General features: G+C 33.1%; 53 protein-coding genes and 1 pseudogene (2 of these 54 cut by a window edge). 31 read left to right on the forward strand and 23 right to left on the reverse strand.

All coding sequences use genetic code 11. The features are described from left to right. Positions 1-2,786 carry the 3' portion of a PKD domain-containing protein gene (locus DKT72_RS14585; protein ID WP_111309478.1) on the forward strand. 1,603 nt of this gene lie to the left of the window's left edge, so 2,786 of the gene's 4,389 nt are visible here — the last part of the coding sequence; the start codon falls outside the window, past its left edge; the stop codon is at positions 2,784-2,786. A 17-nt stretch (positions 2,787-2,803) separates the two neighbouring features. Continuing rightward, positions 2,804-3,799 carry a PorP/SprF family type IX secretion system membrane protein gene (locus tag DKT72_RS14590; protein ID WP_111309479.1) on the forward strand — a complete coding sequence of 332 codons (996 nt, stop codon included), beginning with the start codon at positions 2,804-2,806 and terminating at the stop codon, positions 3,797-3,799. A gap of 2 nt (positions 3,800-3,801) precedes the next feature. Here the strand turns inward: DKT72_RS14590 and DKT72_RS14595 are convergent, their stop codons facing one another. Beyond that, complete coding sequence (locus tag DKT72_RS14595; RefSeq protein WP_111309480.1) at positions 3,802-5,757, reverse strand: M1 family metallopeptidase; 1,956 nt, start codon at positions 5,755-5,757, stop codon at positions 3,802-3,804. Positions 5,758-5,833: 76 nt separating this feature from the next. Here DKT72_RS14595 and recG point away from each other — a divergent pair, with 76 nt between their 5' ends. Both recG and DKT72_RS14605 read left to right on the forward strand, forming a co-directional pair. After that, the gene (gene recG, locus DKT72_RS14600) at positions 5,834-7,936 is read left to right on the forward strand and encodes an ATP-dependent DNA helicase RecG (RefSeq protein WP_111309481.1); all 2,103 of its coding nucleotides are present in this window, start codon (positions 5,834-5,836) and stop codon (positions 7,934-7,936) included. 42 nt (positions 7,937-7,978) lie between these two features. Further along, complete coding sequence (locus DKT72_RS14605) at positions 7,979-8,560, forward strand: MiaE family protein (protein WP_111309482.1); 582 nt, start codon at positions 7,979-7,981, stop codon at positions 8,558-8,560. A 166-nt stretch (positions 8,561-8,726) separates the two neighbouring features. On the opposite strand, the gene DKT72_RS14610 is transcribed toward DKT72_RS14605, so the two are convergent. Further along, positions 8,727-9,539: a universal stress protein gene (locus tag DKT72_RS14610; protein ID WP_111309483.1), complete on the reverse strand. Its 813-nt coding sequence runs from the start codon at positions 9,537-9,539 to the stop codon at positions 8,727-8,729. Positions 9,540-9,718: 179 nt separating this feature from the next. On the opposite strand from DKT72_RS14610, the gene pheT reads away from it, so the two are divergent. Beyond that, on the forward strand, positions 9,719-12,145 hold the full coding sequence (gene pheT / locus DKT72_RS14615; RefSeq protein WP_111309484.1) for a phenylalanine--tRNA ligase subunit beta: 2,427 nt from the start codon (positions 9,719-9,721) through the stop codon (positions 12,143-12,145). A gap of 93 nt (positions 12,146-12,238) precedes the next feature. Next, complete coding sequence (locus DKT72_RS14620) at positions 12,239-12,475, forward strand: putative signal transducing protein (protein ID WP_111309485.1); 237 nt, start codon at positions 12,239-12,241, stop codon at positions 12,473-12,475. Positions 12,476-12,555: 80 nt separating this feature from the next. On the opposite strand, the gene DKT72_RS14625 is transcribed toward DKT72_RS14620, so the two are convergent. After that, a complete protein-coding gene (locus DKT72_RS14625; RefSeq protein WP_111309486.1) occupies positions 12,556-14,181 on the reverse strand; it encodes an ABC-F family ATP-binding cassette domain-containing protein in 1,626 nt (541 codons plus the stop codon). Between the two features lie 210 nt (positions 14,182-14,391). On the opposite strand from DKT72_RS14625, the gene DKT72_RS14630 reads away from it, so the two are divergent. The 3 genes and pseudogenes from DKT72_RS14630 (at position 14,392) to DKT72_RS14640 (ending at position 17,329) form a co-directional block, all read left to right on the forward strand. Beyond that, positions 14,392-15,927 carry a glucuronyl esterase domain-containing protein gene (locus DKT72_RS14630; protein ID WP_111309487.1) on the forward strand — a complete coding sequence of 512 codons (1,536 nt, stop codon included), beginning with the start codon at positions 14,392-14,394 and terminating at the stop codon, positions 15,925-15,927. 139 nt (positions 15,928-16,066) lie between these two features. Beyond that, a pseudogene (locus tag DKT72_RS14635) lies at positions 16,067-16,829 on the forward strand (SDR family oxidoreductase). A gap of 200 nt (positions 16,830-17,029) precedes the next feature. Next, positions 17,030-17,329 carry a GIY-YIG nuclease family protein gene (locus DKT72_RS14640; RefSeq protein WP_111309488.1) on the forward strand — a complete coding sequence of 100 codons (300 nt, stop codon included), beginning with the start codon at positions 17,030-17,032 and terminating at the stop codon, positions 17,327-17,329. 223 nt (positions 17,330-17,552) lie between these two features. Here DKT72_RS14640 and DKT72_RS14645 read toward each other — a convergent pair whose 3' ends face one another. After that, a complete protein-coding gene (locus tag DKT72_RS14645) occupies positions 17,553-18,710 on the reverse strand; it encodes a THUMP domain-containing class I SAM-dependent RNA methyltransferase (protein WP_111309489.1) in 1,158 nt (385 codons plus the stop codon). Between the two features lie 128 nt (positions 18,711-18,838). Between DKT72_RS14645 and DKT72_RS14650 the strand changes: the two genes are divergently transcribed. The 4 genes from DKT72_RS14650 to DKT72_RS14665 all read left to right on the forward strand — a co-directional run bounded on the left by DKT72_RS14650 (position 18,839) and on the right by DKT72_RS14665 (position 21,602). Continuing rightward, positions 18,839-19,570, forward strand: a complete 732-nt coding sequence (locus DKT72_RS14650) for a class I SAM-dependent methyltransferase (protein WP_111309550.1) — start codon at positions 18,839-18,841, stop codon at positions 19,568-19,570. Positions 19,571-19,582: 12 nt separating this feature from the next. Then, on the forward strand, positions 19,583-20,257 hold the full coding sequence (locus DKT72_RS14655; RefSeq protein ID WP_111309490.1) for a ZIP family metal transporter: 675 nt from the start codon (positions 19,583-19,585) through the stop codon (positions 20,255-20,257). Positions 20,258-20,349: 92 nt separating this feature from the next. Further along, positions 20,350-20,778 (forward strand): DUF4268 domain-containing protein, encoded by a 429-nt coding sequence (locus tag DKT72_RS14660; RefSeq protein ID WP_111309491.1) that lies wholly within the window; start codon positions 20,350-20,352, stop codon positions 20,776-20,778. An 11-nt stretch (positions 20,779-20,789) separates the two neighbouring features. Further along, positions 20,790-21,602 carry an amidohydrolase family protein gene (locus DKT72_RS14665; RefSeq protein WP_111309492.1) on the forward strand — a complete coding sequence of 271 codons (813 nt, stop codon included), beginning with the start codon at positions 20,790-20,792 and terminating at the stop codon, positions 21,600-21,602. 7 nt (positions 21,603-21,609) lie between these two features. On the opposite strand, the gene DKT72_RS14670 is transcribed toward DKT72_RS14665, so the two are convergent. Genes DKT72_RS14670 through DKT72_RS14680 form a run of 3 tightly spaced genes read right to left on the reverse strand, consistent with a single transcriptional unit; the run spans position 21,610 to position 23,440 of the window. Continuing rightward, the gene (locus tag DKT72_RS14670) at positions 21,610-22,107 is read right to left on the reverse strand and encodes a GNAT family N-acetyltransferase (protein ID WP_111309493.1); all 498 of its coding nucleotides are present in this window, start codon (positions 22,105-22,107) and stop codon (positions 21,610-21,612) included. 37 nt (positions 22,108-22,144) lie between these two features. Next, a complete protein-coding gene (gene trhA, locus DKT72_RS14675) occupies positions 22,145-22,771 on the reverse strand; it encodes a PAQR family membrane homeostasis protein TrhA (RefSeq protein ID WP_111309494.1) in 627 nt (208 codons plus the stop codon). A 6-nt stretch (positions 22,772-22,777) separates the two neighbouring features. Next, positions 22,778-23,440 (reverse strand): DUF4294 domain-containing protein, encoded by a 663-nt coding sequence (locus tag DKT72_RS14680; RefSeq protein ID WP_111309495.1) that lies wholly within the window; start codon positions 23,438-23,440, stop codon positions 22,778-22,780. Between the two features lie 103 nt (positions 23,441-23,543). Between DKT72_RS14680 and DKT72_RS14685 the strand changes: the two genes are divergently transcribed. The 3 genes from DKT72_RS14685 to DKT72_RS14695 are packed head-to-tail and all read left to right on the forward strand — an operon-like array spanning position 23,544 to position 26,371. Beyond that, positions 23,544-24,632: a M42 family metallopeptidase gene (locus tag DKT72_RS14685; protein WP_111309496.1), complete on the forward strand. Its 1,089-nt coding sequence runs from the start codon at positions 23,544-23,546 to the stop codon at positions 24,630-24,632. A 29-nt stretch (positions 24,633-24,661) separates the two neighbouring features. Next, positions 24,662-25,822 (forward strand): aminotransferase class V-fold PLP-dependent enzyme, encoded by a 1,161-nt coding sequence (locus DKT72_RS14690; RefSeq protein ID WP_111309497.1) that lies wholly within the window; start codon positions 24,662-24,664, stop codon positions 25,820-25,822. Beyond that, positions 25,823-26,371 (forward strand): NUDIX hydrolase, encoded by a 549-nt coding sequence (locus DKT72_RS14695; protein ID WP_111309498.1) that lies wholly within the window; start codon positions 25,823-25,825, stop codon positions 26,369-26,371. 52 nt (positions 26,372-26,423) lie between these two features. Here the strand turns inward: DKT72_RS14695 and hisS are convergent, their stop codons facing one another. From hisS to rpsF, 5 genes are all read right to left on the reverse strand, one after another. Continuing rightward, complete coding sequence (hisS, locus tag DKT72_RS14700) at positions 26,424-27,803, reverse strand: histidine--tRNA ligase (RefSeq protein WP_111309499.1); 1,380 nt, start codon at positions 27,801-27,803, stop codon at positions 26,424-26,426. Positions 27,804-27,976: 173 nt separating this feature from the next. Then, complete coding sequence (locus tag DKT72_RS14705) at positions 27,977-28,444, reverse strand: DUF6495 family protein (protein WP_111309500.1); 468 nt, start codon at positions 28,442-28,444, stop codon at positions 27,977-27,979. 70 nt (positions 28,445-28,514) lie between these two features. Next, on the reverse strand, positions 28,515-28,961 hold the full coding sequence (gene rplI, locus DKT72_RS14710) for a 50S ribosomal protein L9 (protein ID WP_111309501.1): 447 nt from the start codon (positions 28,959-28,961) through the stop codon (positions 28,515-28,517). Between the two features lie 14 nt (positions 28,962-28,975). Continuing rightward, entirely contained in the window at positions 28,976-29,275 is a 300-nt protein-coding gene (rpsR, locus tag DKT72_RS14715; RefSeq protein ID WP_111309502.1) for a 30S ribosomal protein S18, read from the reverse strand. Between the two features lie 2 nt (positions 29,276-29,277). Further along, positions 29,278-29,616, reverse strand: a complete 339-nt coding sequence (rpsF, locus tag DKT72_RS14720; RefSeq protein ID WP_111309503.1) for a 30S ribosomal protein S6 — start codon at positions 29,614-29,616, stop codon at positions 29,278-29,280. A 195-nt stretch (positions 29,617-29,811) separates the two neighbouring features. On the opposite strand from rpsF, the gene DKT72_RS14725 reads away from it, so the two are divergent. Continuing rightward, positions 29,812-30,507, forward strand: a complete 696-nt coding sequence (locus tag DKT72_RS14725) for a LytR/AlgR family response regulator transcription factor (RefSeq protein ID WP_111309504.1) — start codon at positions 29,812-29,814, stop codon at positions 30,505-30,507. 28 nt (positions 30,508-30,535) lie between these two features. Here the strand turns inward: DKT72_RS14725 and priA are convergent, their stop codons facing one another. The 3 genes from priA to nadC all read right to left on the reverse strand — a co-directional run bounded on the left by priA (position 30,536) and on the right by nadC (position 34,872). Next, on the reverse strand, positions 30,536-32,989 hold the full coding sequence (gene priA, locus DKT72_RS14730) for a replication restart helicase PriA (RefSeq protein WP_111309505.1): 2,454 nt from the start codon (positions 32,987-32,989) through the stop codon (positions 30,536-30,538). Positions 32,990-32,991: 2 nt separating this feature from the next. After that, the gene (locus DKT72_RS14735) at positions 32,992-33,930 is read right to left on the reverse strand and encodes a YihY/virulence factor BrkB family protein (RefSeq protein ID WP_111309506.1); all 939 of its coding nucleotides are present in this window, start codon (positions 33,928-33,930) and stop codon (positions 32,992-32,994) included. An 81-nt stretch (positions 33,931-34,011) separates the two neighbouring features. After that, positions 34,012-34,872 carry a carboxylating nicotinate-nucleotide diphosphorylase gene (gene nadC / locus DKT72_RS14740; RefSeq protein WP_111309507.1) on the reverse strand — a complete coding sequence of 287 codons (861 nt, stop codon included), beginning with the start codon at positions 34,870-34,872 and terminating at the stop codon, positions 34,012-34,014. Between the two features lie 123 nt (positions 34,873-34,995). Between nadC and rlmH the strand changes: the two genes are divergently transcribed. Then, complete coding sequence (gene rlmH, locus DKT72_RS14745) at positions 34,996-35,469, forward strand: 23S rRNA (pseudouridine(1915)-N(3))-methyltransferase RlmH (protein WP_111309508.1); 474 nt, start codon at positions 34,996-34,998, stop codon at positions 35,467-35,469. 4 nt (positions 35,470-35,473) lie between these two features. On the opposite strand, the gene DKT72_RS14750 is transcribed toward rlmH, so the two are convergent. The 4 genes from DKT72_RS14750 to DKT72_RS14765 form a co-directional block, all read right to left on the reverse strand. Continuing rightward, on the reverse strand, positions 35,474-35,773 hold the full coding sequence (locus DKT72_RS14750; RefSeq protein ID WP_111309509.1) for an HPF/RaiA family ribosome-associated protein: 300 nt from the start codon (positions 35,771-35,773) through the stop codon (positions 35,474-35,476). A gap of 161 nt (positions 35,774-35,934) precedes the next feature. Further along, positions 35,935-36,333: a response regulator gene (locus DKT72_RS14755; RefSeq protein WP_111309510.1), complete on the reverse strand. Its 399-nt coding sequence runs from the start codon at positions 36,331-36,333 to the stop codon at positions 35,935-35,937. Between the two features lie 3 nt (positions 36,334-36,336). Beyond that, positions 36,337-39,693: a PAS domain S-box protein gene (locus DKT72_RS14760; protein ID WP_111309511.1), complete on the reverse strand. Its 3,357-nt coding sequence runs from the start codon at positions 39,691-39,693 to the stop codon at positions 36,337-36,339. A 185-nt stretch (positions 39,694-39,878) separates the two neighbouring features. Then, complete coding sequence (locus tag DKT72_RS14765; protein WP_111309512.1) at positions 39,879-40,247, reverse strand: DMT family protein; 369 nt, start codon at positions 40,245-40,247, stop codon at positions 39,879-39,881. An 82-nt stretch (positions 40,248-40,329) separates the two neighbouring features. Here DKT72_RS14765 and DKT72_RS14770 point away from each other — a divergent pair, with 82 nt between their 5' ends. The 11 genes from DKT72_RS14770 (at position 40,330) to DKT72_RS14820 (ending at position 54,387) form a co-directional block, all read left to right on the forward strand. Further along, the gene (locus tag DKT72_RS14770) at positions 40,330-40,902 is read left to right on the forward strand and encodes a non-canonical purine NTP diphosphatase (RefSeq protein ID WP_111309551.1); all 573 of its coding nucleotides are present in this window, start codon (positions 40,330-40,332) and stop codon (positions 40,900-40,902) included. A 71-nt stretch (positions 40,903-40,973) separates the two neighbouring features. Continuing rightward, complete coding sequence (locus DKT72_RS14775; protein ID WP_111309513.1) at positions 40,974-43,193, forward strand: RelA/SpoT family protein; 2,220 nt, start codon at positions 40,974-40,976, stop codon at positions 43,191-43,193. 24 nt (positions 43,194-43,217) lie between these two features. Then, positions 43,218-43,670, forward strand: a complete 453-nt coding sequence (locus DKT72_RS14780; RefSeq protein ID WP_111309514.1) for a Fur family transcriptional regulator — start codon at positions 43,218-43,220, stop codon at positions 43,668-43,670. A gap of 12 nt (positions 43,671-43,682) precedes the next feature. After that, positions 43,683-44,954, forward strand: coding sequence for an adenylosuccinate synthase (locus tag DKT72_RS14785; RefSeq protein WP_111309515.1), 1,272 nt, complete (start codon positions 43,683-43,685; stop codon positions 44,952-44,954). 111 nt (positions 44,955-45,065) lie between these two features. Then, positions 45,066-46,868 (forward strand): OstA-like protein, encoded by a 1,803-nt coding sequence (locus tag DKT72_RS14790; protein ID WP_111309516.1) that lies wholly within the window; start codon positions 45,066-45,068, stop codon positions 46,866-46,868. Further along, positions 46,868-48,043: an aspartate aminotransferase family protein gene (locus tag DKT72_RS14795; protein WP_111309517.1), complete on the forward strand. Its 1,176-nt coding sequence runs from the start codon at positions 46,868-46,870 to the stop codon at positions 48,041-48,043. The genes DKT72_RS14790 and DKT72_RS14795 overlap by 1 nt, the downstream gene beginning before the upstream one ends. A gap of 156 nt (positions 48,044-48,199) precedes the next feature. Beyond that, entirely contained in the window at positions 48,200-49,588 is a 1,389-nt protein-coding gene (locus DKT72_RS14800) for a tetratricopeptide repeat protein (protein WP_111309518.1), read from the forward strand. A 52-nt stretch (positions 49,589-49,640) separates the two neighbouring features. Beyond that, positions 49,641-50,558 (forward strand): polyprenyl-phosphate transporter, encoded by a 918-nt coding sequence (locus DKT72_RS14805; protein WP_111309519.1) that lies wholly within the window; start codon positions 49,641-49,643, stop codon positions 50,556-50,558. A gap of 2 nt (positions 50,559-50,560) precedes the next feature. Further along, complete coding sequence (locus DKT72_RS14810; protein ID WP_111309520.1) at positions 50,561-51,580, forward strand: DUF368 domain-containing protein; 1,020 nt, start codon at positions 50,561-50,563, stop codon at positions 51,578-51,580. Then, the gene (locus DKT72_RS14815; protein WP_111309552.1) at positions 51,573-52,313 is read left to right on the forward strand and encodes a shikimate dehydrogenase family protein; all 741 of its coding nucleotides are present in this window, start codon (positions 51,573-51,575) and stop codon (positions 52,311-52,313) included. The genes DKT72_RS14810 and DKT72_RS14815 overlap by 8 nt, the downstream gene beginning before the upstream one ends. 103 nt (positions 52,314-52,416) lie before the next feature. Then, a complete protein-coding gene (locus DKT72_RS14820; RefSeq protein ID WP_111309521.1) occupies positions 52,417-54,387 on the forward strand; it encodes a DUF349 domain-containing protein in 1,971 nt (656 codons plus the stop codon). A 42-nt stretch (positions 54,388-54,429) separates the two neighbouring features. Here DKT72_RS14820 and DKT72_RS14825 read toward each other — a convergent pair whose 3' ends face one another. The 4 genes from DKT72_RS14825 to DKT72_RS14840 form a co-directional block, all read right to left on the reverse strand. After that, positions 54,430-54,861, reverse strand: coding sequence for a DUF5606 family protein (locus DKT72_RS14825; protein ID WP_111309522.1), 432 nt, complete (start codon positions 54,859-54,861; stop codon positions 54,430-54,432). A 54-nt stretch (positions 54,862-54,915) separates the two neighbouring features. Further along, positions 54,916-55,503: a peptide deformylase gene (gene def / locus DKT72_RS14830; RefSeq protein ID WP_111309523.1), complete on the reverse strand. Its 588-nt coding sequence runs from the start codon at positions 55,501-55,503 to the stop codon at positions 54,916-54,918. An 89-nt stretch (positions 55,504-55,592) separates the two neighbouring features. Further along, on the reverse strand, positions 55,593-56,003 hold the full coding sequence (gene ruvX / locus DKT72_RS14835) for a Holliday junction resolvase RuvX (RefSeq protein ID WP_111309524.1): 411 nt from the start codon (positions 56,001-56,003) through the stop codon (positions 55,593-55,595). A 98-nt stretch (positions 56,004-56,101) separates the two neighbouring features. After that, on the reverse strand, positions 56,102-56,398 hold the full coding sequence (locus DKT72_RS14840) for a hypothetical protein (protein ID WP_111309525.1): 297 nt from the start codon (positions 56,396-56,398) through the stop codon (positions 56,102-56,104). A gap of 325 nt (positions 56,399-56,723) precedes the next feature. Between DKT72_RS14840 and DKT72_RS14845 the strand changes: the two genes are divergently transcribed. Together DKT72_RS14845 and DKT72_RS14850 are read left to right on the forward strand one after the other, a co-directional pair. After that, positions 56,724-57,539, forward strand: a complete 816-nt coding sequence (locus tag DKT72_RS14845; protein ID WP_111309526.1) for a 2,3,4,5-tetrahydropyridine-2,6-dicarboxylate N-succinyltransferase — start codon at positions 56,724-56,726, stop codon at positions 57,537-57,539. Further along, positions 57,540-57,671 carry the 5' portion of a glycosyltransferase family 9 protein gene (locus DKT72_RS14850; RefSeq protein WP_111309527.1) on the forward strand. The gene runs 936 nt beyond the window's last position, so the window shows 132 of its 1,068 coding nt (coding positions 1-132); the start codon lies at positions 57,540-57,542; the stop codon falls past the right edge of the window. It begins immediately after the preceding gene.

Consider the following 57,671-nt stretch of genomic DNA (forward strand, 5'->3'; position numbering starts at 1 on the left):
ATGTAAAAAAGCCACCAGTAATCACTCTCGATCCCATATCAGATTTCTGTAAAGCGGCTACTATTACACCTGTAGGCAAGGTCAAAGAAACATGTTCTCCAAATTCCGAAATCACTTATAGTTGGGAATTTCCAGGGGGCACGCCTTCTACTTCTACAGCTTTAAATCCAGGAAAAATAAATTATACAGTGAGTGGTAATTATACCGTTAAATTTAGTGTCACTAATAGCTGTGGAACCACAACAACATCAAGAACGTTTTCTGTAGATATGGATTTATCCCCTATTATAGCTCCTAAATCTGTTGACATTTGTAGTGGCGAAACATTTGTGGTAAGACCAACATCCAATGGAACGGACAACGTTCCAAACGGAACCACCTATACGTGGGGCAATCCTGAAATAAATCCGACAGGGGCAGTCAGTGGTGCATCTGCACAAACCTCACCTAGAAACAATGTTAGTCAAACATTAACAAATAATACCAGCACACCTGCCACGGTTACCTACACAGTCTCCCCCATTTCAGGAAGCTGCCCAGGCCCAGATTTTACAGTTACTGTAACGGTTAATCCTCTGATTAAAGTGACTCCTACCATTGTTAATAACACCTGTTTTGAGTCTGACGATGCTTCTATTAACATCTCCATAAGTGGAGGTATCCCATTTACTACGGGAAATCCTTATACTATCTCTTGGACAGGTCCCAACGGATATACGAGCACTGATAAAGATATTTCTAATTTAGAACCTGGATCATATAATCTATCCATTACCGATAATGGCAAATGCCCATACAATAATACATTCACTGTTACGGAGCCTGGCAAATTCCGTTTTAATGGAAATAAAAATGATATTTCTTGTTTCGGATTCAATGATGGAAGAATCAATCTCTCTACTTTCGGAGGTACACCTCCTTATAATTATGTATGGACCATGGATGAAGATCCTTCATTTACAGCTTCTACAGAAGATCTTAGCAATCTCAAACCTGGTCATTATGAAGTTACTATTACTGAAACGAATAACTGTGATATATTGACAGAGAGATATGAGATTATCGAACCCCCCTTATTGGAAGTTAACTTAGACCATCCCATAGATATGATTCTATGTTATGGTTCTTTTACTGGCAAAATTGATGTGACTGCCCTTGGAGGCAGAGGTAATTACAGATGGTCATGGACAGGTCCGAACGGATTTAGAAGCAGTCTTCAGAATTTAAACAATATAGAAGCTGGAACTTACAATTTAACGGTTACAGATAATTCTGGCTGTACTGCAAACCTGCAGGTTATCGTACCTCAAAATCCAGAAATAAAATTGGATTATACCGTAGGTAAAATAATTTGCTATAATGATGACAGTGGTTCTATTACCATCGATCGCATTTATGGAGGTGTACCACCATACGAACCTGTAGTTTGGAGCAACCTGGGAACAGGAATGTCCCAAGATAATTTATCTCATGGCACTTACGTTATAACCATAACCGATGCCCTAGGCTGCGTTGCCAATTTTCCTATAACCTTAAATAACGCACCTATTTTTGATATTAATCCTGCAGTAAGACAGATTTCATGCTATGGAGAAAATGATGGCAGTATTAAACTCAATCTTGTTGGAGGTGAATCTCCAGTCTCTTTAGTTTGGAGTGATGGTTCTACAGCTGGAAATGAGCGGAATAATTTGGATCCAGGCACTTATGAAGTAACCATTAAAGATGCCAAAGGATGTGTTATAAACGAAACATTTACCATTATAGAACCTCTAGAATTGGAACTCTCAGGAAGCATCACAGATGCATTGGATTGCGATGATGTAAATTCTGGAGACATAGACCTAGAAATTGCCGGAGGAACACCCCCTCTATCAATTTCTTGGAGTAATGGTGCACAAACCGAAGATTTACACAATATTACTCAAGGCCTATACACTGTTTCCATTACAGATGCCAATGGCTGTAATATTTCAGAAACATTTGAAGTAAAACGATTTGCACCCTTGGAAGCTCCTTTTGAAGTTATCACCAATTATGATTGTGAAACAAAATATGTAGACCAAACATTTATTGCTCATGTTAAAGGTGGCATCCCTCCTTATAGCTTAAGTTGGTCGAGTGGTACCATTACCGGTGATAATAATGAAATTATGAGAACAGGCACCAATGGCTTAGTAATTCTAACTGTAACCGATAGTTTTGGGTGTGTTAAAGAATTTTCTCTACAAGTAGCGACACCTGTATTAGATGATGCCGGCTTCACAACAAATTCTTTTGGATATAGCGTTTACGAGCTATATTCTATTTACGATCCTATACAATTCACCAACGAGTCTGAAGGCGACTTTATAAACATTACTTGGGATTTTGGAGATGGGAATTTCTCAAATGAAGAAAATCCAGAACATATTTATACAAAAACAGGAACCTATACCATCAATCAAACCGTTACATATCCGTTTGGTTGCGAATATTATGCGTCTGCCACCATAGTAGTAGAGAAAGGATATAGTTTAATGATGCCAAATGCATTCACTCCCAATAAGGATAATTTGAATGATTATTTTTTCCCTGTTTTTATTGGCTTAAACAGCATGACTCTTTACATTTATGACACTTGGGGCAATGTTATATATTCTGAAACAGGAGACAACATCAGAGGCTGGGATGGTAAAATAAATAATGCTAATGCCGAAAACGGCAATTATCAATACAGATTTATTGCCAAAACCTTTTATGGTCATGAAATAATAGAAAAAGGCGTTTTAGCCCTAATAAAATAAGCAAAGCAAATTTTATAATGAAAATCAAAATATCAACCCTAATAATCATGAGTTGTCTTTGCTTGAAAGTAAATGCTCAAGATCCCGTTTTTTCCCAATTCTTTTTAGTTCCAGAAACTTTAAATCCTGGATTTTCGGGTTTTGAAGACGCCTCCTATCTTGGTTTAATCCATAGAACGCAATGGCCCAATCTAAATTTGAGAGTAGATACCGAATACGCGTTTTTTAATACTTGGATTGAAAATGTTGGTGGACTTGGCTTTAGTATTTTAAACCAACATGAAAACAATACCAATTATAACCATTTGCAGGGAAATGCTAATTTTTCATACCATGTAACATTAGCGAACGATTGGTATTTTAGACCCGCCATAGAAGTTGGTTTTGGTACAAAATCCTTTAATTTTAGAAATCTAGTCCTTGCTGATCAAATAAATATAAATTCTGAGACCATAAATCCTATTTCATCGGACCCTTTTGCACAAAACGCCAATAGAAACATCACTTTTTTTGATTTTACAGCTGGGTTTGTTTTCGACAAAAAGAATACCCGAAATGATACCGATTTATGGTTAGGGGCTAGTATTAAACATTTAAACAGACCAAATATTTCATTTTTAGAAAATGGAAATGTGCCTTTAGATATTTTTTACTCCATACATGCTAATTATAAATTCCCTTATTTTGATAGAAACGACATGCTCATTTCTGCCAATTATATGCAACAAGGGGAATACAATAGATTGGATATTGGTACCACTATAAAATTAGAGAAATTGATGTTAGGTGCAATGTTAGTTACAAATCCTGCTAAAAACAGTTCTTATAGTCATTTATTAACATCTATAAACACCTTTGTAGGCTTGGAATTTGAACAATTGCGTTTTGGTTTTTCATATGATATAAACACTTCTAAAATTGGCAGAACCAATGGTGTTTATGAACTTTCCATTACCTATTTGGCAGATTGTTTAATATGTCGAAACCCTGCTAATACCGAAAGAAGGAAATAGCATCATTTGTTTTCAAGAAGCGTCTTTGCCATTTTCGAAAATTGCCAAATAGGAGACTTGCTAGCTTGTTCTAAATTTTCATTGCATTCATCATGGCATGCATTTATTAATTTTAGGTATTGAAAAGCATTTTGACGGACCTCAAAGTGATATTTAGGATCTGTATAGTTTGTTAGTTCCTCAAAATACTTTGGTTTGTTTTCTGGCTGAAAATCTTCAGTAACCAAAGCTAATGTTAACCATAGTATTCTAATGTTTTTGTCGTTAAATCCTTGAATGTTTTTTGTTTTGGTCAAATACTCATTTCTATCTTCAGGAAAATTATTCCATAAATTATACAAAGCCGTTTCCATGGTTATATATGATGTATCATCCAAGAGCGTTTCATAATTTGCTTTTAATTCTAAAGGGATCTTTGAAAGGGATTTTGCTACGGCCTGGCGGACTTTCAAACTAGTATTAAAATCTTCCTTTCTGATAAAGATTGGATTCTGGGAAATCAATTTTATTTTTGATTCATCAGAAATTTTAGAATTCATGTATTCTAAATATTTAAATTCATTCCCCTCACAATCAACCTTTAAATACTTATCAATAAATGCTGATTGTTTTAAACTTTCTAGAACAGCACCACTATCAAACACGTCACTTTCCAGCCAAACCTTTACAAACTCATCCAAATTTTGCCCACTCGCCTTTTCCACCTCATTAATAAAATCATCAGTCTGCACATTTTTAAATGAATGCTTATTTAAATAATTTTTAATCGCTGTTTTAAAAGCTGTATCACCTATCTTTTCCCTCAACATATACAATACCAATGCGCCTTTTTTGTAAAACGTCGTACTACTTGATTTAGGATCCAAAAGCGCAGTACTTCCTCCTGCTTTATCTTGCTGCATAAGCTCATCGACGTATTGATACAATTGCCAATAGTAATAATCAGCTCCGAAAATCGCTTTCTCCGCTAATAACGCATAATATGTCGCAAACCCTTCTTGTAACCAATGATGCGTTCCAGAGGTTTCTGTAACGAAATCCCCAAACCATTGATGTGCCAGTTCATGAGCATTCACATTCACATAGTTTTTATCAATAAAGGATATAGAATCTATAACATAACTATCAGAAAAAATAGTTGTACTGGTATTTTCCATGCCTGCATATAGAAAATCCTTAACGGGTACCTGTTTATAATTTTGCCAAGGATAAGAAACGCCTATTTCATCTTCTAAAAAGTCGAATATTTGTTTGGTATAACGATAGGTGGATTCGAATTTTAAAGAATCCTCCGGATAATAATACATTTCCAGAGGAACACCGCTTTTTGAAGCTTCTGTTTTTTTATCATATTTGCCAATGGCCAAGGCCACTAAATAACTAGACATGGGCTGTTTCATATCATAATGCCAAGTGGTTGTTGAATCGTTGATTTGTTGATTTATGAGTTTACCGTTAGCAATGACCTCATAGTCTTTATCGAACGTTATGGTTAAATCAAATTCAACCTTTTCATTCATGTCATCAAAACTAGGCAACCAATTACTCGTATATTTACCCTGCCCTTGGGTCCAAATTTGTTTATTACTTCCTCCATTGTCCCAATCAATAAAATACATCGCTTTTTTTGGACGTGTTTCCCAAGTAATATCAATCTTATGCCGGGTATTGGATTTGAATTGATGCTTGATAATTAAATGTTTTCCATCATACAAAGTTCCTGCTTCCTTGCCATCTAAAACATATTTTATTTCAGTAAAAGCAGCCGCATCTATATAAATGGAATCAATATCTTTTAAAATTTCAAATTCATAAGAAATAGTTCCATAAACTTCTTTTTTATTCAAATCACCAAAAACAATATCTGCCTTTGCTGTTTTAAAATCAACATAATCCGTCTGTTGCGCTTGCATTAAGCAATAAAATAAAATGACAATAAGATTTACAGTTAACTTCATAAGGTCTTTATAACAAAGGTTAAGCCAAAATAATAATAATCCTTGTCATTATTACCAAAAGCAGTATTTTAGTTCTATGAACACCAATCTCCAAACTCCTATCGATTATTTAAAAGGCGTTGGTCCCAATCGGGCTGATTTATTACGTACAGAATTGGGCATTCACACCTATCAGGATTTAATAAACTTATTTCCAAACAGATATCTTGATAGAACACAGTATTACAAAATAAACCAATTACAACGTAATAATGCGGATGTGCAAGTGATTGGCAAAATAACCGAATTTAAAGAAGTAGCCCAACAACAAGGAAAACGCTTAGTAGCGACTTTTCAAGATGAAACGGGCGTTATGGAATTGGTTTGGTTTAGAGGACAGAAATGGATTCGAGAAAGCATCAAGCTAAATACACCTTATGTTATTTTCGGAAAAACCAATTGGTTCAATGGGAGATTTAGCATGCCACATCCTGAAATGGAATTGCTTCAAGAACATGAAAAAAATTTACGTTCTGCCATGCAACCAGTATACCCTTCTACTGAAAAATTATCAAATAAGGGCATCACCAATCGCGTGATTAGTAAAATTATGCAACAACTTTTTTTGGAAACGAATGGCAGATTTAAAGAAACACTTTCCGAAAATATACTTTCAGAATTAAAACTAATCAGTAAAAGTGAAGCATTATTTAATGTGCATTTTCCCAAAAACCAAGAACTATTGGCACGCGCGCAATACCGATTAAAATTTGAGGAATTTTTCTATATCCAATTGCAATTGATTCTAAAAAACCTCATTCATAAATCGAAAATAAAAGGCTTTCCTTTTGAGAAAGTCGGTACCTATTTCAATACGTTTTTTAACGACCATTTGCCTTTCGAATTAACCAATGCACAGAAACGGGTTTTGAAAGAAATCCGTGCCGATTTAGGTAGTAATGCACAAATGAATCGGCTTTTGCAAGGTGATGTTGGTTCTGGCAAGACCATTGTTGCACTAATGTCAATGTTAATCGCACTTGACAACGGTTTCCAAGCATGTTTAATGGCTCCTACTGAAATTTTGTCAGTTCAACACTATAACGGATTAGTTGAGCTATGTAATAAATTGAATATCAGAATAAAACTATTAACTGGTTCAACTAAAACTTCAGAAAGAAAAAAAATTCATGAATCCTTAGAAAATGGCGAATTAGACATCTTAATTGGGACACATGCTCTTCTTGAAAACAAGGTGAAATTTAAAAATTTAGGGCTTGCTATCATAGACGAACAACATCGTTTCGGCGTAGAACAACGAAGCAGATTATGGAAGAAAAACACGTCGCCACCACATGTTTTAATCATGACTGCCACCCCCATTCCAAGAACATTAGCAATGTCTGTTTACGGGGATTTAGACATCTCGATTATTGATGAATTACCCCCTGGAAGAAAGTCCATAAAAACAGTACATCGGTATGACAAAAACCGATTGAATGTATTCAAATTTATTCGAGATGAAATAACCAAGGGTAGACAAATTTATATCGTGTACCCTTTGATTCAAGAAAGTGAAACTATGGATTATAAAGATTTGATGGATGGCTATGAAAGTATCTCCAGGGATTTCCCTTTACCCGATTACCAAATCTCCATTGTTCATGGTAAAATGAAACCTGCCGACAAAGATTATGAAATGCAGCGTTTCATAAAAGGTGAAACAAACATCATGGTGGCCACTACCGTTATTGAAGTAGGCGTCAATGTCCCCAATGCATCTGTCATGATTATTGAAAGTGCCGAACGCTTTGGATTATCGCAGTTACACCAATTGCGTGGACGCGTAGGACGAGGTGCCGAACAAAGCTATTGCATTTTAATGACGGGACATAAATTAAGTAATGATAGTAAAACAAGGCTGGAAACTATGGTAAGAACATCTGACGGCTTTGAAATTGCTGAAGTGGATTTACGTTTACGGGGTCCAGGAGATATTATGGGAACGCAACAAAGCGGCATTTTAAACCTAAAAATTGCCGATATCATTAAAGATAAAGACATTTTACAAAATGCCCGTTTTTATGCAAAAAAAATACTGAATAATGACCCAACATTATCGCTTTCAGAAAACAAAACCATACTTAACACCTATCAAGAATTGGGCAAATTCAAGAATATCTGGAATTACATATCCTAATAAAATACCAAATAATAATTTACATTTACCAAAAAACAAATCATGCTCCATTTAAAACTAGAAACCGACCCAAGATGGGTGAATATTGTAGAAAGCAATCTAGAAGAGATATTAACAGATCATGCTTGGTGCGAACAAAAAGCCGCGACCAATGCCATCACCATTATTACTTTAAATTCTGAGCATACCGATTTGGTTACAGACCTACTAAACCTCGCCAAAGAAGAATTAGAACATTTTCAAATGGTGCATGAGATTATTAAAAAGCGTGGCTATAAACTTGGTAGGGAACGAAAAGACAGTTACGTAAACGAACTTTATAAATTCATGAATAAAGGTGGAAACAGATTGCAATGTATGGTAGACAGATTGCTTTTTTCTGCCATGATTGAAGCTAGGAGTTGTGAGCGTTTTAAGTTACTTTCTAAAGAAATAAAAGACCCAGAACTCGCTAAATTCTATAATGATTTAATGATTAGCGAAGCTGGTCATTACACCACATTTATAGGGTTTGCTAGAAAATACGGAAAAGATATTGATGTTGAAAAACGTTGGAAAGAACTCGTAGAATTTGAAAGCCATATTATAAAAAACTATGGTAAACACGAAACGATACATGGATAAAAAGTAGACCTTCAAAAAAGTGCATTACGTTCTATTTGAAGGTCTAACTTTTTAGAACCTATACGTACTATCCGTAAATTAAAATATTCCGACTGCCCAACAAGCACCATTCTCCCTCTTATATATTGCATATAGATATTTCACTTAAAACAGTACTAACCCAAAGTTAAGCATGAATAGACAATAACGGAATATCCATTCCTGAAATCATAACCCTCGTTTTACTTTTGTGCACCAAAGATGACCAAAACCCATATTCATAAGGCACCATAATTAACAAATCAGCTTCTATTCTTTTTAGTTCTTCTTCAATTTCATGTATCACCGCATCAGACTTCACTTCCTTGTACATATAACTAATTCCTTCAAACCCTTTATTAATCCCCTTTAAAACATGCTTATTTTGTTCTATCTTGTCCAAACTATTGCTGACGTGAAAAACTTCCAATTCTGCGTTTAAGTTAAAAACAGCTTCTTTTACTTTATCTAAAACCTCCATATCGACCCCTTTTTCTATATCACAGGCAAACAGTACTTTTTTTATTCCAGTAAACTTAGCTTTCAACGGAATAGCCAAAATAGGTACTTTAATCTTATGAATGGCTCCTGTAGTTGTACTTCCTAACAAATCCTGCTCTAACGACTTGTCATCCATTCCCATCACCACCACATCTGCTTGATGACGCTCCACAGATAGCTGCAACTGTTCGTAAAAATCGCCCATAGCCCAATCAAATTCAATAAAAACACCATATTCATCAGAAAGGCTTTTGATCCTCTTTTCCAACTCTCCATGGCTCTTTTCTATAGATTCTTTAACTACTAAATAAGGAAGTCTAGCATTTTCAGAATGAATGGAGATTTTATGAAGATGGAAAACAACCAATTTAACATCAACTCTTTCAGATAATTTTATAACATATTCGGTAGCATTTTTAGCTTCATTTGAAAAATCCGAGGCAATAATAATAGTTCTCATTTTTGTGTATTTTTATTTTTTTTCAATCATATACTCACAAACAATCCATAATAATAAACTGTAAATGATTAACCATAAAATTAACGTATTGAAACAAATATTTATTTAATAAAAAATAATTTAACATTTCAATTCCTGTTTTCTATTATTATCTTTGCCCCCTTAACAAAAACGAATTCATGAAGATTTCATACAATTGGTTAAAACAATTTATAAAGATAGATTGGACACCCGAACAAACAGGTGAATTATTAACAGATTTAGGCCTGGAGGTTGAAGGCATTGAATCCTATCAATCTGTAAAAGGAGGGTTAGAAGGTGTTGTAGTTGGAGAGGTTTTAACCTGTATAAAACACCCAAATGCTGACAATTTAAAAATCACAACAGTTAATATTGGAGAGGAAGCTCCTTTGCAAATTGTATGTGGTGCGCCTAATGTGGCTGTTGGGCAAAAAGTACCCGTAGCAACCATTGGCACAACCCTTTACACAGAAGAAGGCGGAGCTTGGACCATTAAAAAAGGTAAGATCCGTGGTGAAGAAAGTTTTGGTATGATTTGCGCCGAAGATGAACTTGGTTTAGGGAAGTCGCATGATGGAATTTTAGTTTTAGATGATACATATGACGTTGGCAAACCAGTAGCAGACATTTTTGATATTGAAAATGACCATGTTTTTGAAATAGGACTAACTCCTAACAGAGCTGATGCCATGAGTCATTTAGGAACAGCTCGTGATTTAAGAGCTGGTTTAATTCAAAAAGACATTACTTTAGAGTTTATCACGCCGTCCGTAAGCGCCTTCCACGTTGATAGTAGAACATTAAAAATTGATGTCGAAGTTAAAAATAAAGAATTGGCTCCTCGGTACTGTGGAATCAGTATTTCTGGAATAAAAGTACAAGAATCTCCTGCTTGGTTGCAAAATCGATTGAAAGCTATTGGATTAAAACCAATAAACAATATTGTTGACGCCACGAATTACGTGTTACACGATTTAGGCCAACCACTTCATGCCTTTGATGCCAGTAAAATATCTGGCAATAAAATTGAAGTTAAAACAGTCCCTTCTGGAACAAAATTCGTTACTTTAGATGGTATTGAGCGTGAATTACACGAAGACGATTTAATGATTTGTGATATCGAAAAACCCATGTGTATCGCAGGTGTTTTTGGTGGGATTCATTCGGGCGTTTCAGAAAACACAACCAGTATATTTTTAGAAAGTGCTTATTTTAATCCTGTTAGCATTCGTAAATCCGCAAAGCGTCACGGATTAAATACCGATGCCTCTTTTAGATTTGAACGTGGTATTGATCCAAACATCACTGAATACGCACTTAAATGCGCTGCTTTATTAATCCAGGAAATTGCTGGTGGCGAAATAACATCTGATATTGTCGATATTTATCCTAAGAAAATAGAAGATTTCCAAGTACGCTTAAGCTTTGAAAATGCAGAAAAATTGATAGGTGAAGAAATCCCTAAAGAAATCATCAAACGCATATTAACATCTTTAGAAATAAAAATCAATAATGTTACAGAAACTGGTTTAGGGCTAACAGTACCATCCTACAGAAACGATGTGGTTCGGGAAGCCGATATTATTGAGGAAATTTTGCGCGTTTATGGCTATAATAATATTAAAACAAGTGAAAAATTGAATGCGTCTGTTTCCAGCTCATCTCGTTTTGAAGATCATAAAATACAGAATATTGTTGGTAACCAATTAGCATCACAAGGCTTTTTTGAGATTATGGCTAACTCGCTTACATCACCTCATTACATCACTTTAACAGATCAATTAAATAAAGACCATAATATAAATATAATCAATCCGTTAAGTAGCGATTTATCTGTATTACGACAATCTTTATTGTTTTCTGGATTAGAAGCCGTTTCGTATAATATCAACCGAAAAAGAAGTGACTTAAAATTATTTGAATTCGGAAAAACATATCATGCTTTTGGAGATAAACGAGAAGAATTTAAACACTTAACCCTATTTGTAACTGGCAATAAAAATCAAGAACATTGGCAAGCTTCAAAAGAAAAAAGTGATTTCTTTTTTCTTAAAGGCACTATAAATTCATTATTAGAACGTCTAGGCATTTCAAGATATTCTGAAACCCCCATTAACAATGATGTCTTTAGTGAAGGTTTAACCATCAGTCTTGGAAAAAACAAATTGCTTGATTTCGGCTTGGTAAAAAAATCCATTTTAAAACATTTTGATATTTCTCAAGAAGTTTTGTTTGCTGATATCCATTGGGATGCCATTCTAGAGGTTGTTAAACATAACTCCATTAAGTTTAAAGCCATTCCAAAGTATCCTGAAGTACGACGCGATTTTGCATTGCTTGTAGATGACAAGATCACTTTTGAGTCTATTTATAAATTAGCTAAACAAAGTGAAAAACAACTGCTTAAAAACGTTAATTTATTCGATGTTTATCAAGGAAAAAACCTGCCTGCTGGGAAAAAAAGCTATGCAGTTAGTTTTACATTACAAGATGAAGGTAATACACTTACAGATAAACAAATAGACAAAATAATGAAAACACTCCAAAATAATTTCGAAACACAATTGGGTGCTGAATTGAGATAGTTTCCTGCTCAACTAACTGTTAATAAAAAAATAAAACCAGCAAATGCTGGTTTTATTTTTTGTATCTTTAAGAAGATAACTAAATTAAAAATCATGACAGACTCTAATTATATAAAAGTATTTACAGGCAGTTTTATAATAGTTCAATTAATATCCGACAAGTTAAATTCAATAGGCATCAGTCCTGTTATTAAAGATGAAACAGAATCTGGGCGTTTAGCTGGTTTCGGGTCATCAATTCAAGGATTACAAGAAATCTATGTCCATAAAGACGAACTGGCTAAAGCTATTGAAGTTGTTGGGAGCGTTACGGCTGAATTTGAATCTTAATATATTGTCTATTTCCGCGAAAGCAGAAATCCATTTAAACAGTATAATTTTTATAGATTTGCTTTCGCAAGAATGACAGTCTAAACTGTTTCCGTATACATTTTATCACGTAACTCCTTAATTTTTGAGTCTTGCATATACTCATCAAATGTAGTATATCTATCAATAATGCCATTTGGTGTTAATTCTACAACCCTATTGGCAACAGTTTGCGCAAACTCATGGTCATGAGTGGTAAACAAAATGGTCCCTTTAAAGTTTGTAAGCGAATTATTGAATGCAGTAATACTCTCTAAATCCAAGTGATTCGTAGGTTCGTCTAACATTAAAACGTTTGCTCTAACCATCATCATTCTACTTAACATGCAACGCACTTTTTCGCCTCCAGAAAGCACATTCGATTTTTTTAAAGCCTCCTCGCCACTAAAAATCATTTTCCCCAAAAACCCACGAATATGGACTTCCTCTCGCTCTTCTTCGGTAGTGGCCCATTGGCGTAACCAATCTACTAACGATAAATTATTATCAAAGTATTCACTATTATCAAGTGGAAGATAGGATTGTGTGGTAGTAATTCCCCAATCAAATTTACCAGCATCTGGTTTTTCTTTATTGTTTAATATTTGATAAAATGCCGTAGTTGCTCTGGAATCTTTTGAAAAAACAACCACTTTATCACCTTTAGTGAGATTCAAATCAATATCTTTAAAAAGTACCTCACCATCAATAGACGAAGCCAAGCCTTGTATGTTTAGAATTTGATCTCCTGCCTCTCTATCTCGTTCGAAAATAATAGCAGGATAACGACGACTTGTTGGCCTAATATCCGAAATATTAAGTTTATCAATCATTTTCTTTCTACTGGTTGCTTGTTTACTCTTAGCAACGTTGGCAGAGAAACGACGTATAAATTCCTCTAATTCTTTCTTCTTCTCTTCTGCCTTTTTGTTTTGCTGTGCACGTTGGCGGGCAGCTAGCTGAGATGATTCATACCAAAATGTATAATTACCAGAATAATGATTGATTTTTCCAAAGTCAATATCAGAAATATGCGTACACACCGCATCTAAAAAATGACGGTCGTGAGACACCACTATCACACAGTTTTCATAATTAGCTAAGAAATTTTCCAACCATTGAATCGTTTCATAATCCAAGTCGTTGGTAGGCTCATCCATAATCAACACATCTGGATTCCCAAACAAAGCCTGTGCTAATAATACACGTACTTTTTGCTTCCCATCAAGATCTTTCATTAACGTATAATGAAATTCTTCTTTAATACCTAAGCTAGATAACATAGCAGCCGCATCACTATCGGCATTCCAACCATTCATTTCCTCAAACTGTACCTGAAGTTCCCCTATCCTATCGGCATTTTCATCAGAGTAATCGGCATACAACGCATCCATTTCACTTTTAATTTTAAAAAGTGGTTTGTTACCAATTAAAACTGTTTCCAAAACAGTATGTTCGTCATACAAATTATGGTTTTGTTCCAATACAGACATACGTTTACCTGGTTCTAAATGTACCTGACCAGATGTTGGATCCATTTTCCCAGAAATAATTTTTAAAAACGTAGATTTTCCCGAACCATTTGCGCCAATAATACCATAGCAATTTCCTTGATTAAATGTAGTGCTTACTTCATCGAAAAGAATGCGTTTGCCAAATTGAACGGAAAGGTTTGAAACTGATAACATAGTCTGTGCTTATTTTTTTTGCAAAAATAGAAAAATCAAACCGTAAGACGAAACTTAGTGGGTTGTTTTTAGTTTAGTTCTAAATACAATATGGTTTTACCATAATTATCTAATGAATATGTTATTTGCTTTTTAACAATTTTTTAAAAATTGCTATTTAAAAAAAGTTTAGTTTTGAATACCATCTAAATAATTAACTAAACTAAAACCATGAAACCACTTGTATTTCTAATACTTACGCTTTGCGTAGTTAATATCACCACAGCACAAACCAACCCCGTTGACACAAGCAAATACCCCCCACTAACTACCTTTACAGCTCAAGAAGATCATGCCAATATGATGAAACAATTAGGGATTACTGAGGTAAGACCTGGCAAAAGCGGGGATCCAACAAATCCAAATTCGGCAAATTACGACGAAGCCATTGCTAATCCTTGTCCTGAGTTACCAGAAATTTTAGTCACTGAAAAAGGGAAAAAAGTAACTACTGTCGATATGTGGTGGAAAACCCGAAGACCAGAACTGGTTGAGCTTTTCGAACGTGAAGTTTATGGGCGTATACCTGATAATGTTCCTAGTGTTACCTGGAAAGTAGAAATAGTGGATAATGAACGTGTTGGTCGTGTTCCAGTAGTAGCAAAAAAATTAGTAGGTCATGTAGACAATAGTGCCTATCCTTTAATTAATGTAGATATTGAAATGGTGGTCGTGATACCTACAAACGTAAAAGGACCAGTGCCTGTACTTATGATGTTTGGTAATCCACAATTACCTGCTCCTGCTCAACCTTCTACTGAAGATCTTGAAAAAATAAATAAATCTTTTAAAAGCATGATGATTGATTATGACCCAGAAATGGAAGCTATTTTCAATCGATATCCAGCATATAATCCCATTACCAGATTAGCGGGACCAGGCTTTTTTGCGCCTCCTGTAGATGGCAACTCACCTCCAACCGAACAATTATTGGCAGCTGGCTGGGGTTATGCTACCATTTCAACAGCGAGTATTCAAGCTGATAATGGTGCAGGACTTACCAGAGGCATCATTGGATTAGTAAATAAAGGACAGCCACGTACTCCAGAACAGTGGGGCTCACTTCGTGCTTGGGCTTGGGGTGCTGCTAGAGGATTGGATTATTTAGAAACCGACCCTTTAGTGGATGCTAAAAAAGTAGGCATTGAAGGAGTGTCTCGCTACGGAAAAGCTGCATTGGTCACTTTGGTCTTTGAAAACCGTTTCGCCATTGGTTTAATTGGTTCTTCAGGTAAAGGTGGAGCTGCTTTGCATCGTCGTATATTTGGTGAAACAGTAGAAAACTTAGGCAGTTCTGGTGAATACCATTGGATGGCCGGAAACTATATTAAATACTCTGCTGAAAAAGGTAAGTTTGGAAAAATGACAGGTTGTGATTTACCCGTAGATTCACATGAATTCATTGCTATGGCGGCACCCAAACCCACTTTTATTAGTTATGGTATTCCAGAAAAAGGAGATGCCCTTTGGCTAGACCAAAAAGGCAGTTATATGTCCACAATTGCTGCTGGATCCGTTTTTAAATTGTTAGGTGCAAAGGATTTAGGGGTCTCTAATAATTATATAACTGAAGTGATGCCTCCTATGTTAACAGATATGTTGGATGGTGAATTAGCTTGGAGACAACATGATGGCGGACATACAGATGCTCCCAATGTACAGTTCTTTATTCCATGGGCTAATAAAAAATTAGGTTACGAAAAGTAAATACTAGTTTTATAAAACTATAATATAAAAACTCCAATGCTAAGCATTGGAGTTTTTGTTTTTACTATAAAAAACGTAAATTTAACTACACATGAGTTTGACTATTCGTTGAACTTTCTATAAACAAAAATATTTAAACATGACAAAAAATAAAATCGCATTAGTAACAGGCGGAAGCCGAGGTTTAGGTAGAGATATGGCTATTAATTTGGCAAAAAAAAGGGATTGATGTTATTATTACCTATCATTCAAATATAGCTGCAGCAAATGAAGTTGTTTCAGAAATCAATAAACTAGGAAGTAGTGGTAAAGCATTTCAATTAGATACTAGTAATAGTAAAGACTTTGAAAATTTTTATATCGAACTTTCCTCCTATTTAAAATCTCAAAACAAAAAAGGATGTTTCGATTTTTTAATTAATAATGCGGGCACTGGCATTTACAAACCTTTTGCTGAAACAACAGAAGAAGATTTAGACGTCATGTATAACATTCATTTTAAAGGGGTTTATTTCTTAACACAAAAAGTATTGCCATATTTAAATGATGGTGGTAGAATTATTAATATTTCTTCTGGATTGGCTCGATTCAGTTTCCCAAATTCATCAGCCTATGCTAGTATGAAAGGCGCTGTAGAAGTTTTTACAAGATATCTTGCTAAAGAATTAGCTTCTAGAAAAATTGGGGCCAATGTGGTGGCTCCAGGCGCTATAGCAACCGAATTTGGTGGTGGCGAAAATAAAACCAACGACAAGAAAAGAGAAGCTGTTGCCAATTTCACTGCCTTAGGTCGTGTTGGGGAAGCTGAAGATATTGGTAGTGTGGTGGCTTTTTTATGTACTGATGATGCCAAATGGATAAATGGTCAACGTTTGGAAGTTGCTGGTGGTATATTCTTATAAAATAGAATGTAAATCTTATTTAAATAAAGCATTGTTATTAAAAACTCTTTGTGCTTCTCTACTTCATATACTTCCCCTTTTACTACTAGCATACATTTCACGTCATTGCGAGGCACGAAGCAATCTCATGATGTAGAACTAAAATAAACAGATTGCTTCGTCGTACCTCCTCGCAATGACTTAATTAATATATTTGAAGTATGAAAAAATCATTTGTTTATTTTATGACTAATAAAAACAACACCGTTATTTATGTTGGTGTTACAAGTGATTTATTAAAAAGAGTTTACCAACACAAAACAAAAGCTTACAAAGGTTTTACTGATAGATACAATTGTAATAAACTCATTTACTTTGAAGAGTTTGACGATATAAATAAAGCCATTGCTCGCGAAAAACAAATAAAAGGAGGCAACAGAAAACGAAAAGAAGATTTAATAAATTTTGTAAATCCAGAATGGAAAGATTTATCAGATGGTTGGCTCTTTTATTTTGATTAAAACAATGTTATTGCGAGGCACGAAGCAACCTCATTACATTGAACTAAAAATTAACAAATTGCGTCCATATACTTCCCTTTCTTACTCCTAACATACATCTCACGTCATTGCGAGGCACGAAGCAATCTCACAATGTAAAACTAAAAATCAACAGATTGCTTCGTCGTCCCTCCTCGCAATGACGAGGTAAATTGGACAGATGGAATCGTGCCTCGCAATGGGATTAATTCATATATTTCCCCTTTTTACTCCCAGCATACATTTCAAACTTCACCAAACGGGCTTCCAATTTGGCATTAAATAAATGTATTTTTCGTGAGGGGCGTAATCCCACATGCTTAAGCGCATCTAAATTGCTGGTAATAAACCAAGCATCGGTATTGGGATAATTTTGTTTAAGCGTATCACCTATATTTTTATAAAACTCTTGCATGTCTATATTTAAACGCTCACCATAAGGAGGGTTAAATACCATGTGTAATTTATTGTCACCGCCTTTTTTGGTTTTAAAAAAGTCCTCATGTTTTACCTCAATAAAATCTTCTAACTGGGCATTTTTAATATTGTCTTTGGCTTTAGCAACGGCACTTGGAGCTTTATCATACCCAATAATTTTATGATGAAAATCACGTGTTTTATTAAGTAGTGATGCTTCAATTTTTTCAAACAAATCAACATCCCAATCTTGCCAACGCTCAAAAGCAAACTCTTTACGCATGAGGTTTGGCGGTATATTACAGGCTATCATCGCCGCTTCAATCAACACCGTACCAGAACCACACATGGGATCCATAAAATCGGTTTGTCCGTCCCAACCAGACAACATCACCAACCCTGCTGCCAGCACTTCATTAATAGGTGCTATATTGGTCGCTATTTTATAACCGCGTTTGTGTAAAGAATCTCCGGAAGAATCTAAAGAAATCGTACATTGGTTTCTATCTATATGCACATTTACTTTTAAATCCGGGAATTTTAAATCGACATTCGGACGTTCTCCAGTGGTATCTCTAAACTTATCAACAATAGCATCTTTGGTTTTTTGGGCAATATACAGTGAGTTTGTAAACAATTCCGTATGAATGGTAGCATCAACAGCAATGGTTCCTGTAGGCTTTACATACTGTTCCCAAGACATAGCATAAAGCTTATTATACAAGTCTTGCTCACTGCTTACCATAAAGGTTTCTATAGGTTTTAAGATTTTAATAGCGGTACGCAAAGCTAAATTGGCTTTATACATAAACCCTTTATCCCCACTAAAGCTAACGTTACGCACGCCCGTTTTTACATCTTGTGCTCCTAATTGAGTCAATTCTTTTGCCAATAAGTCTTCAAAGCCAAATAGGGTTTTGGCTACCATGTTAAAATTTTCTTCCATTATTTACTTTAAATACATTACAAAAATAACGTAATTTTACCGCAAAGGTAATGTTTATTGATATTTAAGGTAAGGATTAAATGGAAAACCTGACTACGTTAAAACGTGGAAATCTCCTAAAAGAATATATGATTAAAGACACAACGAACCAGTTTTCATCATGGTATAACACACCATATTATCACATTTTATACAAAGATATAGATAATGTCGAAACGCATGCGTTTATGGATACCCTAACCAATTACTTAAACTTACCAGAACAGGGTACCATTTTAGATTGGGGTTGTGGCAGAGGGATACACGCTATGTATCTTAATAAGATAGGATTTGATGTGACTGGTGTGGATCAATCTGAAAATAATATTGCTTACGCCAAAAAGTTTGAAACCCAACATTTGCGTTTCGATGTACATAATATGTGTCAACCTTATAAACAGCAGTTTGATGCTGTTTTTAATTTATTCAGCAGTTTTGGACGTATTGATCGTGATGAAGACTACCTAAATACCATAAAAGGGATTAAAGCTAATTTAAACGAGACTGGTTTTGGTGTTATCGATGTTGCGAATACCGAATTAATAATTGACAATCTCCTGCCTGAAGAGATTACAACTGTTGGAAAGATCGACTTCAATTTGAAACACTATGTGAAGCATGATTATATTTTGAAAGATATTACATTTGTTGCCGATGGGGAATCACATCATTTTCAGGAGTGTGTTAAAATGTTCACTCTAAAAGATTTTGAAACTCTTTTTGAACAAGCGGACTGCTATTTATTAGATGTTTTTGGCGACTATAAATTGAATAAATTTAGATCCCAAACATCAGAACGTTTGGTAATGATTTTTAAATAGTCTTTATAATACATGAATAATTATATTTTCCCAATAGTAGCCGTTATTTTAGGTTTTATAATCGCTGTTTTCTCTAAAGGAAAAAAGGTTTTTAATACCAAACTTCTACTCTCTTTTAGTGGCTCTTTTTTGTTGGCACTGACTTTATTTGAATTACTACCAGAAGTTTACCAACATCTGGATAGCAAGCTTACGGGGCTTTTTATAATGGGCGGTATTTTGTTGCAAATTATTTTAGAGTTTTTCTCGAAAGGTGCTGAGCATGGTCATATACATATCCATAAACACGACACCACATTTCCATGGTTATTGTTTATTAGTTTGTGTATTCACAGTTTTTTAGAAGGTTTTTCCATACATGAACATAATGATATGGTATACGGCGTGCTTATTCATAAAATACCTATAGCAACTTTAATTTCCATGTTTTTATTGCAATCAAATTACAACAAAAAACAAATGGCTAGTTTTTTGATTGTATTTGCTTTAATGACGCCTACCGGAACCTTAATTTCAAATACCTTTGAAGCGGTTCAAGATTATGCACATATTATAAATGCTTTTGTAATTGGTATCTTTTTTCATATTTCTACCACCATTTTATTTGAAAGTAGCGAAGGGCATAAATTCAATTTATCAAAATTAGTTGCTATTATTTTAGGAGTTGGTATGGCTTATTTTATTTGATTTGTAATTCCTGCGAAGACAGGAGTCTTATAAATTTAGACGTATAATGTAATAAGAGAATTCCTGTTTTTTGCAGGAATTACAAAAAATTAATGTTCAGTAAAGAAGAATCACGCATATTACGACAAGAGTTTTGGACCAGTTTTGGGAAATCATTTCCCAGAAAATGGATTCTGTATGACACAAAACTGAAAGGTTTTAGTTTTAAATTTCATTTTGACACCAAGTCGGCTTTAGTGGCTTTAGATTTGGAAGATGATCTAGAAAATCGTATTAAATATTGGGAAAAATTGTTATCACTAAAATCTATTCTGCTAGATGATTATTTGCCCAACGCCATATTTGATGAGGCATATTTATTAGAAAATGGCAAGGAAATCTCGAGAATTTATGTTATTTTAGAACAGAAAGTATCCATTCACAACAAAAACACCTGGCGCGATGTGATGGAATTTTTAAATGTACACATGAATCTTTTTGAAACCTTTTTTGAAGAATATAAAGAGGTGATTGAAGACTAATAGCTAAAAATATGATTATTGATATTCACACACATATAAACAACTATCATGAAGACCGTGTTATCTCTTTGGAAGCATGCCTCGATGGACTTGTTGAAAGTATGAAAAATAATAAGGTTGATTATTCTTTGGTACTAACATCTTATAAAGTAAACCAAAATAGACCAAGTACTAAACAAGTTGTTGAAGCCATTAAAGGTTACAATAACCTTGGAGTAGTTGCTGGAATAAGTTATCTTAATTACACCCATAGAGACCTTAATGAAATTAGTCATTATTTAGACCAAAAACTTATTAAAGGTTTAAAATTATATCCTGGCTACGAGCCTTTTTACCCCAACGACAGCCGCTTAAAAGTAGTTTATGATATGGCTATTGAATATGATGTGCCTGTAATGTTTCATTCTGGGGACACCTATGCCCCGACTGGAAAGATTAAATACTCACACCCCATACATCTTGATGATTTGGCAGTAGATTATCCTGATTTAAAAATTGTGATTTGCCATGTTGGAAATCCTTGGATTCGAGATTGTATGGAAGTGGTTTATAAGAACAAAAATGTACATGCGGATATTTCTGGATTGGTACTAGGCAATTTTTCAGAAAAGTTTGAGCGTTTCATGAAAAAGGAAATTGAAGAGATGATTACCTACGCTGGCGACCCTAATTATTTATTATATGGAACCGATTGGCCCATTTCCAATATGGATTCCTATCTAAAATTTATGAATCAACTTGATTTACCTGATGAGAAAAAAGAATTGATTTTATGGAAAAATGCAGCCAATTTATTTAAAATTGATGTTGAAAAGTTGAAATAACATTGATTCAATCATTCCATTTTTTCTCCATTTCATAATCATCCATCACAAAACCATCACCTATGTTGGTAACCATAGCATTGATTTTTACAAACCCCATTTTTTCATAAGCAAGAATAGAATTTATGTTATATTTATTCACATACAGCCGGATACTTTTTAAGTTATAAGACTCCGCTTTAGATTCAACAAATTGTAATATACCTTTTGCTATTTTCTTTCCTCTATAGGCTTTTAAAAGATATAATTTTCTAATAAATAAAAAATCAACTTCCTGTTTTATACCTACATAACCAACGATTTCATCATTAAACATGACATTATAAAACAAAACACCATCTGCCACTTGTTCTTCTATAGCATTTGCTGAATTAAATTTTTTGAGCATGTATTCAATTTGCTCTATACTGATGATAGAAGGATAATGCTCATACCAAATAATACGGGCTAATTTTGAAATAGATTCAAAATCGGCTTTAGAAGTTGCTGGAATCATTTTAATCATAATTCATTTTTGATTGATAACATACATACATGGTTTTCTAAATCACATAGAAGAAAATCATAAAAAAATGGCACATCGCTCCTGCCAAAACAAACACATGCCAAATAACATGATTGAAGGGTATCGCTTTTACAGCGTAAAAAATAATACCGAGAGAATAGGCTAATCCTCCAGCAAATAACCATAAAACACCACGCTCTCCAATGGCTTGGGACAAATTAGAAAAATCGAATACAATCAGCCAACCCATAACTAAATACAGTGAGGTCGAAAATATCTCAAACCTACCAGTAAAAAACAGTTTTAAAATAACGCCAAACAAAGCAATACCCCAAACGATGTAAAATAAAGTCCAGCCACTACTCTGCTCTAGGGTAATCAATAAAACAGGCGTATAAGTACCCGCTATTAAAAAATAAATACTAATATGATCTACAATTCTAAAAAGGTGTTTCTTCTTTTCGTTCTTAACGGCATGGTATAATGTAGAAGCTGAAAATAGCATTATGATGGACAAACCATATACAATAATACTAAATAAACTATACTCCGTTTTGTTGGTATTATAAACCATTAATATTAATAAAGCGCAAATACCAAATAAAGCACCAACTGCATGAGAGATAGCATTAAGTTTTTCTTCGAAAGGGGATTGTATTCGCATGAATTCCTATTTGGTAGTATTCCACTTTTCGGTTAAATCAGCGAAATTAAATTTTAATGCCGCATCTTGACGTTTTAATAAGCCACTTCTAAAACTTCGTTGTAAAATGTCTTCAATTAAATAATCTTCTTGAACATGCATAGGGTCGTACTCCCTTTTTAATGAAATATCAAACATACTGGCCGTTGTGTTGTACCAAAAGGCCCGCCAACCACTACGCAAATCTTTTACCAAACCAAAGGCTGTTTCCCCTGTTTGTCTATGTATGAGTTTAACCAGTATTTGGCCTTCTGTGCGCGTAAATTTCTTTAATTTATCCGTAAATTCACCTTCTATATATTTTTGAATCATTCGTGTGTACCTCCTTTTTTCACTATTACTTTTTAGCAATTCCAAACGTTTGTTTAAGGTATCCAACCGTTCCGAAGCCAATGTAGCATAAGGATATACTTTTAATGTTTTTCGTCTTAAAATTAAATAGCGTAACCTGTCCTCTTTACTTGCAAATTTAAGCTTATCTAAAATAATAACTTCGTCTAGCTCAACGGTAGAAAGAGAATCTCCTTCAAAAATAATATAACCATCTTCCAATTTATCTTTTTCAGCAGGATGGGTTTGTGCAAAAAGAAAAACTGGGAAAATTAAGACTATGTACCTTAAAAAAATCATCTATAAATGTATTGGAGCCATTATACATCAAAATTAATAATTTACATTCTGTAAAACATTCTTTTTGTATTTATATTATTATTTTAGTGCAAAACTTTAATAAATGGCAAACAAGAGCATACTTAACAAAAAGTCGATGGACTTTTTAGAAACATATTTGAATAATGCCGCTCCAACAGGATACGAATGGACCGGGCAAAAATTATGGATGGATTATCTAAAACCCTATGTAGATGAATTTATCACAGACACGTATGGCACTGCTGTAGGGGTTATAAATCCGAAAGCTGAATACAAAGTAGTGATTGAAGGACATGCGGATGAAATTTCATGGTATGTAAACTACATTAGTGATACTGGACAAATTTACGTAATACGAAATGGAGGTAGCGACCATCAAATTGCACCTAGTAAAGTGGTTAATATCCATACTAAAAAAGGCATTGTAAAAGGTGTTTTTGGTTGGCCTGCTATTCACACTAGAAAAAGTGGTAATGAAGAAGCTCCGAAACCAGATAACATCTCCATTGACTGCGGATGCAAAACCAAAGAAGAAGTCGAGAAATTAGGAGTGTATGTTGGTTGTGTGATTACCTATCCTGATGAATTTCATATTTTAAATGGCGATAAATTTGTATGTCGTGCCCTCGATAACCGTATGGGTGGTTTTATGATTGCTGAAGTAGCCCGTTTACTTAAAGAGAACAAAAAAACCTTACCTTTTGGATTATATGTTGTAAATGCCGTACAAGAAGAAATAGGCTTGCGTGGTGCCGAAATGATTACACAACGCATAAAACCAAACGTTGCGATAGTCACCGATGTAACCCATGATACTTCTACCCCAATGATTGAAAAGAAAGTACAGGGGGATTTAGAAATTGGCAAAGGGCCCGTTATTGCTTATGCACCCGCTGTACAACAAAAACTCAGGGATTTAATTACAGATACTGCCGAAGCTAAAAACATACCGTTTCAGCGCAATGCCTTATCAAGAGCCACTGGAACCGATACAGATGCTTTTGCTTATAGCAATGGCGGTGTTGCTTCTGCTTTAATTTCATTGCCGTTACGCTACATGCACACCACCGTAGAAATGGTTCACAGAGATGATGTTGAAAACGTTATTAAATTGATTTACGAAAGTCTTTTAAACATCAAGGAAAACGATACCTTTAGCTATTTTGAATAGTTTTTAGAAATAAAATTTAAGTGCTTTCTATGGAAAACAAAAAACATGTATTTGATATTCCGGATGATATTGTTTACTTGAATGCTGCCAATTTATCACCACTTCCTAATATGACTAGCGAAGCAGGCAAACAGGCCATAGATAGAAAAAGCAGACCATATATCACAAAAATTGATGATTTTTTCAATCCGCTTTTAGAACTTAAATCCAGCTTCGCCAAACTTATAGATGCCGATGAGCCACTGCGTATTGCAAGTATCCCATCGGCTTCCTATGGCATCGCAACAGTTGCTAATAATATAACCTTAAATGCTGGTGATGAAATTTTGCTAATTGGCAACGAATTTCCTAGTAATTATTATTCTTGGAAGCGTTTAGCGGATACATATCATGTCACTATAAAAACCGTAAACAAACCAGTATCTAAAGAACACTGCGGTAAACAGTGGAATATAGATATTCTGGATAGTATTACAGACAATACTGCGGTTGTTGCTATGGGACACATCCATTGGGCTGATGGCACTTTGTTTCATTTAAAAGCCATAAGAGAAAAAACTCTAAAACATCAGGCACTATTAATTATTGATGGCTCTCAATCTGTTGGGGCACTTCCCTTTTCTATTAAAGAGATTCAGCCAGATGCGTTAATTTGTGCTGGGTACAAATGGTTGTTTGGACCTTACGCTTGTGGATTGGCTTATTATGGGCCTTATTTTGACCATGGCATTCCTATAGAAGAAAACTGGTCCAACCGACTTCATAGTCAGAATTTTGCCGGTTTAACGAATTACGAAGATGACTACAAACCTTATGCTAGTAGATATAATGTAGGTGAAAATGCCAATTTTGTTGCGGTTGATATGCTCAAAACGTCTATAACGCAATTACTGGAATGGACACCAGAGGCCATACAAAACTATTGCCTTGATATATCAAAAGATTTTATAGATCCTATAAAACGTTTAGGTTGTCGCATTGAAGATTCAGAATTCAGAGCCAAACATTTATTTGGCATTGAATTACCCAAACACGCAAATGTTGATGTTTTAAAAACTGAATTTGAAAAAAGAAACGTTTTTGTGTCTTTTAGAGGGCATTATATTAGAGTGTCTTGCCATTTATTCAACACAAGTAAAGATTTTCAAATACTTTTAGATTGCTTAACCATAGTTCTAAAAACTAATTAGATGGATGAGTATATAGATGTTGCAGATGCTTCAGGAAACTTAATAGGTGTTTCGGAATTAAAATCCGTTATACATCAAAAAGGACTTTACCACCACACGGCACATATTTGGCTTTATACAAAAAATGGCGAGATATTATTATCCCAACGCTCTGCTTTAAAAAGTGTTTGTCCGCTTATGTGGGACGTCTCAGTTGCCGGCCATGTAGATGCTGGCGAGTCCATAACAAATGGAGCGCTTCGTGAAATGCGTGAAGAAATTGGTTTAAGCTTGTTAGAAACAGACTTAACAAAAATTGGTGTGTTTGAGTGTTTTCAAAGCTATGATTCTGGAATTATTGATAATGAATTCCATCATACTTTTATGGCTGAACTTACTGTACCTCTATCTCAATTAAAACCTCAAATTGAAGAAGTCGCAGCATTAAAACTGGTATCCTTTACAGAATTTGAAAGTTTATTAGAACATAGTGAGGTTAATGGGCACTTTGTCGCGAGCAATAGATACTATTATGAAATAATTTTGAAAAATATTGAAAACGTTATATAATTTAAGGTTAAATAAATCTTAACGGCTTAGTCGCTAAGTCCTAAATTGATTTTTAGGACTTTTTCTTTATTTCTAAAATCAAATCTTGAAGCGACAGTTTAAACTGCTCTCCAGAAATCATATTCTTAAGGGAATAGCTATTAGAATTCATTTCCTCCTCACCAATAATGACCACAAATGGAATCGCGCGTTTGTCAGCATGATTCATTTGTTTTTTCATTTTAGCGGCTTCTGGATATAACTCCGCATGAATGCCTGCTAAACGCATTTGTTTAATAGCTTTTAAACTAAACAACGCCTCTTTATCTCCAAAATTTATAAAGAGAACTTCTACGTTTTTAGTAACGGTTTCTGGAAACAAACCTAATTCTTCTAAAACTAAATAAATGCGATCTAAACCAAAACTAATACCAACGCCGCTCACATTGTTCAATCCAAAAATACCGGTTAGGTCGTCATAACGTCCGCCACCGCCGATGGAGCCCATTTGTACTTGTTTGGGTGCCGCCACTTCAAAAATAGCCCCTGTATAATAATTTAATCCGCGAGCCAACGTCACATCGAGTTGTAAGGTTGCTGTTGTTAAACCCAATTCTGTAATAGCTGAATTTATAAACGCTAATTCTTCCATCCCTTTTTTACCTTCTTCGGAAGTTGATAATATGGATTTTAATGACTCTATTTGCGATTCAAAAGAACCTGACAAGGTAAATAAGGGTTGTAATTTTGAAATCCCTGCTTCTAAAATACCTTTCCCTAGCATTTCTTCTTTCACCTTGGCCTCTCCTATTTTATCGAGCTTATCTAAGGCAACCGTAAAATCGATTAATTTATCGGAAGCACCAATCACCTCAGCAATACCAGACAAAATTTTACGATTATTTATTTTTATGGTAACACCTTCCAGTTTTAAAGCTGAAAACACGGTATCATATAATTGAATAAACTCGACCTCTTGCCATAACGAATCACTTCCAACCACATCGGCATCACATTGGTAAAACTCTCTAAAACGCCCCTTTTGTGGTCTGTCGGCACGCCAAACAGGTTGTATTTGGTAACGTTTGAATGGAAATTCAATCTCGTTTTGGTGTTGTACGACGTAGCGTGCAAATGGAACGGTTAGGTCATAACGTAGGGCTTTTTCTGAGATATTTTTGGTTAATAGTTGGTAGTTGTTGGTTGTTAGTTGTTCTTGAGGAATCTTATCCAAATAATCCCCAGAATTCAAAATCTTAAAAATCAGTCTATCCCCTTCATCACCATATTTTCCCATTAAAGTCTCCGAGTTTTCAAAACTTGGGGTTTCAATAGGTTGAAATCCGAAGGTTTCAAACACGCCACGAATGGTATTAAAAATATAATTGCGTTTTGCTACTTGTTCTGGATTAAAATCTCTGGTTCCTTTTGGGATGCTTGGTTTTTGAGCCATTTATATAAAATGTAATTTAAAATAATCTAATTCTCGAATGAGAACAAAAATAAAGAATTATCAACGTCAGTTCGAGTTTTTTCTAAAAGAAAAAGTATCGAGAACTTATTTATATTTAAATATTGACTTCTCAATACAGTTTTGATTGAAATCGAAATTCGGAGTAACAAAAATTAATTTATCAACTTATCAAAAAATTGAAACAAATCGCCTTTGGTAATTACGGCTCCTTGTTCAATAAGTTTGAATTTATCAAGATTTTTATCCGCACTGTACTCTTTTTTAGCTTGCAAAAACTCCACATCGTCATTCATTAAATTCTCCCGCAACCAATTATACCCTTCGGTTGTGGTAATGTCATTATCATTTTTGATTTTTACGCCAATAACATGCATATTAGTATCGTTCAAACGAAACAAATGCATTTGGTTGGGCGATATATGTTCTAAATATTTTGCAGCGTTTAAAGCACCTTCCCAAATTAAATCACTAAAAACATCCAGTTCTATTTCCGCTAGTTCTGGTTTGTTTGCTTTTAAATTTGCCCACTCATCTGCAGTAACAGATTGGGTTGCCAAAAAATTAATGAATTCTTGGTGTAATTCTTCAAATTGTTCTTTAGTAAGTCTTGTATACTTCATAAAAAATATAATTTTTCAAAAAAAAAGCCCCAACAAATGTGTTGAGGCTCATAATATGTGTTAAAAAAGATTAGTTTGCTTGCGCAACAACCTCAAATTCTAAATCTACAGTTACAGCTCTGTGCAAACGTACTACAGCAGTGTATTTACCAGTACGTTTTACAGTGGTTACGGTAATGAATTTTTTATCGATTGAGTGACCTTCTTTTTCTAAAGCTTCTGCAATATCAATGTTGCCAACAGATCCAAATAATTTGTCACCTGAACCAGCTTTTGCAGCTATTTTAATGTCTAACGCTTTTAAAGCCTCAGCAACTTTAGTAGCCTCATCAACGATTTTCTTTTCTTTATAAGCTCTTTGCTTTAAGTTTTCTGCCAATACTTTTTTAGCAGAAGCTGTTGCCATAACAGCATGTCCTTGAGGAATTAAAAAGTTTCTACCATAACCGTTCTTAACTGTTACAACATCGTCTTTAAATCCTAAATTTTCAACGTCTTGTTTTAATATAAGTTCCATTGTTATCGGTATTTTTATTTTAATAAATCTGCTACGTAAGGCATTAAAGCTAAGTGACGGGCTCTTTTTACAGCTACAGCTACTTTTCTTTGGTACTTTAACGAAGTTCCTGTTAAACGTCTTGGTAAAATTTTACCTTGCTCGTTTATAAATCTCATTAAAAAATCTGGATCTTTATAATCAACATATTTGATTCCAGTCTTTTGAAACATACAATACTTTTTAGTCTTGTTTGTATCGATATTAAGCGGAGTTAAATATCTAATTTCTCCGTCTTTTTTTCCTTTAGATTGTTGTTCTATAGATGTTGACATAATTAAGCTTTTTGTTTAAGTTTATCTCGTCTTCTCTGTGCCCAAGAAACAGCATGTTTATCTAACGCTACCGTTAAATAACGCATAAAACGCTCATCACGTCTAAACTCTACTTCTAATTGACCTATTACCTCACCGGCAACAGTGTACTCAAATAAGTGATAAAAACCACTTTTTTTGTTTTGAATTGGATAAGCTAACTTTTTAAGCCCCCAATCTTCTTTTGATACCATCTTAGCGCCGTTAGAAACAAGAAAATCTTCGTATTTCTGTACTGTCTCCTTTATCTGGTCTTCAGATAAAACGGGATTTAAGATGAAAACAGTTTCATAATGATTCATAAAAAATATATTATTGTTAATAAATGGGTGCAAAAATAGTTATTATCTACATATAAAACAACAAAAATAATAGTATATTTGATAAGGGATTAAAATGTTAAAAAAAAGTTAAATTAAACAGTTTAACGATGTTTTTTGGTTTTTAGCCGAATTTTTCGTACTATTGTCGATATCTTAACCGAAATATTAAATGTTATGACTTTAAACTGTGTAGTAGTAGACGACTCAGCGATACAAAGACTCTCGATTGTTAAGCTTGTAGAGAATCATCCAAATCTCAACTTAATAGCAGAGTACAGTAGTGCTTTAGAAACTAAAAATGGTTTAAATACGCATCAAGTGGACTTAATCTTTTTAGACATTGAAATGCCCGTGCTAAATGGATTTGAACTTTTAGACGTATTAAACAACAAACCCCAAATCATCTTTGTAACTGGTAAAACGGAATATGCTTTCAAAGCATTTAATTATGATGCTACCGATTACTTGCATAAACCCATAACGAGAGAACGTTTTAATGTTGCTGTAGAAAAAGCTTTAGAGCAGCATAAACTGATACTAGACTTTAATGAAGAAGAAGGTGAACACATCTTTGTTAAGAGTAACCTCAAAAAACGTAAAGTTTATATTAAAGACATCAAATGGATTGAAGCTCTTGGCGATTATGTTAAATTAGTGACCGAAGACAGTAGTCTTGTGGTACTTTCAACCATGAAATCTTTTGAATCTGAATTGCCTGAAGGTAAGTTTTTAAGAATCCACAAATCATATATTGTTAATCTGGATAAGATTGATAGATTTAATAGCAAAAATGTTGAAGTTGGTGCTTACGAAATTCCTTTAAGCAGAAATAAAAAGACTCAACTTGTTGATGCTTTAAATAATATCTAGAAGTTTACTTCTATCGAGATAAGTTTCACTAAAAGTTGTCAACATTTAAGATTAACTTAACTGATCGAAAATCTTTAATACTTAAGAAGCTGTTATTAACTTTGATAATAGCTTCTTTTGTTTTTGATAAGGACTGTTTTTTGGGAATTTTTATCAATATATTTTTATAAAACTGATTTCGTATTCTAGCCACTGGTGGCGATTCTGGCCCTAACACATGATCTTCAAATACTTGACGTAATGATTTTGCCAACCAAATGGATGCCGTATCTACTTTTGTATAATCTTTATGTTTTAAGGTTATTTTAATCTGCTTGTAAACAGGTGGGTATTTAAAATTATGCCTATCGTTCATTTGCTCATTAAACATTCCCATATAATCATTATTGGAAACTTGCTGTAGAATGGCATGATACGGATTATAGGTTTGAATTAGTACCTTCCCCCTAACATCGGTGCGCCCTGCCCTACCTGCTACTTGTAATATGAGCTGAAAACTGCGCTCGTGGGCCCTAAAATCTGGAAAGTTCAATAAATTATCGGCATTCATAACGGCCACTAACTTAACATTTCTAAAATCCAAACCTTTAGTAAGCATTTGAGTTCCCACTAAAATATCAATTTCCAATTGTTCAAAAGCTGTAATTATTTTTTCGTAACCATATTTACCCCGCGTCGTATCCAAATCCATTCTGGCTACTTTATAATCTGGAAATAAACTTTTAACTTCTTCTTCAATTTGCTCGGTTCCAAAGCCTTTACTATCCAATTCAGGACTTCCGCAAGCCATACAATTTTTAGGCATAGCCATAACATAACCACAATAATGGCAACGTAATTGATCTCTATACTGATGATAGGTTAAACTCACATCACAATTCGGACATTGGGGCGCATGGCCACAGGTATGACATTCTACAATAGGTGAAAAGCCCCTTCTGTTTTGAAATAATATAATTTGGTGACCATCTTTCAAAGCATCGGTCATTTCCTCTATCAATCTATCGCTAAAATGACCTTTCATTAATTTCCGCTTCTGCTTATCCTTAATATCTACCAATTCAATATCAGGCATCAATACATTATTATAACGCTGATTAATTTCAACCAAGCCGTATTTATGTTGTTGTGCGTTGTAGTAACTCTCTAAACTAGGCGTAGCAGAACCCAATAATGTTTTTGCTTTATGGATATTCGCTAGAACAATGGCCGTATCCCGTGCATGATACCTTGGTGCCGGATCAAATTGTTTGAATGATTGCTCATGTTCTTCATCCACAATAATGAGTCCTAAATTATTAAATGGTAAAAATATAGACGAACGCGCTCCAAGAATTATTTGTGCTTTGGCAGCATTTTTCAATACATGATTCCAAACCTCAACACGTTCGTGAGTGGAATATCTGGAATGAAAAACAGAAACCTGTTCGCCAAAATAATGTTGCAAACGTGTTATTAGTTGGGTTGTCAAAGCTATTTCAGGTAATAAATACAATACTTGTTTCCCTTTATTTAACACATCTTCCATGAGTTTAACATAGACTTCTGTTTTTCCCGAAGATGTGACCCCATGCAACAACGTTACATTTTGAGTCGTAAAAGAATCCTCTATGTCCGATAAAGCGATAGACTGATGTTCATTTAAATTTTTTGAATCTTCATGAGCCTCACCTGAATATTGAATACGATCTGTTTGAATATGATAATCTTCAAGGATACCTTTATCTATCAATGATTTAATAATCGCTGGTGAAGCATCACTTTCCGTAGATAAATCTGATACCTTCACAGGCTTTTTGGTCTTAGCTGAAATTGAAAACAACGTCATAATCACTTGTCGCTGTTTTGGGGCTTTAGTTAAATCATTCAACAATGTATTCAATGCCTCTTCTGAAGTAAAGTTGATATGCAGTTTGACATAACGCACCAATTTAGGAATATACTTTTCATATAGTTCTTCATCTATTTGAATAGCATTTTTTTCTAACAATCTATTAATTACAGGAAGTACATTTTTTTTATCAAGTATATTAACAATATCATGGATTTTTAATGAGGATTGATGATGTAAGGCTTCATAAACCAGAAATTCATCATCCTTTAAAGTAGACTCATCAATGTCTTTGATATTATTTTTGCTAATGATGGTTTCACTTTCCAAAATAAAAGCACTTGGCAATGCGGCACGCATCACATCGCCTAGCGTACACATATAGTAATTGGCTATCCAATGCCATAATTGAAGTTGTTTTTCGTTCACAACAGGTGAATCATCTAAAATTTGATGAATGTCCTTTGCTTCATAAACCGTTGGTTGTTCATGATGAATTCTATAAACAATTCCTGTGTAAATTTTAGATTTTCCAAAAGGAACCGATACCCGCATGCCTATTTTCAAGAAATCAGCTTCTGCTTTTGTAATACGGTAAGTAAACAATTTTTGAAGCGGAATGGGAATGATGACATCTATAAAATTCAGCATAATTATTTCCGTTTCCTGAGTTTATTTAAAGATGCATTTAATTCATATCCCAATAATAAGATATTGGCATTTAGCCATAAATAAAACATCAATATTAAAAGCGCACCAATAGAACCATATAACTTATTATAATTGCTGAAGTTTTCAATGTAAATACCAAAAAGGAATGACAAAAGCGCGACAAGAAACGTAGTGAATAATGCCCCTATGGAAAAGAATTTGGAATCTTTTCCTTCTTTTGTTCCAAAGTAATATAAGGTGGCAGTAGCAAAATACACCATCATAACAGAAAATATATATTTTACCATATTGGACCAAAACATGACTTGCGACTTTACTTCATATCCATCATTAAGTGTTAACAATAGTTTTTGAACCACATATATTTGGAAATACCCTAAAACCACAATCATGATAATAAGTAAAAAAGCCAATATCAAAGCAATACTTAAGGCATATAAATATTGTCGAAATACGTTTCTTGATAATTGACTATGATAAGAATTTTCAAACCCAGAAAACAGGGCATTGACGCCATTTGCCATCAATACTATTGATAAAACAAAAACCGAAGATAACAATCCTCCTCTTTGTGATTGGTCTATATTTTCAAAAATATTTTCAAAGAAAAAGTCTGAGGTGCTTGCTGGCAAATAGGATTCTAAAAATTTTAAAAATTCAATTTTAAAATCATCAATAGGCACATAGGGAATAATAATTAACACAAATAATAAAAAAGGAAACAAAGCCATAAAAAAACTGAAAGCTATAGCACTAGCCCTAGTTGTTAATGCCCCTTTTACAATGCCTGTTAAATAGAGTTCAAATAAATCGTAAAAAGACAAACCTTCAAGACCTGGCAACTTAATTCGTTTAAAAAAACGAACCAATTCATTCAAAACTGGAATTTTAGCTAGTTTTTCTTCTAGAGGTTTTGTCATTAATAATTTGCGTAAAGATTAAAAGCAAAGTTATTAAAATAAAGAGTTATATAACGAATTAATGCTGACAGCTTAAAGATACTATTTCATAGCTTTTAAGCTTAAATCCATATTATGAACCGAATGTGTTATAGCTCCAGAAGAAATGAAGTTTACACCACATTCTGCATAATGCCGAATGGTATCTGCATCAATATTTCCAGAGGATTCTGTTAAACATGTATTACCAATTAATTTTACCGCTTTTTTGGTATCTTCATAATCAAAATTATCGATTAAGATTCTATAAATACCATCATTTTGTAATATCTCTTTAACTTCTGATAAATTTCTGGCTTCCACCATAATTTTCAGGTCTTTTCCTGTTTCATTAAGATATTCTTTGGTCATTTCGATAGCTCTAGTAATCCCACCAGCAAAATCGATATGATTGTCTTTTAGCATAATCATGTCAAACAAACCAAATCTATGATTTTCACCTCCTCCAATTTTTACAGCCCATTTTTCTAGCATTCTTATGCCTGGCGTGGTTTTTCTGGTATCTAAAATTTGTGTTTTTGTGCCTTTTAATAAATCTACAAAACCTCTAGTCTTAGTAGCAATGGCACTCATACGTTGCATCCCATTTAAAACGGTACGCTCGCATTTTAATATAGACTGCGGGGCACCTTCAACATACAATACAACATCTCCATATGTAACTTCAGAGCCATCCTCTATTAATATATCAACTTTCAAAGTTTTATCCACATAAGCGAATACCCTTTTCGCATAATTAACCCCTGCAATAATGCCTTTATCCTTAACTAAAAGTTTAGCTTTTCCTCTAGCATTTTCCGGTATACAAGCTAAAGAGCTATGATCTCCATCACCAACATCTTCTCTAATAGCATTAGAAATTATTAATTCAAGTTCGTTTTCAAATTGTTCTTTGGTTATCATATTTAGAAAGTTTGCGCTAAAATAAGAAATTGATTGGCTAATTGTGATGTTGGAATTATGAATTTTGTGTTTTTTTTTAATTTAAATCCGTTATTCATAAATTGTAAATACTAATTTTGCCATATGACCATTAAGCTACTTGCCATAGGGAAAACAGATAATAAAGAATTGATATCTTTAATAGATATTTACTCAAAAAGGTTGTCTTTTTATATTAATTTTCAGTTGGATATTATTCCTGATATAAAAAAAACCAAACATTTAAGTGAAAATCAGCAAAAACAAAAAGAAGGCGAATTGATTCTTGAAAAGATAGGCAACACAGACATATTAATCCTTTTAGATGAAAAGGGAAAAGAATATAATTCTATTAATTTTTCTGAATATTTACAAAAACATATGAATTCTGGTATAAAACAATTGGTGTTTGTAATTGGTGGTCCCTATGGATTTTCGGAAGATGTTTATAATAAATCAAATGGGAAACTGTCACTATCTAAAATGACATTTTCCCATCAAATGATTCGCTTGTTTTTTATTGAACAACTATATAGAGGGTTCACTATTTTAAAAAATGAACCTTACCATCATCAATAAACGACTAGTGCATTTTATAAACTTCTTTTCTCTTTTTTAATTGACGTTCTAAATCACCAATAGTCTCCCTTACAGAAACTTCAAAGTTTTTTTCGCTGGAAGACGCATAAATTCTTGGGCCAGGCAAGCTTAACTCTATATTGCAGATTTTACCAGTTTCAGGAAGGTGTTCTTCTTGTTTAAAATATACGGTGGCACTTATTAAAAACTCGTATCTGTCAAATAATTTTCTTAGCTTTTCTTCAGTGAATGCCGATAATGTTTCACTTACATCTACATCTACATATTCAAAATTTACTATCATAACTTCATGTTTTATTTAATTAGTTTATAGGTGTAAGTTACATTTTTCCAAATTAATTTAAGCTGATATTCATCATAAAAAAAACATAAATATTTATCTAAAAACCACTTTTAGTTTGAGAAGTTGAATTTTTTTAATAAAAAATTCATTCTGTATAAACTTCAAAAACTTTTAATTATACGCTCTATTTCTTTAGGGTTTACTGGTTTAGTAATATAGGAAGATATGTTTTTGTTTTTCTTTGCTCTCTCTATATCAACCTCGTCTACAGATGATGAAACCATATGCACGATGGTGTTCTTACACAAATCAGACTTGATTTTTTCAAATTCTTCCAAAAACTCAAACCCGTCCATAATAGGCATATTTATATCTAAGAAAACGATATCTGGAAGTTCTGCTTCATTATTTTTATGATCGTCAATAAAATTAATAGCCTCTTCTCCATCTGGAAAAGATTTTATTTCAAAGGGCAAATCAAATGACTTTAAAATTTTCTTTATAGTGAATTGATATATTTCATCATCATCAATAACATAAACACTATTTATTTTTTTCATATTCTAAAAAATTATTATAAATGTCGTTCCTTTATTTAGCTCGCTTAGTGCCGTAATAGTTCCTCCCATAGCTTGTATTTGGGTTTTGGTCATAAATAACCCCACACCTTTAGCCTCGGGATGTCTATGAAATGTTTTATTCAACCCAAACAACTTATCTCCATGTCTATCCATATTAATTCCTAAGCCATTATCCGTGATTCTTAGCTCTATTTTGCCTTCTTTATTTATTAAAGATTTAATAGCTATTTTAGGATTTCTATCTGGATGCTTATATTTAATGGCATTTTCTACTAAATTAAGAAAAATACTTTCCAAATAAACTTTCTTAAAATTAATATTTTTTGCTTTTGAAAAATCACTTTCAATAACAGCTTGTGTTTTAAGGATCTCTCCACTAAGGACTCCTTTTGTTTTATTTAGCACATCATCAAACGGTATATTTTCAAGGTTCTCTTTATCATCATTTTTTGTTTTAATTGCTTCTACCAAAGTATTTAATGTTAAGGTAAGATGATTAATAACAAACTCAAATTTTTCAAACAAAATGTTTTTTTCTTCATTATCTTCTGATGCCTTGTAAAAATTTAAAAGAGAATTAAGGTTGCTTACAGGCGCTCTTAAATTATGTGAAGTTATATGTGCAAAATCTGCTAATTGATTATTTTGCACAATCAATGTTTTAGTTAAAATTTCTAAATCATGTTTTGCTTTTAAAATTTTAAGTCTCGCCAAATTTTGGGTAGTTATATCCCTTATAGCAACAGATATTAATAATCCATTTTCTGTCTCTAAGGGACTTAGGCTTATTTGTATTGGTATGTTTTTACCTTCTATATTTTCACCAGTAAGTTCCCTAATCTCCCCCATTCTTATGGTCTCTTTATCTAAAAAAAAGTTATTCGCATAAAAAAGCTTGTGATTATTATTGAGGTTTTCTGGAATTAGTTTTTTTATAGATTTATTAGCCAAATCTTCAAAGTGATAACCAAATAATTTCTCTGCTTGTTTATTTATTAATTGAATATCTCCGTGTTCATTTATAATTACCGTAGCATCAGGAGCAGATTCCAACAAACCTTTAAACTTATTTTCTGCCATTTTTTGCTCTGTAACATCTTGACAGGTACCTATTAATCCTATAACCTCCCCTTCATCATTAGTGATAATTTTGCCTAAAACATGAATTGTTTTTATTTTCCCATCTTTAGATATTATACGATGAAAAATTGGATAATGTTGTTTATCTTCAATACTCTTTTGTAAATTCTCCATGAAAAATTGTTTGTCATCTGGATGAATACATTCAATATATGATTCTGCAGTAATATCTTTTAGCTCCTCTTTATATCCAAGAATCTCATATAAATTACTGGACCACTTTGACTTATTATTGATGGCATCCCATTGCCAGTGCCCCATCATGGTTATTTTTTCCGCAGAAACAAGTAATTCGTTTTTTCTTAGTAATTCATCTTCCACTGCTTTCCTTTCTGAAATGTCAATAGCAACCCCTAAAAAACCTATTTTCTTACCATTCTTATCGTTAATTGCCGTTAGTGTTGAATACACCGAGACTGTTGAACCATCCTTTCTAATGTAAGTCCATTCTCTTGAATCAGATTTTTTTTGAATAGAAAGCTCAAGATATGGATCAAAATCATTTGGGTTTTTTCCATATAACCTGGCTATATCTTCAGTAAATTTTTGGATATCTGATTCAACAACGTAAATTTCCGGTCTTTCAATTCCTATCATTTCTGAAGCTGAATATCCTAATAAAAGTTCAGCCCCTTGATTAAAGTGTTTAATTATACCGCAATTGTCTGTTGATACGATAGCAACAGAGCCTGAATTTAGTATGGTATTTAGCTCATTATTTACTTCAAAAAGTTTGTTTTGTGATTGCTTTTCAGAAGTAATGTCTTGGAATATTCCATATACTTTCACACATTTACCAGCTTCAAACTCGGAATAAGCAATTTCGCGAATCCAAATATCTTCTCCTTCAAGGTTTTTAGCTTCAAGTTCTAAATCAAAAGGAATTTGGTAATCTATACAGGCATTCATAGACTTAATTATCAAATCCTTGGAGTAGCCATCTTTATAAAAGTTTTTATTGATTTTTCTATTCATAAAAAAATCCTTGGGCACTTTTAAAATTTCGCAAGCTACGTCACTCAAGATATACCGATCAGTTGCTAAATCCAGTTCCCATGTACCTATTCTGGCTACTTTATTTGTCTTTTCTAAAATTTCCTCTATCCTTGTTTTTTCATTTTCTTTCTCAACTATTTCAGTAATGTCTCCTGTATGCATAAGCAACCCACCTACTTGGCCTTCAAAATTGTACCAAGGTCTTACATCCCAATAAATCCATTGAACGCTACCATCGGCACGTCTAAAAGGATATTTATCACACCTATCAATGGCACCATTAAGGCATTCCCTGTGCTTTTCCTTCCAATCTTCTCCTATCTCTGGGAAAATATCATAATGCGAACAACCTATAATTTGTTGTCCTTGCATTTTATAGTCTTTTATCCAGCGCTGAGAAACTGCCATATAAACCATATTGTTGTCTAACATTGCAATGGCTGTAGGTGCTTGATCTATAAAAATTTTATTATAATTCTGCTGTATTTCAAGGTTAGCTTTTAATTTGCTCACTTCTTCCATTCGTTTTATAATTTCCTCTCTGGATGAAGCTATTTCTTTATTTATCTTAACGAGTTCATCATTTTTATTAATTGTTTTATTAAAAACAGGTAATAAAATAAAAACAAACTCAAAAATCAATATTAAAACGGGGATGCATGCTAAAAAATAAATGGTAAGTTTTAAATTGTAAAAATGCTTTTCTGCTGCTTTTTCATATTCCATGACCAACGCATCCATATTTTTAAAATAAACCGGTTCGTTTTTAGATATGATTTTTATATTGTCTTTTACTGAACTTGGATTGTTAATAATAGCATTACTAGCATTCAGTATTTTTTCATAAGATACATCGGTAACCTTACACAAAGAATCTAAAACAGTATTTTTTTCGTTGTCTATATTTATGGAATGCAAATAATCGTGTGTATGTTTCCACGTATTAACAAGTTTTTGCAATTCATTTATAGTATTTAATTTTGAAAGCTTACTCTGATTAGAATCTAAGTCTAATAAATGGACAAGATGGTTAATGCTTTTAACCAAATACCTTTGCTTTGCAGAAGTATTAATAACGTATGTGTCAGAATTTTGTGAATCAATACTATTTTGAACTGGAATTAAAAATCCTATAATAATTAATAAAATTGTTATTATAAATAGTATGTATCTTTTCTTAATAGCCTTTTTTAGCTTTTTCATATACAGATTTATAAATTAATTCAACACCTAATGCTATAACCCCTTACGTGTTTTTTATGAAATTGGTTTATAATTAAAATATTAATTATCAGTTTGATAAAAAAAATGTTTATAATATTAAATTAATCAAAAATCCATACACATATTTAGAAATTTGTTAAAAAAACAAAAATATTCGTTCAACATCATTTCTTAAACATGAAATAAACGGCTAAAATCAAGAAAACAAAGGCAATAATATGATTCGTTTTAAATGTTTCTGTTTTAAAAACAACCAATGTAAAAATGGCAAAAACAGCTAATGTTATGACTTCTTGTAATAACTTTAATTGAATTAGCGAAAATGGACCTCCATTGGCTTTAAATCCTATCTTATTTGCAGGAACTTGAAAAGCGTATTCAAAGAGGGCAATACCCCAACTCATTAAAACAATGGCTACCAAACCAAGTTTATTGAACCACTTCCATTCAGCAAACTTTAAATGGCCATACCACGCAATCACCATAAAGGTGTTACTAAACACCAGAAGTAGAATGGTTAAAAATCCTTTCATACATTTTAATATTAAAAAAACACAAAACTAAATTAGTTATTTTTTTGATTGTCTTAATTTTGAAAAAAATATTAATAACATGATGCAATTAGTTTTTGCTACTAACAACTTAAACAAAATAAAAGAAGTTCAAGCGTTAATTCCTGAACACATCAAACTATTGAGTTTAGCAGCTATTGGTTGCTTTGAAGATATCCCTGAAACCCAAAATACCATTGAAGGTAATGCCATTCAAAAAGCTGAATATATAAAAAGCAACTATGGGTACGATTGTTTTGCAGATGACACAGGGCTTGAAGTGGATGTCCTAAACGGTGAACCTGGCGTATTTTCAGCACGTTACGCTGGCAAACAGAGAAATGCATCAGATAATATGAATAAACTATTGAATGCTTTACAAGACAGATCCAATAGAAAAGCACAATTTAAAACCGTCATTGCTTTACAATATAATAACCAGAAATATACATTTACAGGAATTTGTAAAGGAGAAATAACTAAGAACAAACATGGTGAAAAAGGTTTTGGTTACGACCCAATCTTTAAGCCAAATGGATACGAAAAAACATTTGCGGAAATGGATTTAAGTTTAAAAAACAGTATTGGACATCGTGGCAAAGCCGTATCTCAATTGGTTGCACTTTTAAATTCTTAGGATTTAAAATTAAATTTTAAAAAACAAAAAACCTAGTTGGCAGTTAATATTCTTTATACTACTTTTAGTTTATGACAGAGGAAGACATAGAAAAGGAAAATGCAGCCATAACCAAAGCCTACAAAGAGTTATTAAGTGTTAGCTATACAACACTAACCGATGATGATAAAAAACTAATCAGAAAGGCCTTTGAAGTTGCTGTTGACGGACATAAAAATCAACGAAGAAAATCTGGGGAAGCTTATATATTTCACCCAATAGCCGTTGCTAAAATTGTTGCACAAGAGATTGGCTTGGACGCTACATCTATTGCTGCTGCATTACTTCATGATGTTGTAGAAGATAGCCCGGATTACAACATAGAAGATATTGAAAGCCTTTTTGGGAAAACCATCGCTAAAATTGTTAGTGGACTTACCAAAATTTCATCTTTAAGTAAAGAGCAAGACATGGATGTTTCCCTTCAAGCGGAAAACTTTCGTAAAATGCTTTTAACCATGAATGATGATGTACGTGTCATCATCATTAAAATAGCCGACAGACTACATAATATGCAAACCATGGACTCGATGCGCGAGGATAAACAAATAAAAATAGCATCAGAGACCATGTATATTTATGCTCCATTAGCACATAGAATTGGGCTGTATAATATAAAAACAGAACTTGAAGATTTAGGATTAAAATATTTAGAACCTGACACTTATAATGACATCCTATTCAAAATAAAGGAAAGCAAAGAAGAACAAGACCTATATATAAAGGAGTTTAGTGATGTTATAAAAAAATCGTTAGACAAAGAGGCTTTGGAATATACCATTAAAGGACGACCAAAATCTATTTTTTCCATAAGACGAAAAATGATTAAACAAGGCGTGTCTTTTGATGAAGTTTATGATAAGTTCGCTATTAGAATTATTTATAAAAGTGATACGGATACTGAAAAATTCTTAGCTTGGAAAATATATTCTATTGTAACAGATCATTTTAGACCAAATCCAATACGTCTTCGAGATTGGATTTCATCACCAAAATCAACAGGTTATGAGGCCTTGCACATCACCGTTATGGGACCTAAAGGACGTTGGGTAGAAGTGCAAATACGCAGCGAACGCATGAACGAGATTGCCGAGAAAGGTTACGCAGCCCATTATAAATATAAACAAGACAATGAGAAAGAGGACAATCTCGAAGAGTGGATCAATAAGCTTCAAGAAGTCTTGGAAAACCCAGAGACCAATGCTGTAGACTTTGTTGAGCAATTTAAACTCAATTTATATTCTCACGAAATATTTGTTTTTACCCCAAAAGGTGAGTTAAAATCGCTGCCAAAAGGTGCCACACCATTAGATTTTGCTTTCAGTATCCATACAGAAGTAGGTTTAAAAACCCGAGGTGCTAAGGTTAATGGTAAATTAGTACCTCTTAGCCATGTATTAGTAAGTGGAGACCAAGTAGATATTTTAACTTCAGATAATGCTAAACCCAACGCCAACTGGTTAGACTATGCTACAACGGCCAGAGCTAGAGCCAAAATAAAATCGGCATTAAAAGAAGACAGAAAAATTATTGGTGAAGAAGGTAAAGAAATTTTAAGAAGGAAGCTAAGGCAACTTAAAATCACATTAAATGAAAGTAGCGTTAACGAATTGGTTCGTTTCTTTAAACTTAAAACAAGTTTGGATCTTTTTTACCGTGTAGGCATTGGTTCTATAGATAATGTTATGCTTAAAGATTTTGCCTCTTCTAGAAGCAATGCTTTAATGAGTTTCTTGAAAAATAAAATCACAAGAAAGACAACCATACCTAAAGAAGAATTAGAAAAAGAAGAAATTACAGCGAATTATGATTCGTTAGTTTTTGGAAAAGAAGATGAAAAACTTGATTATAAACTATCATCGTGCTGTAACCCTATTCCAGGAGACGAAGTGTTTGGTTTTGTAACCGTTAGTGAAGGTATTAAAGTTCATAAAAAAAATTGTCCCAATGCCCTTAGCTTGCAATCAAACTATGCCTATAGAATTATGCCAGCCAAGTGGGTAGACTCTTCAAGACAAGAATTTTCAGCATATATATTCATTTCTGGAATAGATCACATGGGATTGGTAAATGAAGTCACCAAGGTCATTTCAGAAAATATGCACGTAAACATGAAGAGCCTTAGCTTTGAAACCAATGATGGTTTATTCTCTGGAAAAATAAATCTTATGGTAAACAATAATACCATTATAAAAAAAGTTGTAGATATGCTAAAAAAAATTAATGGTATAGATAAGGTCTATAGAGTATAAAAAGTGTAAATTTGCGTCGCAATTATGAGTTTACCAACAGATACAAAAAATCAAGACATTGTTAAGAATGTTTTTACAAGCTTTTTAGAAAATAAAGGGCATCGTAAAACACCCGAACGTTATGCTATTTTACAAGAAATTTATAATAGCAAAGAGCATTTTGATATAGAATCTCTATATCTTAACATGAAAAACAAAAAATATCGGGTATCTCGTGCCACGCTTTACAACACGATAGAATTACTTTTAGAATGTGGTTTGGTTAGAAAACATCAATTCGGTCAAAATCAAGCGCATTATGAAAAGTCTTATTTTGATAGACAACATGATCATGTCATTCTTACAGACACAGGTGAAGTCATTGAATTTTGCGACCCAAGAATACAATCAATAAAAAAAACAATAGAAGAAGTTTTCGATATCGAGATTAATACACACTCACTTTATTTTTACGGAAACAGAAAATCAACTAAATAATTATTTTTTACGATGGCAGTAGATTTACTACTAGGATTACAATGGGGAGACGAAGGCAAGGGAAAAATTGTTGACGTACTTACATCCAAATACAACATTATTGCTCGTTTTCAAGGAGGTCCAAATGCAGGACACACATTAGTTTTTAATGGCAAAAAACATGTTTTACACACTATTCCTTCAGGTATTTTTCATGAAGATGCTACGAATTTAGTAGGAAATGGTGTTGTGATAGATCCTGTTATTTTTAAAGGGGAATTAAGTAAACTTGAAGAGCAAAATATAGACTATAGAAAATCATTGCTTATTTCACGCAAAGCACATATTATATTACCGACACATCGCTTATTGGATGCGGCTAGTGAAGCCTCAAAAGGGAAAGCTAAAATTGGTTCAACACTTAAAGGTATTGGCCCAACGTATATGGATAAAACCGGCAGAAATGGTTTACGTGTAGGTGATTTGGAATTAAGCGATTGGAAAGAACGTTATAGAGCCTTGGCAGATAAACATGAATCAATGATTGCCTTTTATGATGCCAAAATTGAATATAATTTAGAAGAATTAGAAACTGAATTCTTTAAAGCTATTGAGGTTTTAAAATCATTGAAATTTATTGATTCAGAAGAATATATACATCAAGCTCAAAAATCTGGAAAAACCATCCTTGCAGAAGGTGCTCAGGGATCGTTATTGGATATTGATTTTGGAACCTATCCATTTGTAACATCAAGTAATACCACAGCTGCTGGGGCTTGTACAGGTTTAGGTGTAGCGCCTAATCAAATCGGCGAGGTCTTTGGTATTTTTAAAGCCTATACTACGCGTGTAGGTTCGGGACCTTTCCCAACAGAATTATTTGATGAAGATGGTGCAACCATGGGGCGGGTTGGACAAGAATTTGGAGCAACCACAGGAAGACCAAGACGTTGTGGTTGGTTAGATTTAATTGCGTTAAAATACGCTTGCCAAGTAAATGGCGTTACCCAATTAATGATGATGAAAGGCGATGTACTTTCCGGTTTTAAAACCTTAAAAGTATGTACTGCTTATAAATATAAAGGACAGCTAATTCACCATTTTCCATACAATATTGAACCTGAAAATGTAGAACCTGTTTATACAGAGTTCCATGGTTGGAATGAAGATTTAACGGGCATGTCTGAAAGCTCCCAGTTGCCAAAAGCATTAAATGACTATATCGAGTTTTTAGAAAAAGAATTGGAAATCCCTATTACTATTGTATCTGTAGGCCCTGATAGAAAACAGACTATTTTTAGATGAAGTCATTTTCATACAATAATTTAAACGCTTCAAAATATTTTTGAAGCGTTTTTTGTTTCCATATACTTAAACATCATATTAATCGTTATTTTTGCGACAAATCATTTCAGTTTGAAAGTACGACATCTTTTTTATATTAATATACTCTTTTTTTTAGCAGCCTCAATAAACAGTTATGCTCAAGAAAAAAAGAAAATTGAAATTGTATATTCTGGAAGAGTCAATATTGATGAAGCCAACTACCCTGGTGCAAAAATTTTAACCAGAGACGATTCCCAACAAGTCCATATCCTGCACGAAAATATTAATTTATGGTGCGACAAAGCCATTCAATATAGTAATGAAAACTTTATTGAAGCCTATGGCAATGTAAAAATGATACAAGAAGATACTATTAACATGACATCAAAATATATAGAATATAGTGGTTTAACACAACTAGCATTTGCCAGCGGCGATGTGGTATTGAAGGACCCAACTTCTACGATTACTACTGATACGCTGTATTTCGATCGTTTAAAACAGGAAGCTTTTTACAGAAATGGTGGCACCGTTGTAAAGGATACTTCTGGCACCATTACCAGTAAAATAGGCAGATATTACATGAACCTTAAAAAATATAAATTTGTTCAAGATGTGGTATTAGTCAATAAAGACGCTACCATTAACTCCAATTATTTCGATTTTTATTCTGATACTGGATTTGCCTACCTTTTTGGACCATCAACCATTGTTACCACAGAAAGCAAAACCTATTGCGAAAAAGGCTTTTACGATACCAAATTAAAGGTAGGATATGCCATGAAAAATGCCAAGATTGATTATGATAATAGAGAGATAAAAGGAGATAGCTTATATTTTGATAATAATAAAAGTTTTGCATCGGCTACAAACAATATTAAAGTTACCGATACCTTAAATAAAAGTATTGTTAAAGGGCATTATGCGGAAGTTTTTAAAGAAAAAGATTCTGTTTTTATAACCAAAAGGGCTTATGCCATAACCGTTCAAGAAAAAGATTCTGTTTATGTACATGCAGATACCTTAATGGTTACCGGAAAACCTGAAAAACGCATTATAAGAGGATTTAAAAATGTAAGAATGTATAAATCTGATATGAGTGGAAAAGCAGATTCCATCCATATGAATCAAGAAACAGGGCTAACACAATTCATAAATATTTCAAAACCGGGAAGAACCGATTTGTTTTCAGTAAAACTAAAACCCATTCTTTGGAATATAGACAATCAAATGACGGGTGATACCATTCATTTAATTTCAGATACTAAAACCGAAAAACTTGATTCGCTCATTGTATTTAATAATGCATTCATCATAAGTAAGGATTCGGTGGGGACTGGCTACAATCAAATTAACGGTCAAAAGCTCATAGGTTTATTTGATGATAACAATGAGCTATATAACATTGACATCATTAAAAATGCACAATCCATATATTATTCAAGAAATGATGACGATGAACTGATAGGAATCGATAAATCTAAATCAGGCTCCATCAATATTAAAATTTCTGACAAAACTATAGATGAAGTTAATAAAATCAATCAAGTAGATGGTTTATTATATCCTGAATCCAAATTCCCCGACAACGAAAAACTTTTAAAAGGATTCGATTGGCGTGATGAAGAACGACCCAGAAGCGTAGAAGATCTATTTAAAGATGATCCCCCTTTAGTTTTACCAATTATTAAAGGTTTAGATGATTACGTACCTCAAGAAGACTTTTTCGACGAAGACATGTTAGAACGCATAAACCAAGCTGATGAAGCCAGCAAGAATACCGATAAAGACAAAGATCCTAAAGCATCTAGAAATTTACCGCAAAGAGTTAAAAACAAAGAAAAAAATAACCTTATTGCACCAGCAAATGATACTGTTGGTGGTGAAGAATAATGAAGTCAGATTTTTTTAAATATCAAGCACAAACAAGCCCCTACCCATTAGCCATGGAAATTTCCCATGCAAATGGTTCTTATATATACGACACAAATAACAAAGCGTATTTAGATTTTGTAGCTGGCGTATCAGCAACACCATTAGGGCACAATCACCCAAAGATTATAAACGCCATAAAAGAACAAGCAGACAAGTATTTACATGTCATGGTGTATGGTGAATATATTCAAAAACCAGCCGTAGAGCTCACCAAATTACTTGCGGAGAATCTGCCAGCTTCTTTAGATAAAACCTATTTAACCAATTCTGGCACAGAGGCTATTGAAGGAGCTTTAAAATTAGCAAAGCGCGCCACTGGCAGAAGCGAAATGATTTCTGCCCACAATGCCTATCATGGAAATACTATGGGGTCTATGAGTGTTATGGGCTATGAGGATCGCAAACAAGCATTTAGACCATTATTACCCGATGTTCGGTTTATAAACTTTAACAATGAAGAAGATTTAGAACAAATAACTACAAAAACAGCTTGTGTTATCTTAGAAACTATTCAAGGTGGCGCTGGTTTTATAGAGCCAACTAATGGGTATTTAGAAAAAGTTAAAAGACGTTGTAATGAAGTTGGCGCACTTTTAATTTTAGATGAAATCCAACCAGGCATTGGTAGAACAGGTAAATTATTCGGTTTTGAACATTATAATTGCATACCAGATATTTTAGTAACTGGAAAAGGTTTGGGAGGCGGCTTGCCCATTGGAGCTTTTACGGCTTCAAGTGAGCTTATGGATTTATTATGTACACAACCCAAATTGGGACATATTACCACATTTGGAGGTCATCCACTTATAGCCGCCTCCGCTTTAGCAACCTTAAAAGAAATTACCGAAAGTGATTTAATGCCCTTAGCATTAGAAAAAGAACAACTCATTCGTCAACTATTGATCCATCCGCTTATTTTAGAAATTAGAGGAAAAGGACTGATGTTAGCATTAATAACGCCATCAGCCGAAATCACAAATACTGTCATTCTCAAGTGTCAAGATCATGGTTTAATACTCTTTTGGTTACTTTTTGAACCTACCGCAGTACGTATTACACCGCCTTTAACCATCTCAAATGATGAAATCATCAAAGGATGTCACATTATTTTAGATATTTTAAATACTTTTTAGCATTAAGATAATATATTCAACTTTCTGAAAATCAAAATAAAAACATCAATTTAAAAAGACTGTTCATTACTTTGTTAAAAACATTTAACCATTTTTTATAAAAAAAACGCTTTCTACCCTTACATTTAATGAGGAAGAATACTTATAAATGTGCTTATGGAGTTTAGTCACGACGACAACAACAATCTGCCGCTTACCAAGTTTGAATCGATGTTGAAAACAAACCATGTTTTATTCTTCGATTCTGAAGAATTTGAAAACATTATTCATCACTACCTAAATGAAGGTAAAATATCATTAGCTAAGAAAGCCATTAAACTAGGTTTAGAACAACACCCGACTTCTATCAATTTAAAACTTTTTAAAGTTGAGATTTATGTGTTTGAAGATAAATTAATTCAAGCAGACGAATTGTTGAATGAGCTTTATATTTTAGAGCCTAATAACGAAGAAATCTACATTCAAAAAGCAAATATATTTTCAAAAAAGGACGATCATTTACAAGCCATTGATGTCCTTAAAAAAGCACTGGAACTTACAGATGATGCTGTAGATGTTTACTCTCTTATTGGTATGGAGTATTTGTTTTTAGATGAATATGAAGAGGCTAAAGTGTATTTCATGAAATGCCTTGAAGAAGATTTAGAAGATTATTCCGCACTATATAATGTCGTGTATTGCTTTGATTTTTTAAATCAAACGGAAGAATGCATTGAATATCTCAATATCTTTTTAGATAAAAACCCATATTGTGAAGTAGCTTGGCACCAGTTAGGAATACAATATTTTGAACTGAAAAAATATAAAAAAGCATTGGCTTCGTTCGATTTTGCAATTATTTCTGATGACAGCTTTGTGGGTGCTTATATAGAAAGAGGCAAAGTTTTAGAAAAATTGAAACGCTTTGAAGATGCTATTGAAAGTTATTCCATAACGCTTAAACTAGACGACCCTACACCTTATGCCCTACTGCGTATAGGAGCTTGTTACGAGAAATTGAACAACAATGATTTAGCTATTCAATTTTATGAAAAAACGTTACATCAAGACCCTTCATTAGATAAAGGTTGGATTGCTATTACAAGATTTTATATAAAAAAAAGAAACTATCTAAAAGCACTTTATTTTATTAATAAGGCTATTAATGTAGATACAGAAAATGTGATTTATTGGAAATTATATTCACAAATAAATCAGCGTTTAAATCTTTATGAAGAAGCCGAACGCGGTTATAAAAAAACCTTAGAATTAGGTAATTACGAATTAAATACTTGGCTTTCTCGTGGTGATCTTTTAATTAAACTCGGTGAACCCCGAGCCGCGATTTATAATTTTGAACAAGCCATCGATTTTTATCCCGAAAATGCTGAAATAGAATACCGTTTAGCAGGTTTATACTTTACCTTAAACGAAGCCGACAAAGGCACTTTTCATCTAAAAAATGGCTTAAAATATAATGGTGATTATACTTTTATTTTAGACGAACTCTTTCCTGAAGTTATAAAAAAAGTTCAAGTTAAAAATTTACTAAAGACAAATCAATAACAAAACGTTTAATTAAAATGTATACCTTTGGTTTTAGCATTAAAACAAGGATATGGAAAGACGTTTTTTAGATTATCTAATCATTACATTAAAAGGATTAGCGATGGGTGCTGCCGATGCCGTACCAGGTGTTTCTGGAGGTACAATCGCTTTTATTTCTGGAATTTATGAAGAGTTAATCGCCACCATTAGCAATATAAAACCTTCTCTTTTCAAAATACTTTTTAAAGAAGGCATTACAGCTTTTTGGAAAGAAGCTAATGGTAATTTTGTTCTTGCATTGTTATCTGGTATTGTTATTAGCTATGTCTCTTTTATGCAACTTGCTAAATATCTGTTAGAAAACCAACCCGTTTTAATTTGGTCTTTCTTTTTCGGACTCATTATTGCCAGTATTTATTTTGTAGCAAAACAAATTACCAAATGGAATATACCAGTAATTATATCCTTAATTATTGGAGCCAGCATGGCATTTTACATTTCGATTTTACCTGTTATGGCTACAAATGAAAGCCTCATGTTTTTATTTTTTGCTGGAGCTATTGCTATTTGCGCCATGATTTTGCCAGGTATTTCAGGATCTTTTATATTAATAATACTTGGGGCATATAAAACCTTGAGTGATGCCATACATGACATCGACATAAAAAAAATATTAATATTTGTAGCTGGTGCCTTAGTTGGATTACTCAGTTTTAGTCATATTTTAAAATGGCTTTTTAAAAATTACCACAATATAACATTAGCATTATTAACTGGATTCATTTTTGGTTCTTTAAATAAAGTTTGGCCTTGGAAAGAAACATTAAGTTGGTATACAAATTCCAAAGGGATAGAAGAACCACTCATTCAAAAAAGTGTATCTCCTTTTAATTTCAATGGTGACAACCAATTGCTATTTGCCGTTTTGTTAATAATTATCGGATTTTTAACGATTTACATTTTAGAAAAAATAGGTTCAAAAAAGTAATAATGGAAAGTACCAGAACACTTAAAGATAAAATATTTCTTATACTAAAAGGTATAGGAATGGGAGCAGCCAATAAAGTTCCTGGTGTATCTGGTGGTGTAGTAGCGTTTGTGGCTGGTTTCTATGAAGAATTTATCTACTCACTCAAAAAAGTAAATGGTAAAGCCTTTAAATTACTCATTAATAGACGTTTTAAAAGCTTTTTCAATTATATAAATGGTCGTTTTTTAGTGCTACTATTCAGTGGCATGATTATAAGCTACTTTAGTGTTTCTCTAGTCTTAGATTATTTAATTAAAAACTATGAACTTTATATTTGGAGTGTTTTCTTCGGAATGATTATAGGGTCCATTTATTATATAAACAAAGATTTTAAAGATTGGAACTACAAAACATATACGGTGCTTGCTATTGGGACAGTATTAGGTATAGGAATTAGTTTTTTAAATCCTGCCACAGAAAATGATAACTTATGGTTTGTATTTTTTTGTGGGATTATTAGTGTCTCCGGGATGACGCTTCCAGGTTTTTCAGGCTCGTTTATACTCATCCTTTTGGGGAATTATGTATTACTTTTGGTCGACTCTGTAAATGCCTTGTTTATTACTTTTTATGAAATTCTTGGTGGAAATTTCAGTTTTATAAATAATCCAGAACGCATAACCATCCTTAAAGTTTTATTGGTTTTCACCTTGGGTTCTATCACTGGTTTAGTAACATTTTCACACATATTAAGCTATATTTTAAAACACTATAAAAGTGTAACGCTATCAGCTATAATTGGTTTTATAATTGGTTCTTTAGGTGTTGTTTGGCCTTGGAAAAAAACTATTTATAAACTTACAAATGAGGGTGCTTTTATTTACGATTCCACTGGAGAAAAAGTGGTAGAAAACTACAAACGCTTTATGCCAGAAATCCATTTAGAAACCTTATACGCTATTCTATTTATATGTCTTGGCATTGCTATTGTTTTAGCATTAGAAATGTATGCTCAAAAAACCAGAAAATCACATGCATAAATTAGGACTTTTAGGAAAAAATATTTCTTATTCATTTTCAAGAACTTATTTTAAATCTAAATTCGAAAAAGAAGGCATCCTAGATGTTTCTTATGAAAATTTTGATATTGAAGACATTTCTCTTTTTCCTTCCATTATAGAAAACACCTACGGATTAAAAGGTTTAAACGTGACCATTCCCTACAAACAAGTTGTCATGCCTTATTTAGACGATATTGATGAAAAAGCAAAAACCATTGGTGCCGTAAATACCATAAAAGTTAAAAAAGACGGTAAATTAATTGGCTATAATACCGATTGTTACGGATTTGAAAAATCCATTAAGCCATATCTTACACCACGTCATAAAAAAGCATTGATTCTTGGTACTGGCGGCGCTAGCAAAGCCATTTCTTATGTGTTGCAAGAACTTAATATAGAATATCATTATGTGTCTAGAACTGCATCAGAACACAGTCATTTTACCTACAATGACTTAAATGAAACCATTATAAAAGAATTTGACATCGTTATAAACTGTACGCCATTAGGCACCTTTCCCAATATTGATAATTGTCCTAATATACCCTATCAAGCCATTACAGATAAGCATATTTTATACGATTTAATATATAATCCTTTAGAAACCAAATTCTTAAAATTAGGAAAGGAACATAGCGCAACAATTATAAATGGTTTAAAGATGCTAGAACTACAGGCAGAAAAAGCTTGGTCCATTTGGAATTTGGAATAAATGCATCTTTTAAAAGAAAAGTCCGTCTCCTTTTTGTAAATACTTGACTTGTTAGTATCTTTAAACACAAAACAGATTCAATTGAACCTAAACATTTATTAAAATGTCAGAGACAGATAACCTGCAAAACGCAGATGGACCGGAAAACAACAGCTCTCCAATTCGTTTAAACAATGATAATGAAGCTATAGAAACTGAAGACACCTCTTCCAACACAAAAAGTATAGAGACTTCTATCCCTGAAGATGAATCAACGGAAAGTAAAGATTCGGATGGGCATGATGAATTACAGAATGAAATAGATGATTCTAATGCGGAAGATGCGGAAGATGAAGGAAATAAAGACCGACACACCATTGAAATAAAAGAATACGATAAAATGTCTTTAGAACAGCTTACTGCTGAACTTGAAAAGTTAGTAAAAAACGAGAAAGTTCAAGCTATTAAACAGCATGTCGAGGGCATCAAAAAAGAATTCGATTCTCAATTTAATGATTTATTAGAAGAAAAAAAGGCTGATTTTTTGAGTGATGGTGGCAACGAAATAGATTTTTATTTCACTTCTCCAATTCAAAAACAATTTAAAAATATTTACAAAGAATATCGCAATAAATTACACGAACACCGCAAAAAATTAGATCAAAACCTTAAACAAAACTTAGCAAACAAACTTGAAATTATTGAAGAAATAAAAGGGTTGCTTAATATTGAAGAAAACATCAATACAACCTATAAACATTTTAAGGAACTTCAAGAAAAGTGGAGAAATACAGGTCCAATTCCAAGAGATAAGTATAATAATGCTTGGAATAGTTACCACCACCATGTTGAAATGTTTTATGATTTTCTGCACCTAAATAGAGACTTACGCGATTTAGATTTTAAGCACAATTTAGATAAAAAGCTTAAAATTATTGAGCGTGCCGAAGAATTGGCGCAAGATAAAGATATCATGCGGGCATTTAGAGAGCTTCAAGAACTCCATAAAATGTGGAAAGAAGAACTAGGTCCCGTTGACAGAGAACATAGAGAGGCTATTTGGGATCGTTTTAAGGCTTCTACCAAAATTATAAATGATAAACGCCAAGCGTATTATCAAGAAATTGATAAAATCTACGAGAAAAACCTTGATATAAAGCTTGACATCATTGCCAAAATTAATGAGATAAATAGCCAAGAAACCAAGTCACATGGTGCTTGGCAGAATAAAATTAAAGCTATTGAGGGTTTAAGAAATGATTTCTTTAATGCGGGAAAAGTACCTGCAAAAGTTAACGAATCTACTTGGGCTAAATTTAAAAGTGCTGTTAGAACGTTTAACAGACAAAAAAATGCTTTCTATAAAGGCCTGAAAAAAGATCAGTTTACAAATCTTCAAAAAAAATTAGAGCTTATAAAAATAGCTGAAGATAATAAGGATAGTGAGGACATAGAAGTGACCACTGCTTTAATGAAGAAAATTCAAAATGATTGGAAAAAAATTGGTCATGTACCAAGAAAAGACAGCGATAAAGTTTGGAATCAATTCAAAGCTGCGTGCAATTATTTTTTTGATAGACTTAATGCCAACAGAAATGCTGAAAACAAAGACAGTCTTGAGGCTTTTAACAAGAAACAGGACTTATTAGAGGTTTTAAAATCTTTAAAACTTACTAAGGATAAAGACAAAGATCTTGAGACCATTAAAGATTACATAAACCAATGGAACGCTATTGGTAGAGTACCAAATGACAAACGTTATATTGAAGGAAAGTATTCTAAAGTTTTAGATGAATTATTCTCCAATATGAAAATGGAAAAAGATGAGTTGGAAATGATAAAGTTTGAAAACAAACTGGAAGATTTAAACAATTCTGATAATAGCAAAAATCTGGATAATGAGCGTACATTTATTCGTAAAAAAATAGATGAAATCAAGGCTCAAATCAATCAATTAGAAAATAACTTACAATTCTTCACTAACGTAGATGACGACAATCCTTTGGTAAAAGAGGTTCGTACCAATATTGAAAACCACAAAGACGAATTAAAGCTTTGGAAGAAAAAACTAAGTAAAATAAAAGAACTTTATTAAAATAAAAAAAAACCTCCAAATTTGGAGGTTTTTTATTTGACTCTATTCTTCTTCGTCAGTTTTAGATTTTGGTTTTTCAACATCTTCTGAAAAATCCATTAAATCATGCTGTTGTAATAAATTATACCACTGAATAATCTTCTTTATATCACTAACATAAACTCTATCTTCATCATAATCAGGTAAAATATTAAAGAAATACTCTTCAAGCTTATCATTACTATCTTTAGCCGTAATACTTGTTGGCTGTCCGTTTTCTTTTTCTTTTATAGTATTAAGAACCTTTTTTAAAGGCACTTCTTCTGTTAAGGTATAAATAGCTATTTCACTTAAAACACTTACATTTTGTCTAACATTAATAGATACTCTTTTTTTATCTAACAATGATTCTGCAACAAACCCGCCACGTGTTTGGGCTATTAATTTGTATAATCCTGGTTTACCTGTAATTGATAATATTTTTTCTAAACTCATAAATTAGTTTTAAAGGGAGGCAAATATCATTTGTTTATAATTGTTTTACAAATATTATCGCTTCTTTTTTGCGTTAGGAAATCGCATTCTGTAATCAACGTCAATCTCTCCTTTTGATATTTTATTTAGTCTTCCTTTTATTAGACGCTTTTTTAATCCAGATAATTTATCTGTAAATAAAACACCTTCAATATGATCGTATTCATGCTGAATGACTCTCGCTATCAATCCATCGAATACCTCGATATGTTTCTTGAAATTTTCGTCTAAATACTCCACCGTAATTTTAGGTTTTCTTAAAACATCTTCTCTCACATCTGGAATACTCAAACACCCTTCGTTAAATGCCCATTCGTTACCTTCTTCATTTAATATTTTAGCGTTTATAAAAACACGTTTAAACGTTTTTAATGCCATTTGTTCTTCTTCACTTAAATCTTCATCAGAAAAAGGTGCTGTATCAACTAAAAATAAACGGATGGGTAAACCAACTTGTGGAGCCGCTAAACCAACACCATAAGCATGGTACATCGTTTCAAACATATTTCCTAAAAGTACATCCAAATTTGGATAATCTTGAGATATGTCTTCTGCTTTCTTTTTTAAAACTGGGTCGCCATAGGCTACAATTGGTAAAATCATTACTTTATTGAATTATTAAACGCAAAAATACAATACTTACTTTTGATTATAAATTTTTTGTGTTTGAAAACGTGCTTTTTAAATGAAAATCATTTTGAATACAAATAACTTTGTAAAATAAGTGTAGCACTAATTTCATCTATAAGTGCTTTATTTTTTCGTTGCTTTTTTTTTAAACCACTATCTATCATGGTTTTAAATGCCATTTTCGAAGTAAACCGTTCGTCTACACGTTTAATAGGTATATTAGGAAATTCCTTTTCTAAGCGATTTAAAAATGGAATGATAAATACTTCACTTTCTGAAGCTGTATTATCCATTTGCTTTGGTTCTCCAACTAAAAAAAGCTCCACTTTTTCTTTATGTAAGTAATCTTTTAAAAAAACGAATAAATCCTTTGTAGCAAGCGTCGTTAAACCTGAAGCTATAATTTGCAGTTCATCGGTTATGGCAATCCCTGTTCTTTTCAAACCATAATCTATTGCTAAAATTCTTGGCATATATAATTTTTCACAAAAATAATCCAATAAATAAAAAAGGTTGTCTTTTTAGACAACCTTTTTAAACACTTAACCTTAATTATTAATGTTTTGAATTTTTAAGCTTTTACTGTTCTATTTATTTTAGGAAATAACAAATCTATGTTCTCAACACTTCTTAAACGGTTCAAGTAAATCCTAATATCGCTTTCAGTACGAACTAAAGTAGCTTCAGTGGTTTCTCCTTTTTTTACGGTTGATACGGTTTCAGAAGCATTTATTGTTAAAGAAGTTGCTTCATCATTATGCGAAACTATTACAGCCGCTTCAATTTTTTTACCTTCAACACTACTTTGAGCATGAGCAAAAGAGAAAGAAAGTAATAAAATTAATAAGATGTAATAATTTGTTTTCATAACTTGGTTGCTTTGTTGAAACAAATATATATCTACTATAAAGCTCATTAACAATTTATTAGTTATAATGAATGTATTTTCGTTTAGTAGTGGAGTGATTAATTTTTATCGACAAATAGATAAAATGCCTGTTTTTGAAGACAAAACACCATCAAAAGGCATTTAATCGTATTATCCTTTTCTTTCGAAGACAAAACGAATGCGATTTTATTTAATAATGCTCGTTAAACAACCTAATCCAAATAGGTTTTAAACCTACATTAAAGCCATTTCTTCTCCTTTTTTTGAATGATACCTATTATATTTGCCCAAAACATAATTATCAATGACAGAATTACAACAAACCATAGAACAAGCTTGGGAAAACAGAGAGCTTTTAAAAGATGACACAACAATAACGGCTATTAAAAAGGTGATTTCTTTATTAGATTCAGGCGAATTAAGAGTAGCTGAACCCATATCTAGTGGATGGCAAGTCAACGAGTGGGTCAAAAAAGCCGTCGTTTTATATTTTCCTATTCAAAAAATGGAAACTTTAGAAGCTGGCCCATTAGAATTTCATGATAAAATTCCATTAAAAACCGGTTATGCTGAAAAAGGCATTCGTGTGGTACCTCACGCTGTTGCTCGTTATGGTGCTTATATATCAAAAGGCACTATTTTAATGCCAAGTTTTGTTAATATTGGTGCATATGTAGATGAAGGCACAATGGTTGACACTTGGGCGACTGTTGGTAGTTGTGCTCAAATTGGTAAACATGTGCATTTATCTGGTGGCGTTGGTATTGGTGGGGTTTTAGAACCTTTACAAGCAGCTCCTGTAATTATTGAAGATAACGTGTTCGTTGGCTCTCGTTGTATTGTTGTAGAAGGCGTACATGTTGAAACAGAAGCTGTTTTAGGCGCCAACGTGGTATTAACCATGAGTACTAAAATAATTGATATTACAGGCGATACACCTATTGAAATGAAAGGTCGTGTTCCTGCACGTTCCGTGGTCATTCCTGGAAGCTATACCAAAAAATTTGCTGCTGGCGAATACCAAGTCCCATGTGCATTAATTATTGGAAAACGTAAAGAAAGTACCGATAAGAAAACCTCTTTAAATAATGCACTTCGTGAAAACGATGTAGCAGTGTAGATGAAAATTTTAATCATACAACAAAAAATGATTGGCGATGTGCTTACAAGCAGTATTCTGTTTGAGGCACTTCGTTTGAAATATCCCCATGCACAATTAGATTATTTAATTAATGAGCATACTTATCCTGTT

It is taken from the genome of Confluentibacter sediminis (assembly GCF_003258355.1).
Lineage (GTDB): Bacteria > Bacteroidota > Bacteroidia > Flavobacteriales > Flavobacteriaceae > Confluentibacter > Confluentibacter sediminis.

What these genes read in the sequence shown, in the direction of transcription:
- DKT72_RS14590 (WP_111309479.1), top strand. Translation starts at nt 2,804, where the DNA reads ATGAAAATCAAAATATCAACCCTAATAATCATGAGTTGTCTTTGCTTG.
- DKT72_RS14595 (WP_111309480.1), bottom strand. Translation starts at nt 5,757, where the DNA reads ATGAAGTTAACTGTAAATCTTATTGTCATTTTATTTTATTGCTTAATG.
- recG (WP_111309481.1), top strand. Translation starts at nt 5,834, where the DNA reads ATGAACACCAATCTCCAAACTCCTATCGATTATTTAAAAGGCGTTGGT.
- DKT72_RS14605 (WP_111309482.1), top strand. Translation starts at nt 7,979, where the DNA reads ATGCTCCATTTAAAACTAGAAACCGACCCAAGATGGGTGAATATTGTA.
- DKT72_RS14610 (WP_111309483.1), bottom strand. Translation starts at nt 9,539, where the DNA reads ATGAGAACTATTATTATTGCCTCGGATTTTTCAAATGAAGCTAAAAAT.
- pheT (WP_111309484.1), top strand. Translation starts at nt 9,719, where the DNA reads ATGAAGATTTCATACAATTGGTTAAAACAATTTATAAAGATAGATTGG.
- DKT72_RS14620 (WP_111309485.1), top strand. Translation starts at nt 12,239, where the DNA reads ATGACAGACTCTAATTATATAAAAGTATTTACAGGCAGTTTTATAATA.
- DKT72_RS14625 (WP_111309486.1), bottom strand. Translation starts at nt 14,181, where the DNA reads ATGTTATCAGTTTCAAACCTTTCCGTTCAATTTGGCAAACGCATTCTT.
- DKT72_RS14630 (WP_111309487.1), top strand. Translation starts at nt 14,392, where the DNA reads ATGAAACCACTTGTATTTCTAATACTTACGCTTTGCGTAGTTAATATC.
- DKT72_RS14640 (WP_111309488.1), top strand. Translation starts at nt 17,030, where the DNA reads ATGAAAAAATCATTTGTTTATTTTATGACTAATAAAAACAACACCGTT.
- DKT72_RS14645 (WP_111309489.1), bottom strand. Translation starts at nt 18,710, where the DNA reads ATGGAAGAAAATTTTAACATGGTAGCCAAAACCCTATTTGGCTTTGAA.
- DKT72_RS14650 (WP_111309550.1), top strand. Translation starts at nt 18,839, where the DNA reads ATGATTAAAGACACAACGAACCAGTTTTCATCATGGTATAACACACCA.
- DKT72_RS14655 (WP_111309490.1), top strand. Translation starts at nt 19,583, where the DNA reads ATGAATAATTATATTTTCCCAATAGTAGCCGTTATTTTAGGTTTTATA.
- DKT72_RS14660 (WP_111309491.1), top strand. Translation starts at nt 20,350, where the DNA reads ATGTTCAGTAAAGAAGAATCACGCATATTACGACAAGAGTTTTGGACC.
- DKT72_RS14665 (WP_111309492.1), top strand. Translation starts at nt 20,790, where the DNA reads ATGATTATTGATATTCACACACATATAAACAACTATCATGAAGACCGT.
- DKT72_RS14670 (WP_111309493.1), bottom strand. Translation starts at nt 22,107, where the DNA reads ATGATTAAAATGATTCCAGCAACTTCTAAAGCCGATTTTGAATCTATT.
- trhA (WP_111309494.1), bottom strand. Translation starts at nt 22,771, where the DNA reads ATGCGAATACAATCCCCTTTCGAAGAAAAACTTAATGCTATCTCTCAT.
- DKT72_RS14680 (WP_111309495.1), bottom strand. Translation starts at nt 23,440, where the DNA reads ATGATTTTTTTAAGGTACATAGTCTTAATTTTCCCAGTTTTTCTTTTT.
- DKT72_RS14685 (WP_111309496.1), top strand. Translation starts at nt 23,544, where the DNA reads ATGGCAAACAAGAGCATACTTAACAAAAAGTCGATGGACTTTTTAGAA.
- DKT72_RS14690 (WP_111309497.1), top strand. Translation starts at nt 24,662, where the DNA reads ATGGAAAACAAAAAACATGTATTTGATATTCCGGATGATATTGTTTAC.
- DKT72_RS14695 (WP_111309498.1), top strand. Translation starts at nt 25,823, where the DNA reads ATGGATGAGTATATAGATGTTGCAGATGCTTCAGGAAACTTAATAGGT.
- hisS (WP_111309499.1), bottom strand. Translation starts at nt 27,803, where the DNA reads ATGGCTCAAAAACCAAGCATCCCAAAAGGAACCAGAGATTTTAATCCA.
- DKT72_RS14705 (WP_111309500.1), bottom strand. Translation starts at nt 28,444, where the DNA reads ATGAAGTATACAAGACTTACTAAAGAACAATTTGAAGAATTACACCAA.
- rplI (WP_111309501.1), bottom strand. Translation starts at nt 28,961, where the DNA reads ATGGAACTTATATTAAAACAAGACGTTGAAAATTTAGGATTTAAAGAC.
- rpsR (WP_111309502.1), bottom strand. Translation starts at nt 29,275, where the DNA reads ATGTCAACATCTATAGAACAACAATCTAAAGGAAAAAAAGACGGAGAA.
- rpsF (WP_111309503.1), bottom strand. Translation starts at nt 29,616, where the DNA reads ATGAATCATTATGAAACTGTTTTCATCTTAAATCCCGTTTTATCTGAA.
- DKT72_RS14725 (WP_111309504.1), top strand. Translation starts at nt 29,812, where the DNA reads ATGACTTTAAACTGTGTAGTAGTAGACGACTCAGCGATACAAAGACTC.
- priA (WP_111309505.1), bottom strand. Translation starts at nt 32,989, where the DNA reads ATGCTGAATTTTATAGATGTCATCATTCCCATTCCGCTTCAAAAATTG.
- DKT72_RS14735 (WP_111309506.1), bottom strand. Translation starts at nt 33,930, where the DNA reads ATGACAAAACCTCTAGAAGAAAAACTAGCTAAAATTCCAGTTTTGAAT.
- nadC (WP_111309507.1), bottom strand. Translation starts at nt 34,872, where the DNA reads ATGATAACCAAAGAACAATTTGAAAACGAACTTGAATTAATAATTTCT.
- rlmH (WP_111309508.1), top strand. Translation starts at nt 34,996, where the DNA reads ATGACCATTAAGCTACTTGCCATAGGGAAAACAGATAATAAAGAATTG.
- DKT72_RS14750 (WP_111309509.1), bottom strand. Translation starts at nt 35,773, where the DNA reads ATGATAGTAAATTTTGAATATGTAGATGTAGATGTAAGTGAAACATTA.
- DKT72_RS14755 (WP_111309510.1), bottom strand. Translation starts at nt 36,333, where the DNA reads ATGAAAAAAATAAATAGTGTTTATGTTATTGATGATGATGAAATATAT.
- DKT72_RS14760 (WP_111309511.1), bottom strand. Translation starts at nt 39,693, where the DNA reads ATGAAAAAGCTAAAAAAGGCTATTAAGAAAAGATACATACTATTTATA.
- DKT72_RS14765 (WP_111309512.1), bottom strand. Translation starts at nt 40,247, where the DNA reads ATGAAAGGATTTTTAACCATTCTACTTCTGGTGTTTAGTAACACCTTT.
- DKT72_RS14770 (WP_111309551.1), top strand. Translation starts at nt 40,330, where the DNA reads ATGCAATTAGTTTTTGCTACTAACAACTTAAACAAAATAAAAGAAGTT.
- DKT72_RS14775 (WP_111309513.1), top strand. Translation starts at nt 40,974, where the DNA reads ATGACAGAGGAAGACATAGAAAAGGAAAATGCAGCCATAACCAAAGCC.
- DKT72_RS14780 (WP_111309514.1), top strand. Translation starts at nt 43,218, where the DNA reads ATGAGTTTACCAACAGATACAAAAAATCAAGACATTGTTAAGAATGTT.
- DKT72_RS14785 (WP_111309515.1), top strand. Translation starts at nt 43,683, where the DNA reads ATGGCAGTAGATTTACTACTAGGATTACAATGGGGAGACGAAGGCAAG.
- DKT72_RS14795 (WP_111309517.1), top strand. Translation starts at nt 46,868, where the DNA reads ATGAAGTCAGATTTTTTTAAATATCAAGCACAAACAAGCCCCTACCCA.
- DKT72_RS14800 (WP_111309518.1), top strand. Translation starts at nt 48,200, where the DNA reads ATGGAGTTTAGTCACGACGACAACAACAATCTGCCGCTTACCAAGTTT.
- DKT72_RS14805 (WP_111309519.1), top strand. Translation starts at nt 49,641, where the DNA reads ATGGAAAGACGTTTTTTAGATTATCTAATCATTACATTAAAAGGATTA.
- DKT72_RS14810 (WP_111309520.1), top strand. Translation starts at nt 50,561, where the DNA reads ATGGAAAGTACCAGAACACTTAAAGATAAAATATTTCTTATACTAAAA.
- DKT72_RS14815 (WP_111309552.1), top strand. Translation starts at nt 51,573, where the DNA reads ATGCATAAATTAGGACTTTTAGGAAAAAATATTTCTTATTCATTTTCA.
- DKT72_RS14820 (WP_111309521.1), top strand. Translation starts at nt 52,417, where the DNA reads ATGTCAGAGACAGATAACCTGCAAAACGCAGATGGACCGGAAAACAAC.
- DKT72_RS14825 (WP_111309522.1), bottom strand. Translation starts at nt 54,861, where the DNA reads ATGAGTTTAGAAAAAATATTATCAATTACAGGTAAACCAGGATTATAC.
- def (WP_111309523.1), bottom strand. Translation starts at nt 55,503, where the DNA reads ATGATTTTACCAATTGTAGCCTATGGCGACCCAGTTTTAAAAAAGAAA.
- ruvX (WP_111309524.1), bottom strand. Translation starts at nt 56,003, where the DNA reads ATGCCAAGAATTTTAGCAATAGATTATGGTTTGAAAAGAACAGGGATT.
- DKT72_RS14840 (WP_111309525.1), bottom strand. Translation starts at nt 56,398, where the DNA reads ATGAAAACAAATTATTACATCTTATTAATTTTATTACTTTCTTTCTCT.
- DKT72_RS14845 (WP_111309526.1), top strand. Translation starts at nt 56,724, where the DNA reads ATGACAGAATTACAACAAACCATAGAACAAGCTTGGGAAAACAGAGAG.